Source organism: Petrotoga sp. 9T1HF07.CasAA.8.2, from assembly GCF_002895585.1.
Lineage (GTDB): Bacteria > Thermotogota > Thermotogae > Petrotogales > Petrotogaceae > Petrotoga > Petrotoga mobilis.
In genome coordinates this window covers 173,015-230,685 of sequence record NZ_AZRI01000029.1, presented here as the reverse complement: position 1 = coordinate 230,685, position 57,671 = coordinate 173,015, and the positions used below count along the sequence as shown (strand labels likewise).

Sequence of the window (57,671 nt, the reverse complement as noted above, 5' to 3'; positions counted from 1 at the left end):
AATTTCTGGATGGACTATCTGATTCAATAATTCCAACTTTTCTTTATTTGAAAAAACTATTTCACCAAGTTTTGATCTGGAAATATTGTTATCATCGTCGAATATTTCTTCTCCAAAAACTTCTTTCAATTTCTCTTTGATAAAAAAATAGGTTAAGACCTCGTGTCCTAACCTATCCACATCGATTATGAATGCCTTATCTTTGTATATTGTTTTTATTATCTTTGATATAGTACTTTTTCCAGATCCTGCAGGGCCTGTAATTCCTATTACCATTTTTTACATCGTCACCTGTTTTTTGTTTTTGAGCTTGTTTTCTACCTCGATACTGAAATCTTCGTAACCTTTTCTTCCCATCAAAGCATAGGTAACCTTTTTACCTAATTCAACGCCTGGTTGGTCATAAGGGTTTATATCTAATAGATTTCCCATTACTGCTGTTTGAAATTCGTATGCGAATATGAATTGTCCCACATTGAAGGGATTGATCTGAGGGAAAATAACTTTTAGATTTGGTCTATTGTTTTCTGTTAAAGCGTATTCCGTACCAGCTAATTCTGTATTCAAAAGGGCTGAAAGATTTTTACCTCCCAGATATGATAGCTCGGGAAGGTCACAGTGTATATTAGGGATTTTTATGTTTCGTTCAAAATTTTCTAGTTGTATGAAAGTGATTACCTTATCGTAAGGCCCTTCGTTGTATAGTTGAACTTGGGAGTGTTGGTCTGTTGTGCCTAATGCTTTTATTGGAGTTTGCCCAACGTTGACTACTTCACCTTTTAAATTGTATTTTTTTCCAAGACTTTCTGCCCATAATTGTCTGTACCAATCAGCGAGTAGAAACAATTTGTTTGAGTAGGACATCATTACGGAAATATTATAACCTTTCTGGTAATATAGATAATGCACTAAGGCGTTAAAAGCCGCAGGATTTTCCCAAATGTTTGGATTGGTAACCCTTTTGTGCATTTCTTTTGCACCGTTGTATAGATCAATTATATCTATTCCACTTGCCAAAGCTGATAATAAGCCGACAGGGGTTAAAACGCTGAATCTACCGCCAATTGAAGGAGGTATATCCAAGGTTTTGATTCCTTCTTCTTCGGCTATTTTCTTTAATATACCTTTTTCAGGATCGGTGGTGAATAGGAAGTGTTTTTTTGGATCTAATCCGTATCCTTCGATTATTCCTCTTGCAACCAGATAATTTGCCATGGCTTCTGCTGTTGTACCGGATTTTGATATAACATTGAACAGAGTAGTCTTTGGATCAATTTGGTCCAAAACTGATGCTATAAAATCGGGGTCAACATTATCCAGGATGAAAATTTTGGGAGTTTTTCTTATTTCTTTAGACAAAGCGTTATAATGCAATGGATTAAGGGCTGTTTGCAGCGCCTGATTTCCTAATGCAGAACCACCTATACCTAAAACTACTACACTTTCAAAACTTTGTATCCACGTTTTTAAATCCAAAACCCTATCTATGTAAACCCTTGTGAAAGGCAGATTTAAAAAGCCGGGATTTTTTTGTATTATCGTTTCCACAATATCTTGAACTCTATTAGCTTGGTCGTTTATTTCTTCTTCCGTTAAGCCATTTTCAATATTAGGATGGAAAACATTTGAAAAATCAAATTTTATACCATTCATCTTTTTTCCCCCTTCTTGAGTTTAAATTATGCTTTCAATATCGTATCAAACTGGCAATTTCTAAATCGTTTAGATTTTCTCTTGGATTTAGGTAGGTTAATTCAGCAAGGCAGACAACTCCAACGGTTTTGCCTCCGGCTCTGTCTACTAATTCTTTTATCGCTTTTGTAGTACCTCCCGTGGCTAACACATCATCGACTACTATCACCTTTTCTCCTTTATCTATCGCGTCAACATGCATTTCCAGGGATGTTTGACCGTATTCTAGTTCATAAGAGATCGAATAGGTTTTGTAAGGCAGTTTTCCTGGTTTTCTTATGGGAACGAATTCTTTATTCATGAGGTAAGCTAAAGGTGTAGCAAATATAAACCCCCTTGACTCGGGGGATACGATACAATCGAAATCCCACTCTTTTATCAATTCAGCGATTTTTTCGACCGAATACTTAAAAACTTCAGGGTTTTTCAAAAGTGGTGTGATATCTCTAAATATAACTCCTTTTTCTGGAAAATCTGGTATATCTCTTATCCATTTTTTTAGGTCTACTATCTCCATGAGTTATCCTCCTAAAACATTTTTGTCTTTATTTTTATGCCATTTCCATGCATCAGATATTATCTTTTCTAATTCTTTATTTTGAGGGTGCCAGTTTAAAACTTCCTCTGCTTTCTTTGAGGAAGCTATTAAAACAGCAGGATCACCAGGCCTTCTTTCTACTACTTCGTAATTTATTTTTTTTGAAGTTACTTTTTCAGCTGTTTTAATAACCTCTAAAACGGTAAATCCTTGACCATTACCTAAATTAAAAACGTCAGATTTTTCATTTTCCTTCATCCATTTCATAGCTAAAATATGGGCATCTATCAAATCCATTACATGGATATAGTCTCTAACGGGTGTTCCGTCCTTGGTTGGGTAATCATTGCCATAAACGTACAGTTGGTCTCTTTTCCCTAAAGCTGTTTCAAGAACTAATGGGATCAAGTGAGTTTCAGGTTCGTGGGCTTCGCCTATACTACCATCATAATACGCCCCAGCGGCGTTGAAATATCTTAAAGCTACATACCTTATAATATCAAGTTTAGAATACCAATTGAGAATATCTTCAATCATTAATTTTGATTGACCATAGATGTTCGTAGGGTTCTTGGGTTGGTCTTCAGTGATGGGGACTTTTTCTGGTTCTCCATAAACAGCTGCAGTAGAAGAAAAAACTATGTACCTACATTTATGTTTTTGCATATTTTTTAGTAGGTTCAACGTTCCACATATATTGTTTTTAAAATATTTATTAGGTTCTGTCATAGATTCACCCACTAATGAAAAAGCCGCGAAATGATATACCTCGTCTATTTTGTAATTTTCAAAGGCGTAATCAATGTCTTTTTCGTTTCTGAGATCTCCTTCAACGACTTGTACATCTTTAACAGCCCACTTATGGCCTTTTTCGAAGTTATCAAAAACTACTACTTCTTTATTTTGATCTTGCAGCCTTTTCACCAAATGAGAACCTATGTACCCAGCTCCTCCTGTGACAAGTATCATTAGGTCACCCCTCAAATCAAGTGCTAGCTCTAATGTTTAATATTTCTCCATCTTCCAATATTTCATCTTTTCCAGCCAATCTCCAAAGTCCTTGTTCTTTAACTTTTTCTTCGCTTCCGTATTTAATTAGGTCCTCATATTTCATAACTTCTGCACGAATGAAATTCTTCTCGAAATCAGAATGTATTTTTCCGGCTGCTTCCTTCATTGTACTACCTTTTTTAACCGTCCAAGCTCTTACCTCATCTTTTCCGACGGTGAAGAAAGAAATTAGTCCAACATGATTATACACAATTTTTGCTAATCTTTCAACACCAGGTTCTTTAATTGATAAATCTTCTAAGAATAATCTTTTTTCTTCTTCGTCCTCAAGCTCGTTTATTTCTACTTCTATTTTTCCGTCTATTTCAATGTACGCAAAATTTTGCTTTTTACATTCTTCGACTACCTGTTCCTTATATTCGTAGCTATTTTTTGAAAATTGGTCATCGTCGACGTTGACACATACGATAATGGGTTTTAAAGTGAATAAAGCTAAAGAACCAACTAATTTTTTATCCTCTTCACTCAATTCCATCTTCGAAACGAAAACCTCATCCTCCAAAACTTCTTTTATTTTCAACAAAATTTTTTCTTCATTTTCTTCTGTTGCTGAGAACTTTGTCTTTTTCTTTTGCGTTTCAAGCCTCTCTAATCGATTTTCTACAATTTCTAAATCTCTAAAAATTAGCTCTGTTTTTAATATGTTTAGTTGTTTTATTGGATTATCAGCATTTTCAGGCCAAGGTACCGACGGATTTTCAAAAGATCTTATAACCAAAAGCAAAGCATCAACATTTTGTATCATCTGAAAAATTCTCGTTTTTTCTTTTGGATCCCCCTTGTGGTCATAACTTGGTATATCGATAAAATCTAAGCTAGCAAAGATAACCTTTTTGGGATTGTACAAACGTGCAAGAGAATTAACTCTTTCATCTTTTATAATTGCCGTTCTATTTATAGCCTCTCTTTTATAACTATCCTCTATTTTATAGTCTGTTAAAAGGGAAAAAATAGTAGTTTTACCTGTTAACGGAAGGCCGAATATGCCTATTTCCACCTAATTCTCACCTCTTTTCCTCTTTTTTTATTAATTCCCAATATTTGTCTAACTCATCTAAATTTAAAGCTTCAAATTCTTTTCCATCTTTTTCAATCGCTTTTTCCATTCGGTTGAACCGTTCTATAAACTTCTCACTCGCCTTTCTTAAAGAAACTTCTGGGTCTATACTTAAAAAACGAGCCAAGTTAACCAGTGCAAACAACAAATCCCCAAACTCTTCTTCTACCTCTGGTTGGGTTTTAGCTTCGTTAAGTTCGTTCACTTCTTCTTTTACTTTATCGAGTACATCTTTCACTTCTATCCAGTCAAACCCTACCGCGGCAGCGTTTTCTTGAATTCTTCTTGCTAAAGAGAGTGCAGGTAAGGCTTTGTTGAGTTTTCCAATTCTACTAAAGTTCTTATCTCCATTCTCTTTTGCCTTTATTTCCTCCCACCTGGCATAAGAATATCCCTTTTCATCTCCAAAAACATGGGGATGTCTTCTTACTAATTTATTGATCAGTTCATCTATCACTTCAATGGTAGAAAACTCATTGCTTTCTTCGGCAATAGTGGTATGAAAAACAACTTGGAGTAATATATCTCCTAACTCCTCTTTTATCTTTCTTACATCTTTTTCGTCAATAGAATCAACCAATTCATATGCTTCTTCAATTATATAAGGTTTCAAAGTATCGTGAGTTTGGGCTTTGTCCCAATCGCAACCTTTCGGTCCCCTCAACCTTTTCATCACTTTCATAAGCTCTTCGAATTTTTCACCTAAATCCAAAATAATTCCTCCCGCGTGGTACGTATTAGTTCACCTATTTATTATTCTGCTCTTTAAAAATACGATTGTGCTCTTTGATCTTCCTTCTTTTATCCAAATAATATAGCAGCCATAAAGCAAAAACTACTCCTAACAGCAAAGGTAATAAATATTTAAGGAAAATTTCAAGTACAACCCTCACTCTCAATTCTTTTAAAGCTTCTTCAGTTTCTTCGGTTATATAATTGCGGCTCTGTGCACCGTTGAGAAAGTATCTAGCTAACTGAGCATACTCTTTTTTATCCCAATTATAGTAGGTTAACCCCAATTTAGACATTATTCTTCCACTTTCTTTGTCGTGAGCTAAAGCTTTTTGATAATATTCTATCCTTTTCTCGTAATTGTTTTCTATGTCACCTAAAAATTCGTATGTTTCAGAAAGAATCTTTGAATCTTTTGCAACTGGGATTAAAGAAAGGGCTATTTCTTTGGATTTTTCTGTTTCTCCCAGGTTATAAAAAATTTTAGAAAAGTACAGTAATGTTTGAGAATCGTTCCCTTTCAAATTTATGTAAGTATTATAAAGGTCTTTTATAATTTCGTAGTTATTCGTTAGAAAACTTATTTCTACCAAAGATTCAATTATCTTTTTATCGTAATTGTAAGTTAGATAGATTTCTTTTAAATCATTGTAAGCTTTTTGGGGATCGTTATATATTTTAGATTTTGATAAGATTTGTGCTTGGTAATAAACAGTAAAGGGAGTTTTTCCTCCCACAAGCTTTTCGATTTTTTCAGAATATTCAAAAATTTCTTTCACCACAGATGGGTCCAAAGAATTTTGCCAATATTGGAAATTGAAAAAAAGATACATAGAATTTATTATTATTGAATTGGGGTATTCTTTTAAGGCTTCTTCAAACAATTCTCTAGGTTCAAGGTAAACATAAGGGTCTATGTCTTTTAATATCTTCAAGGTTATCTCATCATCAGGGGACAACACTAGATTAGAAAGTTGTAAATTATCTACGTACATTGGCAAACCCGTTTCCCATCGCCTCAAAAAACCTCCAAGGATCTTTAAATATTGGTCATCTGATTCATACATAGTTTGAAGATCCACGTAGTAAACAAAATCATCAAAAACTGTTGCGAAGGTCGATAACGTAAAAATAATAAAAAATAAAAACGCAATTGATTTTTGTTTCAAAACGCTCCTCCTAAGATGTCAAGTAATTTTAAAGGTTTTTGAAAAATTTTCATAACTATATTCTTGTAATAATAATTATATCATAAAGCTACTTTCTAAGAAAGCGACCGCAGCAAATCAAAATCTTAAAATTCTGAATCACTCAATTCTATGATTAGGGGTAATCCTCCCTTAAAGACATCGAATTATGATCTAACCAATCTTTTTCACGGACAAGTAATATGATCTAATGCGAAAACTTGAAATAGATTTTTTGTTGTGGTATAATCTTATGAAAGTGATGACCTTTGGTCATTTTTATTTTATTAGAGGGCAAAAATATGAGGCGAAATAGTTTGGAGAAGAAAAATAAAGAGGGAAAATTGAATTTAATAATGAATGTCGCAGAAAAAATTTTTGTGGAAAAAGGTTATGAGAAAGCTACAATGACCGAAATTGCAAAGAAAGCTAATCTTGCAAAAGGGACGTTGTATTTATACTTTTCAAGCAAAAAAGATCTATATTTTACCTCTGTTGAAAGAGCGTTATCTGCTTTGCTCAGGTCTATTATTGAAAAATTTTCCTCTTGTAAAAACGGTTTTGAAAAGGTTGTATCAATGGGAGAAACATACGTATCATTCAGCCTTGAATATGTTGATTATTATAAGTTGATATTGAATTATGAAACCTTGGAAGTTCATTTCGATGATAAAGATCCCCATGTGAAGAAGGCGTATGAAAAGAGTGAAGAGATTTTTAAGTTGTTAGTTAGTTCCGTTGAAGAAGGGATAAAAGATGGTTCAATAGACGAACGATTAGAACCTTTAAAGATCGCAATGGTTTTGTGGAGTGAGATAACAGGAATGGTTCAGCAAGCGAGTCTTCGAGAGACATTGTACAAAAAATGGGCGGGGTTGAAACCTCAACAAATATATGAGTATTACATAGAAGTAACAAAAAAGATGTTGGCTTCTTTATCATGATCATACATCTATCAAAAAAGCTTTAACAAATCAATAAAATAACAGTCAGGAGGTATGTGGATGCACAAAGTCGTAATAACTGGTATGGGAACAATAAACCCGATAGCAAAGAACACACAGGGATTTTTAGAAGGTTTAAAAGAAATGAGAAGCGGCATAGATAAAATAACTCAGTTTGATACCTCTGATCATAAAGTTAAGATAGCTGCTGAAATAAAAGATTTTGACCCCGAGGAGTACATGGATAGGAAAACTGCCAAACGTTATGATAGGTTTTTGCAATTAGCTGTTGCTGCCTCAGATGAAGCTATTGAAGATGCCGGATTGTCTCAAGATCAAGATTGGAGAGAAAATGCTGCAGTAATAATAGGTTCGGGGATAGGCGGTTTTAAAACTCTGTATCATGAGTTTGGAGTAATGAACGAAAAAGGTCCGAAGTATGTTAGCCCTTTTTTAATACCTATGATGATTGCCGATATGGCAAGTGGAGTTGTTTCTATAAGGCATAAATTAAAGGGACCAAATTTTACTACTGTTAGCGCCTGTGCTTCAGCTGTCCATTCAATAATAAGTTCTGTTATGTTGATAAGAAGTGGAGAAGTTGATGTGGCAATAACGGGAGGTTCCGAAGCGGTTATTGATCCTATGCCAATAGCAGCTTTTGCCAACATGATGGCTCTTTCTCAAAGAAATGATGAACCACAAAAAGCATCAAGACCTTTTGACAAAGATAGAGACGGGTTTGTGATGGGAGAAGGAGCTGGGATATTAGTTTTAGAATCAGAAGAACATGCAAAGGCAAGAGGAGCAAAGATTTATGGATATATAGCAGGATATGGAATGACAGGGGATGCTTACCATATTAGTCAATCTGATCCGGAAGGTGAGGGGGCTGCAAGAGCAATAAAGAACGCCTTAAAAATGGCTGAATTAGATCCTTCTAAGGTGGATCTTATAAATTGTCATGCTACCAGTACCCCTGTTGGAGATAATTCAGAAGTAAAAGCTATTAAAAAAATATTCGGTGAATTTGCGGATAAACCGTATTTACAGTCAACTAAAACTTTAATAGGACATACTTTAGGAGCTGCAGGGGCAATTGAATTAATAGCTTCAATAATAGAAAGCCATAATCATTTTGTTCATGGAATGCCAAATTTAGAAGAGCCTGATGAAGAGATGAAAACGCTCAATATCCCAAGAGAGACTCAAGACGCTGAAGTAAACGTAATTTTAAAGAACTCCTTTGGTTTTGGGGGACACAATGCGTCTCTAATTTTTGTTAAATCATAAAAGGGGGCACAATTATGCCTAAAATAGGAATAGTAACCGATAATACCTGCGACATTGATCCAAAACAATTAGAAGAAATGGGGATAGGCTGTGTTTCATTGTATGTAAAGATGAAAGACAAGTTTGAAAAGGCTGTGGATATTGATGTAGACGACTTCTATGAGTTTTTAAAAACGTCTGACTATATACCAGCCACTTCACAACCCACGCCTCAAGATTTTGAAGAGGTATACAAAAAAATGCTTAAAGATTACGATGAATTGATATCTGTCCATCTTTCAGGAAAACTTAGTGGCACCTATAATTCTGCTAGGATAGCCGCTAAGGAAGTAGATGAAAAAAGGATCCATATAGTGGAAAGTTATGAAGCTACATGGGGATTAGGTTATGTAGTACTAGAATTAAAAAAGCTTATAGATTCAGGAGATTATAGTATAGAAGAGTTGAAGAATTTTGTGGAACATTTTCAAGAAAAAGTGAATGTATACTTTACCGTAGGAAGTTTAAATTATCTTGCAAAAGGTGGAAGAATAGGAAAAGCAACTGCCTTTGTGGGAAGCATGTTAAACATTAAACCATTGTTAAAACTGGAGAATGGTGAAATATTGCCCGTTAAAAGGATTAGAGGATACAATAAAATAATTAAAGAGCTTACTACATTGGCAATGGAAGAAAAAGGCAGAGGAGAGTTAAAGAATATAACCGTTGAACATACAGGGAGCTTAAAAATAGGTGGCGATTTGTTGGATGAAGTAGTTAAATTGGGAGTACCGAGGGAAAAGATAATCTTTGAACCGATGGATATAATAATAGGTATGCATTTAGGGCCTGATTCTGGTGGAATAGTAACTACATGGGAGTGAAAATTATGAATATAGAGGAAATAATGAAAATATTGCCCCACCGTTACCCTTTTTTGCTTGTTGATGGGGTTTTAGAATTAAATGAAGAAAAGATCAAGGCGTTTAAAAACGTTAGCATTAACGAACCTTTTTTTCAAGGTCATTTCCCAAATTATCCCATAATGCCAGGAGTACTCATTGTTGAAGGTATGGCTCAAACTGCAGGGTTATTGCTTCTAAAAGATACGGATGAGAATGTAATTCCTTTGTTTACGGGTATAGATAAGGCTCGATTTAAAAAGGAAGTAAGACCTGGAGACAAATTGATATACGATTTAGAGATTCTACAAAGGAAAGCAAACATGTTTAAATTAAAAGGAATAGCTACTGTTGAAGAACAGGTATGTGCACAAGCAGAGATAATGGTAGGTATCAAAAAGAGTTGAAGATGGAGGTGCTGATTTGGAACCAGTAAAAAATAGGGTTACTGATTTATTGAAAATTAAATATCCCATATTAGAAGGCGGAATGGCATGGGTGGGTACTGCCAAATTGGCTGCAGCTGTTTCAAATGCTGGTGGATTAGGAACTATAGGTTCTGGAAACATGGACGCAAAACTTTTAAAAAAACAGATCGATTCAATAAGAGTAATGACTGATAAACCTTTTGCGGTAAACGTAATCATGCTTAATCCTCATATAGACGAAGTCATAGATTTGATAATTCAAGAAAAAGTGCCCGTTGCCATTTTAGGAGCTGGAAATTCTAGCAAATATATTCCTATGCTTAGAGAAAATGGGATAACAACCATAGCGGTAGTCTCGTCAGAAAACCTAGCTTTGAGGTTAGAAACTGCTGGTGCGGAAGCTATAATAGGTGAAGGAATGGAATGTGGTGGACACATCGGAGATGTAACTACCATGGTCTTGATTCCAAAGCTTTCCAGTATGTTATCGGTTCCTGTAATAGCAGCCGGTGGGATTGCTAACGGACCTGGCGCGGTTGCAGCTTTATCCTTGGGGGCAGAAGGCATTCAGATGGGGACTCGTTTTATAGCCACAGATGAATGTGAAGCCCATGAAAATTATAAACAGAAAATAATAAATGCAGGTATTAGGGATACTATAATTACAGGTCAGAAAATGGGTCATCCAGCTCGCATAATAAAGACAAAATTTGGTAAAAAAATAGCTAAGTTAGAAGCTTCATCACCTGAAGAAGCAGAAGAAGCTTTGGTAGGAAGCCTTATGAGGGCTTTCTTGTACGGTGATGAAGAAAGTGGGTCTTTTATGGCAGGACAATCCTCTGGGTTGATCGATGAAATAAAAAGTGTTAGCGAAGTTATAGAAGATATAATGTCGTATGTTTTGAAAAATTACGACTTAGAAAACAATGTCGATGAAAGGAGGAGATAAGTTTTGCGATGCTTTGTTTTTACAGGCCAAGGATCTCAATACTTAGGAATGGGAAAGGATATATTAGAAAAAAAGCCTGAGTATGAATTATACTTTGATAAAGTTAAAAATAAGATTGGAGTAGACATAAAAAGTATAATATTTGGAACTGATGAAAAAGAGCTTACCTTAACCCAAAATGCCCAAGTCGCTATACTCACAATTAGCTATATAAAATATTTGAATGCTTTAGAAGAAGGTCTCATACCTGACGTGGTAGCTGGTCATTCTTTAGGGGAATGGACAGCACTTTTAGCTGCAGACGTGATCAATTTTGAAGAGGCAGTTGAAGCGGTTTATTATAGGGGATTGTACATGAGTGAAGCCTTTGAACCAGGAAAAGGCGGTATGGCAGCCGTGATAGGGATGGATTTAAATGATATTGAAAAAGTTTTAGCCAATTATCCAAACGTCCAAATAGCTAATTACAATTCTCCTTCACAGATTGTTATAAGTGGGGAAATGGAAGAACTTTTGATCTCTATGGAAAAGCTCAAGGAAGGAGGAGCCAGAAAGGTCGTACCGTTGAATGTAAGCGGTCCGTTTCATTCGAAATTTCTAAAAGATGCAGAAGAAAGGTTAAGAAGAAAAATTGAACATTTAGAATTCAAAAAACCAAGGGTTCCCATTGTTCAGAATGTGACGGCGAAGTTTGAAACAGATCCTGTTATCATCAAAGAAAATATAATTAAGCAAATAACTTCTCCCGTTAGATGGATAGAATGTGTCGAAGAATGTGTGAAAAATGATGTGGATGAATTTGTTGAAATTGGGCCTACAAATGTGCTTACAAAATTTATTAAACAGATAAATAAAAACGTGAAACTACTTAATATATAAAAAATCGGGGGTGTTCCCTTTGAAACTAAATCAAAAGATTGCGATCGTAACAGGTGGCTCTAGAGGAATAGGGAAAGAAATATCGAGGAATTTCATAAAAGAAGGGGCCACCGTAATAGCGATCGCTATAGATGAAAGACCTCAAATAGAAGAAAATGAAAAAAGTGATTTTCCAGAAGATAGGTTCATTTATTACCAAGCAGACATAACCGATTTCAATGCGATTAGCGAAATTGTGACTGAGATATATAACAAATACCAAAAAATAGACATATTAGTAAACAATGCCGGAATGGCAAAAGATAACTTCTTGATTATCATGAAAGAAGAGGATTTTGATAAAGTAATACAAGTGAATTTAAAAGGAACTTTTGTTATGACAAAAGCGGTTGCAAAGATAATGAGAAAACAAAAGTTTGGGAATATAATAAGCATGGCGAGCGTGGTAGGAATTGAAGGTAACATCGGTCAAACTAATTATTCGGCAGCAAAAGCAGGTATAATAGGAATGACAAAATCTTGGGCGAAAGAACTTACAATGAAAGGAGAAAATATCAGAGTAAACGCTATTGCGCCAGGATTTGTTAGAACAGGGATGACCGAAAGTTTAAAGGAAGAATTAATAGAGTATGTTGTAGAGAATACGTGTTTAAAACGATTGGGAGAACCTCAGGATATAGCAAAATTAGCCGTATTTTTAGCCAGTGATGATTCTTCCTTCATAACGGGACAAGTTATAAGGATAGACGGTGGATTAAGAATTTAATTATACTGAATTAAAATCCCGAGGCAATTAAATGTACAACCTCGGGATTTTGTTTTCAAAAGAGATGATACACTTTAAAGATAGAAACGGTTATAAGGGAAGTTACCGCCATAATCTTGATTAATATATCTAGAGAAGGACCAACAGTATCTTTCAGTGGATCTCCAACTGTATCACCCACAACTGCTGCTTTATGGGCATCGGTACCTTTCCCTTCTCCTTCAACGCCTCCAGCTTCTATTCTCTTTTTTGCGTTGTCCCAAGCACCTCCAGAATTAGCTGTAAATATTGCTAACATAACACCACTGAGAGTAGTTCCAATCAAAAGTCCTCCTACAAAGTTTGGTCCTAGTAAAAATCCAGAAATTATAGGGGTTAGAGTGGCGATAAGGGCAGGGAATTTTATTTGACTTAGCGAACCTTCACTACTAATCCTGATACATCTTTCGTAATCTGGATCTGTTGTGCCCTCCATCAATCCAGGGATTTCTCTAAACTGTCTTCTTACCTCATCCACCATCTTGTTAGCTGCATTTACCACGGCATTTATTAGAAAAGAACTAAAAAAGAAAGGTAATGCCGCGCCGAAAATAGCACCGGCTATTGTTCTAGAATCTATCATGTTCAAGATCAGAATATTTTCTAAATGCCCTACTCCTCCATCTCCAGGACCAGCTTGAGAATAAATAAAAGATGCGAAGAGAGCTAATGCCGCTAAAGCAGCCGAACCGATAGCAAAACCTTTTCCTATAGCAGCCGTTGTGTTCCCTACAGAGTCTAGTTTATCGGTTATCTCTCTAACTTCAGGCGGCAATTTTGCCATTTCGCTTATCCCACCAGCATTATCTGCTATTGGACCGTACGAATCAACTGAAACCGTTGTGGCAACGAAAGAAAGCATACCCAAAGCTGCCATTGCTACACCATACAATCCTGCTATTTCGAAGGACACAAGAATTCCCAACATCAAAAGGAAAACAGGCAAAAGAACGCTTTCCATTCCCAACGCTAATCCTTTTGTAATGACAATAGCTGAACCACCCTTAGCGAATTCACTCAATTCTTTTGTAGGATGGTATGCATCATTAGTGTAATATTCTGCTATAAGTCCCATAAAAATACCGTCTACTATACCGATGAAAGCGGCCAACCAAGGTGAGAAGTATCCCAATCTGAAACCAATATTTTGAAATTCGGTAATACTGATCCCCCTCAAGTAGAAAAAGCTAAGGAAAAAAGTTAAAATTACAGTTAAAAATGCTGATGTCATCAAAGATATATTCAAATCTCTATGGGGATCATTTGAAGGTTTTTTTAAGATTATATACAATATTCCAATCATCGAAGAAATTAATCCTAAAGATATAAAAAGTATAGGATAGTAAGTTAATCTCATTGTGGAATCATAAGAAAAGTTTTGAGGTCCCAAAAGGAAATGAGTATATAATATTAGAACTATAGATGAAATTACCGCACCTACATAACTTTCCAACAAATCTGCCCCAAGTCCTGCAACATCTCCAACATCATCTCCCACGTTATCGGCGATAGTTGCGGGATTTCGTGCATCATCTTCCGGTAAAGCCAATTCTGTTTTTCCAACCAAGTCTGCTCCCATGTCCGCAGCTTTTGTGTAAATTCCTCCACCAACCCTATCAAACATAGCGATTATTGAGCATCCAAGGGCATATCCTGAAACGGTCATGGTGAAAGGAATATAATTTATTCCCAACCAATTGACTTTGATTACCAAATTTTCTGCAGAAAGCTGTCCTAACCAATTTCCAAAGATAATATATACTAAAAATAAACCTAATAGAGCCAATCCAGAAACGCTTAGCCCCATAACACTTCCACCTTGAAATGCAACTTTCAGAGTTTTTCCAATACTTTTCTCTGTACGAGCTTTATTGCTAACTCTGACGTTAGCGTAAGTAGCTATTTTCATACCTATGTATCCAGCAAGGGCACTCATAAAAGCCCCCATTACAAAAGCGGCTCCAACATACCACTCTACCACGATACCTAAAGCTAAAGCGATAAATATTCCATAAATCGTCAATACTTTAAGCTCGTGGTTAACAAAGGCGGAAGCACCAATTCTAATAGCCTTTGCAATGTGTTGCATCTTCTCTGTACCTTCGTCTAAAACAACGACCTGTCTAAAGTTAACACTTGCAAATATTAAAGCTATTACTGGAACTATTGCCAAAATCCATAGACTACCCACTGTTTCACCTCCAAAGTGTTGTGAAATTTGAAGTATAACATTATACCCCATTTTATTATACCATCCTCTACTCAAAAAAATAAGTTTTAAAAATGGCAGTTAAATGTGATTAGGAACAATTAAACGACTTTAGAAACAATTAGAAGGATATTTCTTCCAAAGGGTATTTATTGTTTTTCAATTCACTTTTGATAGAATATATAGTAGTAATAGAATTTTTCAGGAAAACTAATATGCCTATTGCGTTAAATATCACAAAAAAGGAGGAGTTAATTTGTTGTCGGAAATGAGTTTAAAAGATTTTTTAGAAAAGCTTTCGTCAAACGAACCAGCTCCCGGTGGCGGAAGTGCTGCGGCATTGGCGGGCTCTATAGGAGCCAGTTTGGGATGCATGGTGGCAAATTTAACTATCGGCAAAAAAAAGTACGAAGATGTGGAAGAAGAAATGAAAGATTTGAAAGTAAAGTTTGAAGAGTACAGAGACAAATTCCTTCAACTCATGGAGGAAGATGCGCAAGCTTTCAACGAGGTGATAGAGGCCTTAAAACTTCCAAAAAGTACCGAAGAAGAGAAAAGAGCAAGAAATGAAAAAATCCAAGAAAAAACAAAAAAGGCAACACTTTTACCCCTGCAGATAGCCAAAGACGCGTTGGAAGTCATGGAACTTTCGGGGATTACAATAGAAAAAGGGTACAAAATGGCTAAAAGTGACGCAGCAATTTCTCTTGTAATGGCAAAAGCAGCGGTTGATGGTGGATTATACAACGTAAAAATAAACCTTCCATCTATTAAAGACGAAGATTTTCTAAGAGACATTAACAGTCAAATTGAAAAAATTGAAGGAGAAGCGAACACTCTTGAATTAAGGCTGCTTTCCAAAGTTTATATATAATAATTTCATTAAGGGGGTGGAACATAATGGCCGAAGAAGAATATTTAAGAGAAGAATTAATAAAAAAGAAGAAAACTTTAGAGGCACAGAAGAAATCTATAGAAAAGTACATGGGCCCTCATGAGCATGATGAATCTCTTGAAAAAGAATGGGAAAGGATTAACCAAGAGTTAGAGCAAATAGAAAAACAGCTTAAAGAAATAGAAAATTAATAAAACATTGGCCGGGTTTTTCTTCCCGGCCCTTATGTTGTGCGCCCAGCATGCGCGATAGCTAAGCGGTGAAAGTCCGTTGTGGGCCAGGTAGCGGGAACCACTAGCCAAAGGCAAGGGTGTCCACCGTGAGGTGGAATCTGAAGGAAGCCAAAGGCAAAGTCCCGGTTCGATGAACAAGAACCAGATACAAGGCTAAGTGAAGTGGACGAGTTTGCCACTCAAAACGAAGTCCAACAGCTACCCAGAACTTCACGGAGTAGATCTGGCGAATAGATGGGATGAAAGTTATTGCACTTACCTGGGGAGATCTCAAGAATATGCTGATAAGGCAACCCATACAGCAATGTATGGCTGAATCTTGAGAAGTCAGCAGAGGTCATAGTACTCATTGAGAGATGAGGAAGGACTGAACAACAGGAGGTTTCGAATCTTGAAAGATGCGAAGGGACATGGAAAAGGCATACAACTTCGATTAGAAGGTTTCCTACATGAAGATAAGGGAGAGCCTGAAAATAATGTAGAAGCGCCTAATATAACTTCTACGTCTGAAAGAGGAAGAAACGATGTGAAAGGATACAGACATCAATCCTGTTGAACCGCCGTATACCGAACGGTACGTACGGTGGTGTGGGAGGACGGTAGATAAATTAATTATCTACCTCCTACCCGATTATAAAACTCATTTGATTGGGATTTTAAGGGTGAAAATAAGTTTGATTTTCTAATAATTCTTCGATTGGGACGTTTCGAATTTCCCTCGCGGGAACGCCAACGTATATTTTTTTTGGTTCTAAATTTTTAGTGACTACGCTCCCTGCACCAACCAAAGCATTCTCTCCAATTATTATTCCTGGTAATATTGTTGCATTAGCTCCTATTCTAGCCCCTTTTTTGATAGTAGGACCTTTGAAAAGTGCTTTTCTTTTCTCCGTTCTCCCCAAAAATTGATCGTTGGTAAAGGTAACTTCCGGAGCTATGAAGCAATAATCTTCTATTGTAGAAATGGCTGTAATGTAAGCCTCTGTTTCTATTTTTACGTAACTACCTATTTTGCTTTTATTTTCTATTGTTGCGCCTTTTCCGATGATAGTATGTTCTCCGATTTCCACGTCTTCTCGAATGGTCGCCAAATCTCCAATAAAAACATCATTTGATATTTTAGTACCTCTATATAAGATGCAACATGCTCCCACGATTACATTATTGTTCAAAATTAAGGGAAGAAGATCTTTTGTTTCAGTTGTGGCAGAATTTTTAGCTTTAAGAGGCGATTTCCCTATTATACAATTATCCGATATTGTACAGTTTTCTCCAATAATACTACCTTCTTTAATTATTACATTGTTTCCAATGATAGTACCTTTTTGAATAACAACATCTTCTTCAATTATTACATTGTAGCCTATTTTAACGCTAGTATCAATTTTAGCACTTTTGGCTATATAAGACGACATTTTTATCCCCCTTAGTCTTATAAAAATTGATTTTAACTGTACTCTTTTAAAACTTCCTCAAATATCTTATCGTCTATCAAACCTTTAACAGTTTTTCCCTTTTTGATCCTTTGTCTGATATAAGTGGAAGATATTTCAACGATAGGACTTTCCAATTTTACATAATCAAAATCTACACTGTATGAATTTTTTTCTTCGAAATATCTGGGATAAACTACTAATTTTACTTTCTTTAATATTTCTTCCCATTTATACCATTTGTGAAAGTTTTTAAGGGAGTCTTCACCTATCAAAAGATTAATGTTTTTATCAAAATTTGATAAATATTCTATGGTCCTTATTGTGTATGATGGTGAGGGTAGTTTATTTTCTATATCGCTTACTTCGAAATAATGTTCAAAAAAAACCCTCTCACACCAAGAATACCTCTTGTCGAAATTTGCTATGAAATCTATGCTTTTGTGTGGGGGATTTTTAGACGGTACTATTAAAAACCTATCAGGGTTAAATTCATCATAAGCTATTTCAGCAATTATTCTATGACCTATATGAGGAGGATTAAAACTACCTCCAAAAAGCATTAGCATGAGAAACACCTTTTCTTATGGTATGTATTCAAAAGAAAAATTTCCAATGTATACCGTGTCTCCTTCTTTAACTCCTGCATTTCTTAGAATTTTATTCAATCCGTTTTTTTCTAATGTATTTAAAATTAACAGACGAGAATCTTTTTGATGGATATCGTATCTACTTAGCAACTTTTCAATACCGTCTCCCACAACTTCAAATGTTTCATTATCCAACTTTACAACGTTGATTTTTATAAAAGGATCGGGTTCATAGTTGACAGGTTGTATTTTTATTTTTTCTGTGACATTGGATTTTAACCTTTTTTGAAAGAACTTTTGCTGCTCAATTTTTTCTTTGCTTATACTATTCCATACAATAGTTATGAGCTCTTGAATGTTTTCACCAGTATAAGAAGATATAGGATAAATATCTTTACCCGTTCTATTTTTGAAATCCGTCAATCTCTTTTCGAGGGTGTCTTTGTCTACCGCATCTATCTTATTTGCAACAATAATCTCTTTCTTTTTCGAAAGAATATGAGAAAAAGCGTCTAATTCTTTTCTAATATTTATATAATCCTCTACCGGGTCATCTCTTTCAAAACAAGATATATCTATAAGATGTACCAAAATAGAACATCTTTCAATATGCCTTAGAAATTGATCTCCTAGACCTTTTCCCAAATGTGCTCCCTCTATAAGGCCGGGGATATCAGCTACTACGAAAGAATAATCTGTGTCGACTTTTACCACACCTAAATTTGGAACTATAGTTGTAAAAGGGTAATCAGCGATTTCCACTTTGGCGTTTGAAATCCTTGAAATTAATGTTGATTTACCAACGTTAGGATAACCAATCAAGCCAACATCTGCGACAATTTTTAAAATGAGCTTTAGATTTTTGACTTCACCTTCCACACCTTTTTCAGCGATCCTTGGAACTTGTAGAGTTGAAGTTGCAAATCTTGCATTTCCTCTGCCACCCTTACCACCACGAGCAACAACCAAATATTGCTGTGGAGCTTTTAAATCTGAAAGCAGTTCGTTGGTTTCAAGATCATAGATACAAGTGCCAACAGGTACCTCAATCAAAACATCTTCTCCAGCTTTTCCAGCTTTATTTTTATTTTTACCGTTTTCCCCGTTTTCTGCTCTAAAAATCTTCTTGTATTTAAAATCTACCAATGTATTTTTATTGAGGGTTGATTTGATGATGATCGAGCCACCATCTCCTCCGTCTCCACCATCTGGTCCGCCTTTTTCTACAAATTTTTCTCTTCTAAAGCTTACAGCTCCATCGCCTCCTTTTCCAGCAATCACTTTGATGTTCACCTCATCTACAAAATCACCGATCAAAACGTTACACCTCCACTTATTTATCAAAAATTCTTTTAATAGAATTTTTATCGAATCCAAATTCTTCTTCCTCGTTGTTCCCTAAAGGTTCTACGTGGATCATCACATCTTTTATGTAAGGATTTATTTTCTTTAATTCCTTTTCAACTTGCGACGCTATTTCATTAGCTTCTTTTACGCTCATTTCTTCTTCGACTTCGATATGAAGTTCGACAAAATAAACATATCCTGCTTTTCTCACCCTGATTTTATGAGGATTATTGGCTTTGCTAACTTTTTCAACGGCTTCTAAAGTATTGTAATAAATTTCTCCTAATTCTTTTGAACTACCCATAAACTCATCTGAGGTTTCTAGAAACATCTTTATTCCAACTCTGAATATGAACGCGGATACAATAATCGCCACCAACGGATCCACCCACATTATGTTTAACGTAAGGTAAAATATAATGCCAATTAATACAGACAAAGAAGTTAAAATGTCATTTCTCATATTTAAAGCATCCGCCACTATAGAAGAGTTTCTTATTTTATTTCCGACGGAGAATTTATATTTGTATAAAAAATATTTGGTAAATATCGAAATCAAAGAAATCCATAGCACTAAATAAGGCCTATAAATTGAAAAACTATGGGTTATTATACTTTGAATGGCACCTATAAGGACTTGAAAACCGGCGTAAATAATCACTAAAGATAAAACCTTAGTAACTATCGTTTCAGCTCGTTCATGACCAAAAGGATGGCTCTCATCTGCGGGTTTACTTGAAATTTTCGATGCAATTAAAGTTAGTATGGAAGTTATTATATCCGTTGTAGTATCTATTCCATCAGCTAAAATCGCCATGCTCCCCGTAATGAAAGAGATAACTAATTTAAAAAAAGCAAGAGCACCGTTTATTATTATTCCCATCCAGGAGGCATTTGCGGCTAATTTTTCTCTTGTTGAATTAATCTGAAAATTTTCTTCATTTAGTGTTTTCTTCAAATAGTATTCTCCTTTGTTGACTTCAGTGAATGTCAGCTAAAATTGAAATTCAATACACCTATGTGCATTGCTTATTATACCACAAGTAATATTCTTTGAATGCAATTTTTTTTCACATAAAGTTCTTTTATGATATAATTTAAATGAGTAATTAAATGGATGAGCAGTGGGGCGAAAAGTGCCAAAGCAACTAAAAGCTGTATAGAAGACAAAAAAGGAGAGTGAATCTAATAAATATTTTAAACATCAATGGTTTAGTTCCAAAGTTGCCAATAATCCAAGGGGGCATGTCCGTTGGTATTTCCCTTGATAATTTAGCATCTGCGGTAGCAAACGCCGGAGGGATTGGAGTAATAGGTACTGCAGGAATCGGCTTAATAGAAAATCCTGAAACGAGAAAAGTGAAAGAAGCTAATATAGAAGGCCTCAAAAAGGTTATTAGAAAGGCAAGAGAAAAGACAAAGGGAATAATTGGCGTTAATATAATGACCGTTTTGACTGATTATAAAGAGCTTGTGAAAACAGCGATAAAAGAAGAAATAGATTTAATAATATCTGGAGCAGGATTGCCGTTAAATCTGCCTGAATTTCTAAGTAAAGACTCTAAAACAAAGTTAGTTCCTATAGTGTCTTCTTTAAAAGCTGCCCAAATAATATTCAAAAAATGGTGGATGAAATATAAGTACATTCCTGATGCATTTATAGTGGAAGGCCCAAAAGCTGGAGGACATTTGGGATTTAAAAAAGGGGATCTAGAGAATCCCGATTTTCAACTCGAAGTTACCGTTCCTCAGATAGTAGGTTTCTGTGAGGAAATTAAAAAAGAATACAATAAAGAAGTACCCGTAATTGCCGCAGGCGGTATCGACACACCTGAAAAAGTGAAAGGAATATTTTCGTTGGGGGCGAAGGGGATACAAGTAGGAACTCCTTTTATAGCCACCAAAGAGTGTGATGCCGATATAAAATTTAAAGAGGCTTTGATAAAAGCCAAAGAAGAAGATATAGTAATAATTGAAAGTCCCGTAGGTCTTCCGGGAAGAGCTATCAAAAACAAGTTTATAGAAGATGTTTCAAAGGGGATTAAAAAGCCTTTCAAATGCCCTTATCACTGTATCAAAACGTGTAATTTTGTTGATGCTCCTTATTGTATAGCCCAAGCTCTGCTTAACGCAGCAAAGGGGAATTTAGATGATGGATTTGTTTTTAGTGGTAAATACGGTTACAAAATCGATAAAATTACAACTGTACAAGAGGTAATAAACTATCTTTTTGAACTCAATCTAGATAAAGCGAAAGAACCGTCTCCTCAACGCTCATAGAGCCAGAAATTTGTAATTAATTAGGTCGCAAACAAAAGTTGAGAAGATTCATTCTATGCAAAGAGGTTCTAAGGATAAATTTAAAAAATTAAAGACAAAAAAATAAAAAAGAGGAGGTCGCGTTATGTTAAATTTTGACTTTGTAAGTCCTACACGCATAATCTTCGGGAAAAATACCGAGGAAAAGGTGGGAGAAGAGGTAAAAAAGTACTCCGGTAAAATTTTATTACACTATGGGCAAGGAAGTATAAAAAAAACTGGCCTGTATGATAAAGTGGCAAAATCTTTGAAAAGTGCGGGGGTTGAATTTGTTGAATTGGGTGGTGTTCAACCCAATCCAAGATTAAGTTTGGTGAGAAAGGGTATTGAAATATGTAAAAAAGAAAATATTAATTTTGTACTTGCTGTGGGTGGAGGAAGTGTAATAGATTCTGCAAAGGCCATAGCAGCTGGAATGAAGTATGAAGGAGACGTTTGGGAATTGTACGAAGGGAAAGGAACTTTGAAAGAAGCGCTTCCCGTTGGTGTTATTTTAACCATACCTGCTGCAGGTAGTGAAGCTAGTATGGGATCGGTTATTACAAATGAAGATGGATGGTATAAAAGAGCAATAAATTACGATATTTTAAGACCGGTTTTTGCAATAATGAATCCTGAATTAACTTATACTCTGCCACCTTTTCAAACAGCCGTTGGAGCGGTGGATATGTTAACCCACGTTATGGAAAGATACTTCACCAACACGCAGCATGTGGAATTAACGGATAGATTGAGTGAAGCTACAATGAGAACTATAATTCACAATGCACCTTTAGCCCTCAAAGATCCCTACAATTACGACGTCAGAGCTGAAATTATGTGGGCTGGTACCGTTGCACATAACGGTTTATTAGGAACCGGAAGGGAAGAAGACTGGGCAACTCATGATATAGAACATGAGGTGAGTGGCATTTACGACGTCGCCCACGGAGCAGGTTTGGCTGTCTTATTTCCTGCTTGGATGAAATATGTTTATAGGCACGATTTAAACAGATTTGCTAGGTATGCTGTAAATGTTTGGAACGTTGAAGCTGATTTCTTCAACTTAGAAAAAACAGCTTTAGAGGGTATCAATAGACTTGAAAAATATTACAAAGAAGATTTAAAATTACCAATAACTTTGAAGGAATTGAAAGTCCCCGATGACAGATTCGAGGAAATGGCACAAAAGGCAACGGAAAGAGGACCTGTCGGTAACTTTGTAAAACTTTACAAGGAAGATGTTCTAAATATCTTAAAATTGGCAAGATAAAAAAGGGCTTTATGCCCTTTTCCCATTTTTAAGGATATTCTTCTTGTTGTTATTGCTTTTTAACGTTCATAAGACTTAATCTGTTTATCAAAATTGTTGACTAATTCTTTAAAAAGCGATAGAAACTTTTGATTTTCTTCTTTGGTTCCAACGGTTACTCGAATTTTATTTTCTAAAGTCCCAGAGTATTTTCTCAAAAGTATTTTGTTTTCTAAAAAGTAGTTGTAAACATCTTGAGCTGTTAAGCCTTCTATTTTATCAAAATCAAGGAGTATAAAATTAGCATCACTTTTTAAGGCGACTCGTCCGAGCTCTTTTGAAAGCTTATTTCTTTCTTCGATAATGTAATCAATTTTTTCTAAAACAGGATCGTAATTTTCTATTATGGTTTCCACCATCTTTTCAGTTAATACGTTGAAACTATAGGGGGATTTTATTTTCATTATTTGTTTAACTATTTCTTCATTGGCTATTAAGATACCTGCTCTGATACCTGCCAATCCAAACGCTTTGGAAAATGTTTTTAATATTATAAGATTTGGGTAGTCTTTTAAATATTGTATCATGCTTGTTTTTGAGAAATCCGCATATGCTTCGTCAACAATTACAGGGACCCCTGTTTTTAAAGCTTTTAAGATCTCTTTTTGGGGTTGTAAGTTTCCTGTAGGATTGTTTGGAGAACAGATGAATATCATACTTGTTTGATCATTTACGGATTTATCTATGTCTTTTATTTCGTAATTGGTGTTCAAAGGGATTTTTTTTACTGAAAAGCCGTTGAGTAGAGAATAAAATTCGTACATTTCAAATGTAGGTGGGCAAACTATTACATCCTTTCCAGAAAAAATTTTAACCAAGTAAGAAATCATCTCATCGCTGCCATTTCCTACCACTATGTTGTTTATGTCAAGATCTATATTATATTTTGAAAAATATGAGTTTAAGAAAGTCGCTATTTTTTGTCTGATGTTGTCAGCGGTTAATTCGGGATACCGATTTATGTTTGTTTCTGTTATCTTTTGGAAAAAGATCTTTTTAAGATCTAAAGAAAGATCGAATGGATTTTCATTTTTGCTGAGATCTATGAACCCTTCGTTGATATTAGTAGTAGAAGGTTTATATTCCTCAAAACTTTCTAAAATTGGGTTGAATTTCAACTTTGCTTACCCCCCTCTGGTGAGTGCCTCTTTTTTAACTCTTGAACAACTTCTCCTATATCTATCCCTTCGTAGGTTAATAACACCAACAAGTGATAAATCATATCGGCGGTTTCATATATGGTTCTTTCTCTATTTGGAGCAACCAAAACTTCGACCGCTTCTTCTCCAAACTTTTTATAGATTTTTTCCTTTCCTTCATTAAACAGATAAGTTGTGTAAGATCCTTCTTTTGGGTTCTTTTTTCTCTCTTTTATAATTTCCTTTAATTGGTTCAGAAAATCTAGTGAGTAATCTATGTTGGATTCAGGTAGTTTGTCAATTTGTTCGATTTTTCTAAAACAACTTTTCGTTCCTAAGTGGCAAGCTGGTCCTGTTTGATCAACTTTTAAGAGCAATGTGTCGTTATCACAATCTACAAACGCTTCTTTCAATTTTTGATAGTTCCCGCTAGTTTCTCCTTTCATTCTGATTCTTTCTTTGCTTCTCGAGTAATAATGGACATATCCTGTTTGTAGAGTTTTACTAAGAGCCTCTTTGTCTGTATAACCTAAAGTTAATACGTCACCATCGAGACCTTGAACTATTACAGGTATGAGGCCATTGTTTTTTTCCCAATCTAATTTGTCTATTATTTGTTTATAATCTAACATTTATTCCCACCTTCTTCAATTGGATTTTGAGGTCTTTTGCAGTGTAGATACCATAATGGAATATGGATGCAGCAAGAGCAGCATCTGCACCTATTTGAAAAACATCGATGAAATCTTTAACTTCTCCCGCTCCACCTGAGGCGATAACTGGGATTTCTACAGCATCAACTATTTGTTTGGTTAAATTCAAGTCATACCCTTTTTTTACTCCATCGGTGTTCATAGAAGTAACCAGTAGTTCCCCTGCTCCCAACTCTTGACACTTTCTAGCCCACTCAACAGCGTCTAAATCCGTTTTTTTACTTCCTCCGTGTGTGTATACGTAATACTTTTCACTTTCGACGTCTTTTTTTGCATCTATCGCTACTACTACGTTGGAGCTCCCTATTATTTTTGAACTTTCTTTAATTAAATTTGGATTTTCAACGGCAGCTGAATTTATGAACACTTTATCTGCTCCACATTTTATTATTTCTACCATTTGTTCGACTGTTTTTAATCCACCACCCACGGTGAAAGGAATGAATAGTTCTTTGGCAATTTCCTCAACAAGATTTTTGAGTATATTGCGTTTTTCTTTAGAGGCCGTTATATCTAAGAATACGATCTCATCAACCCCATCTTTTTCATATTTTTTGGCAAGTTCCACAGGATCTCCCGCGTCCCGTATGTTCTCAAATTGTACTCCCTTTACGACTCTTCCTTCTTTTATATCCAAGGCGGCTACGATTCTTTTTGTCAACATTATTGTTCACCCCTTAACTCCTGCAAATTGATTTTACCTTCGTAAAGAGCTTTTCCTATTATAGCCCCATCGAAACCTATATTTTCCAATTTTTTTAAATCTTCTTTTTTACTTACACCCCCGGCGTATATTATTTCTTCATCTTGCCAGAATCTTTTTATGTTTAAAGAAACACCTTCTAAAGTTCCGTCTTTATTTGTGTCTGTATATATGAATCTGTTGGTGTATTTTTTAAAAATAGAAAAAGCATCTTCTAAGGTAATTTGTGAGTTTTCTAACCAACCTTTTGTTTTTAAAGTTCCGTTCTCAACATCCATACTTATGGTTATATTGTTGAAAGCACTGGTAACTTTTTCTAAGAATTCTAAGTTAAAGGCTGCTGTACCTATGATCACATAAGTAACACCTATTTCGTATGCATCTTTTATGCTCTCAAAAGTTCTTAATCCTCCACCCAGTTCAACTTTCAACCCGGTTTTTTGGATTATTTGTTTTACGACATCTAAGTTTTTTACAGATCCTTCAAAAGCACCGTCTAAGTCAACAATATGAATTAGGTCGACATATTTTGAAAATTCTTTGGCTATTTCTATGGGATCTCCGTATTCTTTTATTTCGTTTTTACTCCCTTTATAGAGTCTTACCGCTTTTTTATTCATTAAGTCTATTGCAGGTATTATTCTTATGTTGTTGATAGATTTCACCTCGTTATAAATTTTTGAAATTTTCTAATAATTTAATTCCTTTTTCGCCTGATTTTTCAGGATGGAACTGTACTCCGAATACGTTTTCTTTTTGCACGCTTGATGTGAATTTACAGGTTTTTCCTCTGCTTTCATATTCTGTGTATGAAATTGTGTATTGATCTTCAGTTGTTATGTAATAAGAGTGTACAAAATAGAAGAAACTTCCATTTTCTATTCCTCGAAAAATCAGAGAATCTTTTGAAAATTCAACACTGTTCCAACCTATGTGAGGTACTTTCATGTTTTTAAACTTAACCACTTTTCCAGGTAAATAAGAAAGTCCTGTGCCTTCACCTTCTTCGCTACTTTCAAATAACAGTTGCATCCCTAAACATATACCTAAGAAAGGCTTGTTTTTGTCGATATGTTCCAATATATAATCTTTTAGAGGAATTATATTATTTGAAACTATTCCAAAAGAGCCTACCCCTGGAAGTATGATTTTATCTGCTTTTTTTATGTCATTTATTTCATTGCTAATAATACCTCCGACAGCTTTTTGGACATTTGAAAAGTTACCAACTCCACCATTTAATATGACTATTTTCTGCATATCTACCACCTCTATACTTCGTAAACCCTATTTGTACTTTCGAGTTTGTCACTTGGTTCAAGGGCCGTTTTTAAAGCGCTACCCAATGCCTTGAAAGAAGCTTCAATTATATGATGAGCGTTTTCACCATTTATTTGCTTTATGTGGATAGTTGATTGTAAATACCTTGATAACCCCAGAATTAATTCTTTGAAGTTACCTAATTCAAACCCTTTTTCAGCATCTTTGATGTTGATATCTATGTTTGTATAGGATCTTGAAATATCAATCGAAACGAGAATAAGGGCGTCGTCCATTGGTAGGATGGAGGTTCCAAACCTTTTTATCTTCTTGCTTTCCACTTCATTCTTTAAAAATTGGCCGATTGTTATACCCATATCTTCCCATAAATGGTGGTTAAGATCGAACTTTGCCTTGATAATTACATTCTTTCCCATGTAGTAGAATAGGGTTTTCAATAAATGGTTTAACACAGGATTCCCGGTATCAACAAATAATTCCTTAGAATAATTTATTTCTATGTCCGTTTCGTCAGTTTTTCTTCTCATTTCCTCACCTCCATAGACTTTTTGTGTTGGTACATACCCTCGATTTCCGCCATTCTTATGCCTAAGTATCTCTCTTTTAATAACTCTTCTTTACTCACTTTTGCAACGGATATTTTTTTTGTAAAATCTGATAAGTTCAAAACGGAGGTGAAACGTGCCGCACCACCCGTTGGCAGTACGTGGTTAACTCCCAAGAAATAATCCGCCGCCGGTACAGGTGTGTAATCCCCTAAATAAATAGCCCCAGCATTTTGTATGAGTGGTAGTACAGATTCAGGATCTTTTGTCATTATCTCTAAGTGTTCAGGTGCTATTTCATTAGTTTTAGCAGCACAATCTTCTATACTTTTGAAAAGGTATCTATCTATCCCTTCTCTTTCGCAATATTCGTATAATTCTTTTGAAGTAGTGACCAAGAAAGCTCTAGATTCATAACCATGTTCAAGTTGGGAAAGTAAGTCGTTTAGAATGTATTCTGGTTTTGCTGTCTCATCGGCTATCACACAGATTTCTGATGGTCCTGCCAAACTGTCTATCCCAACTTCCCCAAACACCTGTCGTTTTGCTTCATTCACATATTGATTTCCGGGACCAAATATTTTATCTACCTTCTTCATGCCGATGCCGTATGTCATAGCGGCTATTGCTTGAATTCCACCAATTTTGTAAATTTCTTTTATTCCTAACTTTTTTGCTATATAGATAATGTAAGGGTTTACCACACCGTCTTTTGGAGAAGATGTGATTAACATTTCTTTTACACCTGCAATTTTTGCTGGAATAGCGACCATCAACAAACTTGAAGGTAGAGGTTTACCTCCAGGAACATAAATACCTATCCTGTTTATGGGTCTATTAATCAGTCCGTAGGTTGAGTTATATTCATTGGAATACAAGATATCTTCTGTTTTTTGTTTTAGATGGTAATTCTCCAATCTTTGAATCGTTCTTTCTATAATTTCTTTATCTTGCGCGGGGATTTCTTCGTCGATATCCCATTCTTCAACTTTTAATTCTAAATCACCATCATAATTATCGAACTGTTTTGAATACTTTTTTACTGCAAGCATTCCGTTGTTTTTTATGTCGTTTAATATCTGTGAAACGTAGTTCTGTAATTCCATTGATTTTCCCTCCTTCGATTTTTTGCACAGACTTTAGGAACTTTGAGATTTGTTTTAGTGCCCTTTCACCCCGTTTTTATAATTCTTTGCTTTATTTATTAAATCGTTTATAAAATCGAACTTTGTTTTTTGGGTTATCCTGTTTACCAAGAGTACTGCGGAGATATCCATTATCTTGTATGACTCTTTTAAATTGTTTGCTTTTATCGTGTTTCCCGTATCAACAATATCTACTATGGCATCCGCTATACCGGTTTTTGCTGCCAATTCTACCGCTCCATTTAACTTGAGTATCTTCACCTTTAAACCCTTTTCAGAAAAGAAATTTTTTGTAATTTCAGGGTATTTGGTCGCTATTTTGTATCCTTCCATATTTTGAAAAGATATTTCTCTGTTTTCTGGTAAGATGATACTCATTCTACATTTACCAAAAGGTAGTTCTAATGGAATATACACTTCATTGTTTCTTTCAAGGACAACATCACTTCCGCATATCCCAATGTCTACTCCATTTTCTACGTATACAGGAACATCAAAAGCTCTTGGAAAATAAAAGGCATAACCATTTTCATATGATATAAGCTCTCTCTTCGCAGGTTCTTTAACATTTATACCTATCTTTTTTAGAAAAGCCTTACTGTCTTCCAGCAATCTTCCTGATGGCAATGCGGCTGATATTGTTGTCATCTCATCATCTCCCCTATAATATCCAAATTTAAAGCCATTCCACACGAATATTTGCCGTTTATCTTGTATTGGCCACCGTTGCCTAAAAGGTAACCATTATCCGGTGAATAAATTTCAAATACAACATCTTCATAGTAATTCATGTATTTCATTGTTCCAAGGTCTATGTATATTCTGGGGTCGTTAATGTTTTTAATTATTGTGTTTAATTTTGGAATATTTGTTTCTTTTCCTCTGTAATTGAAAAGAGTAGCTATAGATGCTTTTACCCCCTCATCCAGCGGAAGGTTTTCAATGATCTCAAAATTTCTCAACTCAACAGCCCTTAAAATTTTGTCTCTGTATTGTGGGACTGCTTTTAAAATTCTCTCCCAACTCCTTATTGAGCTTACGTCTATAAAGAAATTTTTTATATCCAACAGTGATAAAATTTCGATGGTTAAACGCAAAATTTCTTCTTCGATTTTGACTTCTTCTCCATTTAATATTTCAAATCCAAACTGCCAGACACCGGATAAATTTTCATCTAAAACTTCCGAAATGTAAAATACTTTTTCTTTTTCTTCTACTTTATCCATGTCTATCAACCAAGAAGTCACATCGGGTTTTAAAAGGTAAAAATTTCTTCCATCAGCAAATTTCAGCCCCTTTATTAAATTTTCAGAATACTTTGTTATAGAAGGGGGAAACAGTTCATAAAAATCGTGTTTAAATAGGACACTCCTAATTTTGCTAACGATATTTGATAATTTTTGAGATTCAGTAAAGATGTCTTTTTTCATTTTAAACCCCTTTCTTTTGTATTTTAAAAATAAAAAACCGGTCACGATTTCTCGTGACCGGTTATTACATTTAGCCTTGTATGCAGTGATTTACAAATGACAACATACATGGCATGTGTTAACTCGGCCACGCCATGTATGATGATGAATATTTAAATTAAACAATGTTTTTGGATTGATGTTCGTTTTAAAATTAGACATTATATTTACCCCGTTTATAACAAATAATCAAACCAACTAACAAAATTTTATCATATATTTGCAACAATGTCAATCAAACAAATTGTCTGAACAAAAGTCAAATAGTTTTTTTAAATAATTGGATATTTAATGGCAATCTTATTTATGTTATAAACTACTTTATTTGCGTAATAATCATTTCCGCCGCCATTGTACCACCCGAGGGCTTTGTAAGGATCGCCGTGAGTTTCCATCAAATACTTCAAATAAGCTGTCCCGACAAGTATGTTGTACCTAGGATCTAATAAAAGTCTTTCTTCAATCCAATCCAAACTCGTTTCAGTATAATTCAAACTTGCAAAAAGGTCATAATATTTGTTTACAACAAACTGCGCGGTTGATGGTCTAAGCTGCATGTAACCTACTTCTCCGTAACTGCCAATAATATTTTTGAAATTTGTTTCAGTGTCTATTATTGCCGCTATCATCAAAGGGGATATTTCAAAGATTTTTGAAGCTTCCATAATGGAGGAAACAAGTAATTGCAACCTATCTTGTGGCATATCTTTCCCGACTGCTAGTTTGTATTGTGATGAAATAAAATCGAATAAAACGGTTTTAATAGTTATATCTTCTTTGACATCCTCTTGATTGTTAACATTTACATAGGGGGATAAAGAGAACGCTGCCAACGAAAGCGTTAAGAGCATTATAATAGTAGTGTATCGTTTTTTGTGCATTTTTGTATCACCTCTCTAATTGACCCCCACAATCCCTTCAACTTTTTTTGATTAAATAAACACCGTAAGGTGAAAGTTCAACATAACCTTGTGCTGCTTTATTGTTTCCAATAGACAATAATTCTTCTCCATTTTCAAGCAAAACGGAGCATTTGGAAGATTTTAGGTTATAATAAGCTATAAATTCATTTAATTGACTATAACACCTTAATTTTACCATATTTTGGTCAAAATTCAAAATCTCGATCCGTGCATCGTCAATCCATGGGTTAGACTTTCTAAATCTAATCAAATTTTTTATGATATTTAAAATCGAATTTTTCTTGTTTATCTGCTCTTCAAAAGATTCCCCCGAATATGGAGGGTTGAATTTATACCCTTTCCATTCCGTTTGACCAGGTCCAAAACCATTTTCGTACCAATGAAATGGTTCTTGACTGTCTTCGGTAAAATTAACGTCAAGGGGTATGCCTTTCATTCCTGTTTCCTCGCCATAGTAGATAAAAGGAATCCCTGGAAGGGTATAAAGAATTGAAAAACCTAACTTTACTTTCTCCTCGTCTTTTAAGTCAGACAGAATCCTTGTCATATCGTGATTAGTTAAAAAATTACCTGACATAGATAGAACCTTACCATTTGGTAGATACTCTGTCATACATTTTTTCAATGTTTCTACTAGTTCCTGAGGTGATTCATTTTTTAGCGTCATCTTTAAATCCTCTGCAAGAGGAAAATTAAAACTTATATCGAATATTCCTTCGTACTTTCTTACTATTTCCGGTGCATCCCAGACCTCACTTATAACTAAAGCATCGTTTTTTATGGATTTTATATAGCTAACCATCTCTTTCCAGAATTCGATATTTTTTTCGTGTTGGTAATGGAATCTCATCTTTTCAATGTCAAAATCAAAAATGTGCTTTGCAGCATCTAATCTAAAGCCATCAAAACCATTGTCTAACCAGAATTTAAAGATTCTTTTTATCTCTTCCCACAATTCTTTGTTTTCAAAATTAAGGTCAGGAGAAGCAGGACCGAAGATGCCGTAAAAATACCTATCACCTATCTTTTGCCAGATTTTACTTTCGTCCCAATGTCTTTTTTCTTCTAAATCAGCCTTATCGTTAGCCCAAATGAACCAATTTTTGTAGGGCTCTTCTCCCCTAAGTGCGCGTTGAAACCATTCTGATGTTACTGCAACATGGTTAATAGGAAGATCAAGGATAAATTTAATACCTTTCTTGTGGCCCTCGTTTAATGTCTCTCTTAAATCTTTTAAATCCCCATAAACAGGGTTAACCTCAAAAAAATTGGAGACTGTATAACCATGAAAGGCTGGAGATTTCATAATCGGTAAGAACCAGACATGATCAACTCCCAAATCACAAAGGTAATCCAGTTTTTGTTTTAATCCCTGTAAATCTCCAAGACCGTCACCATTTGAATCATAAAAAGAACGTAAATATAATTCATAAAAAGTCATTCTTTTCCCCCTTTTCACTTATTTTGTTCTATTGCTTCAATAAATGCTTTGAAGATAGGATGTGGATCTCCAACTTTTGTTTTAAATTCCGGATGGTATTGAATGCCAATATAAAAAGCATGAGAATTCAATTCAATGGCTTCAACGAAATCTGTCATAGCAGAAATAGAAAGTTTATTAGGAACATTTTTTCCTTTTTCAAACATATTCTCGAACTCTTTGTAATTGACCTCATAACGGTGTCTGTGCCTTTCAAAGGCAGAATTTTTTTCTCCATAAATCTTGTGAAGTTTCGTGTTGGGAAGTATCTCAATTTTTTGAGCGCCGAGTCTCATAGTACCACCCAAATTCAACATCTTTTTTTGTTCTTCCATCAAATCTATAACAGGATAAGGAGTATTTTCGTCGAATTCTGTAGAATTAGCTTCTTTGTAGCCGAAAACATTTCTGGCATACTCAATGACCATTAGTTGCATACCCAGACAAATCCCTAGAAGAGGAACATTATTTTCACGAGCATATTTTATAGCTTTTATCTTTCCTTCTATTCCTCTTGCTCCAAATCCTCCTGGGATAATTATACCTTCGTATTTACTTAAAAGTATTTTGATTTCCTCTTCACTCATTTCTTCCAGTTCTTCGGAGTTTATTAGATCAGGTCTTTTAGTGCCAGTTAAAAAAACACTTTCCATTATACTCTTGTAGGCATCATCGGTACCTAAATACTTGCAAATCATAGCAATTTTAAGGTTTTTAAATGTTTTGGGGCATTTCCAACTTAATTCCTCTACTTCTTTTGATATTTCCAAATTCAATTTGCTGGTAATAAGGGAATGAATATTCTTTTCATAGAGCATTTGAGGAACTTCATAAACGTTGGCTAAATCAGGAAGGTTGACAACGTACTCTAAAGGAACGCCTCCAAACAAAGCTACTTTTTCAAGACTGGAAAGATCTATCTCTTTTTCCGTTCTTACCAAAAGCATATCCGGTTGGATTCCTATCCTTCTTAAAAGTTGAATGGATTGTTGAGTTGGCTTAGTTTTAAACTCGTTGGTAACATGTAAGTAAGGAACAAAGGTTACATGTATGAACATAAAATTTTCTCGGCCTTTCTCAAAGGATAGCTCTCTTACAGCCTCTAAAAATATTTCACCTTCAATATCGCCAACGGTACCTCCTATTTCAATGAGTAAAATTTCTGTGTCTATCTCTTCGATCCTTTCCTTTATTCTTTCGGTGACGTGAGGCACCATCTGAACGGTGGCTCCTAAATACTTTCCTTCTCTTTCTTTTTCAATAACATATTTATAAACTTGACCAGCTGTCATATTGTTAAAACTTTTCATCTCTATCCCTAAAAATCTCTCGTAATGGCCCAAATCAAGGTCTGCTTCGTAGCCATCTTCTGTGACAAAAACTTCTCCATGTTGATTTGGGTTCATAGTTCCTGCATCTACATTTAGATAGGGATCTATTTTCAAAGAATTGACTTTTAATCCTAATTCTTTTAAAAGCCTTCCTATTGAAGCCGAAACGACTCCTTTTCCTATCCCACTGAGTACTCCACCGGTTACTATAATATATTTTTCAGCCATTATTTTTTCACCTCTTTTTTAAGAAAAAATTACCATATTTTAAAAAACAAGGGGGAGCGAAAGCTCCCCTCATTTTGTGATTAATTCAATCCTCATCGTCGATGTTCAATTTTTCAGATAATAAATTAACCGCATTTTCAACGGTTTTGATTTTTTCTAACTCTTCGTCCTCTATCGTTACTCCGAATTCAGACTCAAAAGCCATAGTTAAATCCACTAGCTCTAAAGAATCCGCGTCTAAATCATCGGTAAATGAGGCATCCAATGTAACTTCATCCTCGTCGACACTCAATGTATCTACGATTATTTCTTTTACTTTTTCGAACAACTCATCCTTTGTCATATTTGTTTACCTCCTTAGGCATAATTTATCTTTTTCCGAACGTTGGTCATTGATAAAATTCGTGTCAATTATAATGAGTTATTTTGGTTTTGTCAAGTTTCTTATTTTCATAAAAGTAAAATATTTATGAAATTTCTCTTTTTTATGACCTAAAAATTCTTTTTCAAGGATATTTAACAAGATTTTGAGCATTGTTCAAAGAAAATGGCGTTGATATGGTATAATTATATATATAATTACAAGTTAAGTAAAGAGGAGATCGCATTGAAATATGAGAATGAGAGAAAGTATAGAATACCCGATATATATATATTTAAAAAGTTAGTATCACAGGCCTTTGATGAATGGCTTATACTTCAATGGTACGATAAAAATGGTTTGAGAACGCGGTTAGAGATAAAAAAGGGCGAAAAAGTGTGGACTACAAATCTTAAAAAAGAAATAAAAAAGGGACTTAGAGAAGAGGAAGAAGGGTTTATAAAAGAAGAAGATATTGATTTTGACAATTTAAAAAGTCAAAGGATGGTAATGAAAAAAAGATATCTTTTAAATAAAGACCCGGAAATAGTAGTAGATGAGTTGTTAAACCCTGATAATTGTATAAGGTATAAAAAAGAATTTTCGGAGATAATGTATCTTCTAGAAATAGAAGAAAAGGGAAAAAAGGTTGATTTAACTAAGTTCTTGATGGATTTTTTAGGCGACATTTTCTGGAAATTGGAAGACTTAACTTATTTAGATGGATACAACAATTCCGACTTTGCAGGAGAACATCAATGCGATTTAAACAAAATTGTTGGATGTGAAAAATCAAAATGGGAAAATTAATTCTAGTTGGCACACCCATAGGTAATTTAGAAGATATTTCTTTAAGAGCCTTAAAAACCTTGAAAGAAGCTGACTTGATACTCACGGAGGATAAAAGGGTTACCTTGAAATTGATAAATCATTTTGAACTGGGCAAAAAGGAGTTATTCGCTTTCAACGAGGCAAACTCAGAAAAGATTATGGACACAGTTCTATCTTTGATTGAAAGTCATAATATAACAGCCTTAGTATCAGATGCGGGTATGCCTGTTTTAGCAGATCCTGGCTTTAACTTAGTACAAAGATGTTGGGAAAAAGGTATTCCAATAGATGTGGTGCCAGGCCCTTCAGCCTTAACTTCTGCTTTAGCTGTGAGTGGATTCCCTGCTTCGAAGTTTTTGTTCTTAGGTTTTTTACCTCGGGATAAAAAATTGAGAAGACTTTTGAGAGAGATAAAAGAGTTCGAATATCCAATAGTTTTTTTTGAATCTCCAAATAGAATAAAAAAAACCTTGCAAGAGATTTTGGAAATTTTTGGAGAGATAGATGTACTCGTTGCCCGAGAAATGACGAAACTGTATCAAGAATTTTTTAAAGGGAAGATTTCTGAAGGGATAAAATTTTTTGAATCAAAAGATCAAGTGAAAGGAGAGCTTACCGTTGTTATTTTCCCAACAAGAAGAATTTAAATTTGAAAGTATACAAGAGTTAATAGAATATTTGAACAGTATATTCAGCAGTTCTCCTCTTTACAGACAAGAGATCGAGGTTATAGGTGATGTAACTCATGCAAAGTATAGCAAAAGAGGGGATCTCTACGTCGAACTTTCTCAAAGGGTGGGAAGTTCCAATTATTCAATAACAGTTGTTTTCAGCCAAACTGTTGTTCCATATGTTTTTGAACATTGCAGTATTGACAACGAAAGGGAACTCTTCAACAAAAGATGGAAGTTTCAAGGGGTTGTTAATTTTTGGAAAAGAGAAGCTAAGTATGTAGTATCAGGTTCATCAATAATACCTTTAGGTGCTTCTGAAATAGAAAAGAAGAAAAAAGAAATATTGGAAAAGCTGGAAAAGAGCAACCTTTTGAGGAAAGTGAAACACGAACTAATAGAACTTGATCCAATAAAAAAGATAGCCGTTATTACTTCACCAACCGCCGCAGGTTTTGGAGATTTTCAAAAAAACATTAATCATTCTAGGTTTATTCCTATTGTACACCTATACCCTGCCCCCATGCAGGGAGCAGAAACAGTGCCTGGAATCAAAAAAGCCTTGTTTGCCATTTTAAAGTCAAGCATCGATTACGATGTAGTTGTTATAATTAGAGGAGGCGGTTCAAAAAGCGATCTGATGTATTTTGATGATTTTGAACTTGGTTCTCTTATAGCAAAGTTTAATAGAAAGATCCCTGTTCTTACAGGAATAGGTCACGAGCAAGATTCTACAATCCCTGATTATGTTAGTTGGAAAAACTATTCAACACCTACAGAGGTATCAAGAGACATAGTCAACCAAATTAACTATTTCGCAGATACTCTAGAAACTTTAGAAAAAAATATAACCTATTCTTTTACCAATGTTTATTCCCAAATGGAGAACTTACTTTCTTTCAATACAATTAACAACATTAAATACTACCTCGGTAGAGAATTGATAAATATGTTCAGAGTTTTGGACGAAGATCAACTTAGCATTAATAGAAAAATTAATCAAATGATTGAAAGTAGTGAAAAATCAATCTCTTTAAACAAATTACTATATATTCAAAGATTCATAGAATATAGCATCAAAACTTACAATCAAAATATAATAAGTACAACGAATGAAATTGTTTCTGAGTTGAAAAGTAAGTTCGAAGTATCAGAAAGGCTTTTATTTAGTACTTTTCAAGAGCTCACTAAGTCGAGTCCTTTTGCTGCTTTTTTAAATAACGGAGTTTTGGTAAAAAAAGGTGAAGAGATCATTGATAGTGTTGAAAAATTACAAACAAAAGACGAGGTTAAATTAATATTTAAAGATGGAGAAGCTGAATCTAGCATAGAAAAGATTCAAAAATGGTGATAACTTTAGATGGGCGCGGACGGAACCCCGAATATCAGAAATTAGAGAGGCGTATCTCGATTTTACTCAAAAATGATAAGTTTTTCTTTGATTTCCTTAATTTTTATTCTATTTTCTTTGTATAAAACATGGAACTCATTTGGTGTCAAGTAGTTCAAAGAACCATGAGGTCTAATGTTAAGGTAAAAATCCAAATACACTTTGTATTTCATAGTGAAATCACTAATATTAGTAAAAGTATTCAAAGGTACAAACTCTCTTTGGACACTTGAATGAAAAGATTCGATAAAGGCTTGACAATCTGGATTATGTGGATATCCAAACTCATGGACTATACCAACATTTCTCATAAAATTTTCTGTTAACAAAGAAGTGAACTGAGTACCGTTATCTGATCTAATAATCAAGCCTTTTCCTGATATTCCTCTGTACCTAAGAGCTTCAAAGATTGTTTTAATTATATCCTTTGATTTACATGATGGACCGATGTAAGAACCAACAATTTGTCTATCAAAAGTATCAATTATAGTGAACACCTGTACATAACCATCTTTAGTTTTAAAGTATTTGATATCCATTTCCCAAAATTGGTTAGGAGCGGTTGCAACATGTTTTTGAGGGCCTCTTCTTGGATGTGGTGAATGGTTTGTATATTTTCCAACCAAACCGATTTCGTGTTTCAAACGTCTCATCTTTTTATGATTGATAATTATTCCATAATTTTTCTTGAAATACGCACACAGCTTAGTAGAACCAAGAGTTTTCAAATAATGCTTTGAGACATACATATTGAGATGTTCCTTGATTTTTATTAGTTCAGCGATTACAAACTCATCAGGAACCTTATCGCCATTCACAGTATAGCAAAAACCTCGAGTTTTAGAATTAGAATGCTTTTTCTTTGACAAAGAACCTGTATCCAAGAAGAGCCTCGTCTTGTAATAATAAGTTCTAGGTTTCACGTTAAACTCTTCAAAAAGATAAGAAAGAGAAACGCCGTACTCTCGATGTAACCTATTGACATATTGAATATCCAAAATGGGTGTAAAATCAAAATGGTTATTTTCCATCATTTTCTCTGATTCAAATTTTTTTTTACGAACTCAACTTGTTCTCTAAGAACTCTGATCTCAATATCCTTTTCGATCACCAAATCTTTCAAAGCTTGAAGAGTCTGAGCGAGATCAGGATATTCCATACAAAGCCGAGAAATCTCATCCAAATCGACACCGGCATTCTCGTAAACCACAGGAGGAACCTTAGAGCCACGAGAAACAATGGAATTTTTATTGAAAGAGCCATTGAAAAAGCAAGAATAATTCTCACCAGAATCTCTAAACTTCTTAACCCATTTTTGGATATTTCTGGCAGGGATGTTGTAAGTTTTACTAAGTTGAGAACAAGAAACACCTTTTTCGATACACTCTTTAACAACGTTAGCTTTTAACTCTGAGGGGTAAGACTTCACAAAAATCACCTCTTTTAAGTATTTATATTTATTATACTACCACGCCCCTCAAATAAGAAAATGTCATCTGGGCCGATTGTGGGGCGGGCTGCGGGGCGAAGGGGCGCTAAACATGGTTAAAGTTTCTTAAAGCAAGAAGAAATTCAATGAAAGGGGTGAATAAAGAAGGATGGAAGAAATAATTAAACTCAGTGAGGAAGAAATTAAAAGTTTGAGCTTCAAAGAACAATTAAAACTCTTGGAACGTATCAACGATTACTTTCAAAATGAAAAGCAAGACGAATTGGATGTTGAAAATGCCCTTGAAATTTATAAAAAAGCATTGGATATACTTACCTACGCAAGAGAAAAATTAGTTGGCTTAAAGGAAGAAAAAGCACAAATTGATGAAAAATACGAAAAGATAAAAAATCAATTGAGCGAGTCGGCTGATATCGATTAAGGATAATTTAATCAAAAAATAATATTTGTTGTGTATAATTAATTTAGCGAAAAGCATATGGAAGAGGAAGATTGATAGAAATGTTTATATCGGTTGGGAAAGGTGTTTTTGTGCCTACTGAGAGGATTCATTCTATAGTTCCAGATTCCTTTGTTCAGTTTGGCAAAATAAAAAAGATTTATCATGGAATAGATGTAGTTACTCAGTTTGGAGATGCAAACGAGTTAGAAAATTTGCCTCCACCTTTAACTGCTTCTGTTAGTTTAATTGATGCTTCATATGGCAAAGCAGTTAAATCGATTATTTACATGGATAGCGGTCAAATAGTGTTATCTACACTTGAAGCCAAAAAAATTATAGAAAAGATCAAGAAAGGAAGGCGATAAATTATGTCAATACCTATGCCGGTAGTTATAGAAACTGAAGGAAGATACGAAAGGGCTTATGATATCTATTCTAGATTGTTGAAAGATAGAATAGTTTTTTTAGGGACACCCATAAACGATGATGTGGCTAATGTAATAATTGCCCAATTACTCTTCCTAGAATCTCAGGATCCAGACAAAGATATATTTTTATACATAAACTCTCCAGGAGGTTCTGTAACCTCAGGATTAGGAATATACGATACGATGCAGTACGTAAAGCCAGATATTTCAACTATATGTATAGGTCAGGCTGCCTCAATGGGAGCGGTATTATTGGCTGCTGGTGCAAAAGGTAAAAGGTATTCTTTACCTTATTCAAGAATAATGATACATCAACCTTGGGGTGGCGCCGAAGGAACAGCGATCGATATACAAATACACGCTAGAGAAATTTTAAGATTAAAAGATGATCTAAACAACATACTTAGTAAACATACTGGACAATCTTTAGAAAAAATAGAAAAAGATACTGAGAGAGACTTTTTTATGAATGCACAAGAAGCTCTAAACTATGGTCTCATAGATAAAGTAATAACAACCAAGAGTGAAGCCACCACTAAAGAAAACAACGAAAAATAATGGAACACCGTTTTATTTATCACCAACCAAATTTTATTAACTTTTCAAATCAAAAGAGGGCGCCTGAAATAATGCGTCCTTCTTTTGATTAAAGAGATGATATATTAGTAATAAACCAATTGTTAAAAGGTAACATGGCGTCAAAGAATGTGAGGAGGATCAATTATGAGTGACTTAACTCCGATGATAAAGCAATATCTAAAGATAAAGGAAGAATATAAAGACTCTATTTTACTTTTTAGACTCGGAGATTTTTATGAAACTTTTTTTGAAGATGCCAAAAAAGTCAGTGAAATATTGCAAATTGTCTTAACGAAAAGAAATGGTAATCCTATGGCAGGGATTCCATACCATGCCTTAAACAACTATTTAAAAAGGCTTTTAGATGCCGGGTATAAAGTAGCTATATGTGAACAGATGGAGGATCCTCAAAGTTCAAAAGGTATAGTCGATAGAAAAGTAACTAGAATACTGACGCCTGGTACCATCATAGACGAAGGAATGTTGGAAGAAAGTAACAGATTTGCCGCCTTGATTACCAAAAATGGGAATTTGTATAAAATAGCTATTTTTGATTTTTCAACCGGTGACTTCTATTTAGATTCATTTGACTTCAAAGAGGATGAACTATTGGACTTTATTTCCTCTTTTGGTTTGGTACAGATTTTGTTATCTAAAGAACTTGAACAACTATCAAAAAAGATAAAAAATTTAACAAACGAGATTTATGTAGAAATATTGGACGAATGGTACTTTTCAAACAATTTCAAAGACCATTTGAAAGAAACCTACGAAGTTTTAAGTCTTGATCATTTGGATTACGACGATGATGAATTAAAAGTAGCCGACGCTGTTTTAAAGTACTTAGAAGTCACACAATTTTCAAAGATTAAACATATGAGACTTCCAAAACGGTTTAAGACAAAAAACTACATGTTTTTAGATTCCAATACTATAGAAAATCTTGGTATTCTTCCCACCAATTCAAACAAGGGGAAAACTCTTTACGACATTCTAAAATTAACAAAAACCAGTATGGGGAATAGGAAATTGAGAGAATTCATCCTTACTCCTTTGACCGATAAAGAAAATATAGAAGAAAGGTTGAACAAAGTCGAACATTTAGTTGAAGATCCTCTTTTATTGGAAGAACTAAAAGAATATTTGGCATCTGTAAAAGATCTCGAAAGGATCTCTTCCAGGATTTCTTTGATGAAGGCAACCCCAAAAGACCTTATAGCCTTAAAGGATTCTTTGGAAGTGGTTCCCTATATAATTGAATCTTTAACTTCAAATCCAGGATTGTCTGATTTTTTTGATGGTGTAGATGTTCTTAAAGAAGCTAAAGAGTTTATCGAAAATACCATTATTGAAGAACCTGCTATTGCTCCTGGTAACGGGAAAGTAATTAAAGAAGGTGTTTCCGGAGAGTTAGATGAGTATAGGAATCTATTTAATAACTTAGATGGCGTTTTGAAAGATATTGAAAAGAGGGAGAAAGAAAAAACTAAGATTAGCAGTTTGAAAGTTGGAAGAAATAAGATCTATGGTTTCTATATAGAAGTTTCAAAAGCGCAGTCCTCCAAAGTTCCTGATGATTACGTTAGGAAACAAACGCTGGTTAATACGGAAAGGTACACTATAAAAGAATTAGAGGAAGTTGAACAACGCTTAGCATTATCAGAAGAGAAAATAAAGGTTATTGAAAAAGATATTTACGATAAGGTATTGACACATCTAAGCCAATACGTAGATAAAATAGAAAAACTATCCAATAAGATCGCTGAATTGGATGTGTTTAGGTCTTTTGCAGAGGTTAGTAGAGTTTACAATTACAAAAGGCCAACTTTTGTGCAAAACTCCAAAGAAATCAAAATAATCAACTCAAGACATCCAGTGGTGGAAAGATTTGTAGATGAATTTACTCCTAACGACTTATTTTTAAGCGAAGACAAATTTTATATAATTTTGACAGGTCCAAATATGAGTGGAAAATCAACTTTTATAAGACAAATAGGGCTTATAAGTGTGATGGCACAAATTGGTTGCTTTGTTCCCGCTGAGAAGGCTGAAATCCCTATTTATGATGGTATATTTACAAGAATCGGAGCAAGGGACGATATAGTTACCGGAAAATCAACCTTTTTAGTCGAGATGCTAGAGGTTTCAACTATATTGAATAAAGCAACGGATAACAGTCTTGTCCTCCTTGATGAAGTCGGAAGAGGTACGAGTACGTTAGATGGTATTTCTGTTGCATGGGCAATCTCAGAATATTTATTTCAAGTTAAAAGATGCAATACAATCTTCGCTACCCATTATACTGAGTTGACTTATATGTCACATATATACGAAGAAGTTGCTGCAAAAAGGATAAAAGTTTTAGAAACTATGGATGGGGTTATATTTTTACACAAAATTGAAGATGGCACCAGTGACAACAGTTATGGTATAGAAATAGCAAGATTGGCAGGATTTCCCATAGAAATAATTGAAAGATCAAAAGAAATATTGTCTCAACTGTCAAATAGAGTTGACTTGGAAAGTAGGTTGAAGAGAATTAAAAATATTAACAAGAAAAAATATGAATCACAGGAAAATCAGTTAAAAATGTTTTAATTTATGATATAATTACAAAATAGGTAAAATATTAATCTTAAGGAGGGAAAAACAATGCCTTTGAACGAGGAAAATGATTTTGGAGAAATAAGCATTTCAGAAAATGTGTTAAAAGATTTAGTTTTCAAAAGTGTAGAAGGTTATCTGAAGGAACAAAAGGTGTATAACGAGAAAATTCAAAAAGATTTGCAAAAAAGTATAAAGATTACAATTAATGACGACGCCAGTGTTAGTATTTCGTTAAAAGTACCTGCTAAATACGGGCAAAACATCGTTGAATTTTCTAAAAATATTCAAAAAGTGATTAAAGACGATCTTGAAAAAATTGCCGAGGTTTATGTATCGAATATTGACGTATCCATCGAAAATCTTGTAAAACCAGAAGAGTTGGAAGAAGAATACGAAGAAATAGAAGAAACGGAAGAAACGGAAGAAGAAACCTTGGAAAATGAAGAATCCCCTGAAACTGAAAAGGAGGATGACGAACAAAAGGACAAGAATGAATGAAAACATACCGAAAAAAAGGATGATGAGAAAGTTAATTTTTGAAAGTCTTTTCCAACTATCCATAAAGGATGTTAAATTAGACAACATATTATTCACTTTTGAAAAATTAAACGAACAGGCGCATTTAGAAGAAAGTTATTATTTGGAAGCTAAACAATACATTGAAGATATTTATAAAAATAAAAATGAGTATGATGCCTTGATCAACAAATACTCAGAAGGTTGGCGCGTAGAAAGAATAGGAAATATTGAAAAAACAGTAATGAGAATCTTTATCTACGAGCTAATAAACAAAAAAGATATACCCGTCAAAGTAATATTAAATGAATCAACGGAGTTAACCAAAACTTATGCGACTCAAAAAGCCGCAGCTTTTGTTAATGGAATTATGGATAAAATTGCACGTTCACAAGCATCGATTATGTAGAGCCATAAAATTGAAAGGGGGGAAGTATAGATTTTAAGTAACTAAAATCTATACGACATGTATGACCTCGCAAAATACTCCTCTGTATAATGCACTTAAGAACATGAGTTACAAAGAATTAGAAGAAATAGCTCAAGAAATTCGAAAGTATATTTTTAACGTTGTATACAACAACAATGGTCATCTTGCTTCGAATTTGGGCGTTGTGGAATTAACAATTGCATTGTACAGGATATTTGACCCCATAGAAGACGTTATTATTTGGGATACCAGTCATCAATCTTACGTGCACAAACTTTTGACGGGGCGTTGGAAAGATTTCAAAACCATACGTGAAAAAGGTGGCATAAGTGGGTACACAAATATCTACGAATCACCAGCGGATAGATTCGGTGCTGGGCATGCAGGGACTTCCATAGCAGCCTCTTTGGGTTATGCACTATCTGATAAGATAAAAAACAGGAAAAGGAATATAGTTGCTGTTATTGGAGATGGAGCTTTAGGTTGTGGGATGGCTCTTGAATCGTTAAATCAGTTGAACTATCAAGATGTAAAAGTTAAAATAGTTCTAAACGATAACAACATGGCTATTTCAAAAAATGTAGGAACGATTTCCCAATTGTTGAATAATTTTAGAATAAAAAAAGAGTATACCCAAGCAAAAGAAATTTTAAAGAGTTCTTTAGAAGATTCTTCTTTGGGTAAGGATGTAGAATCAGTTTTAAAGAAAGTCAGAAACGCTTTAAAATTCTCTATTTACGATACTCCAGCATCACTGTTTGAAGAGTTAGGAATCAAGTATTATGGACCCGTCGATGGACATGATATCAAAAAAATGGAAGAGTTTTTAGAATTCATTAAAGCTTATGATGAGAAGTCTGTAATACTGCATGTTGTTACCACCAAAGGCAAAGGTTTCGAAGAAACCGAGAAATCTCCCACCAAATATCATGGCGTATCCAAAAAAGAACTGAACAAAGTCTCTTACAGTAAAATTGTTGGGCATACGTTATCTCATTTAAAAGATTATGAGTTTTTAGCTTTTACGGGAGCCATGTCCGATGGGACTGGGCTAAATGTCCTTCAAGAAATATGCCCTGACAAGGTCATCGATATGGGTATCACCGAACCAAGTATAGTCACTACGGCGTCTGCTCTGTCTTTAGGTGGGGTCTTGCCGGTTGTTGATATTTACTCTACTTTCATGCAAAGAGCGTTTGATTCACTTATTCATGATGTAGCCTTACAAAAGATCCCAGTTCTATTTTTGTTGGATAGGGCCGGTTTGGTTGGAGAAGATGGTCCAACTCATCATGGGGTTTTTGATATAGCATATACGAGGTTAATTCCAAATGTTGAAATCTGGACGCCGTTGAACGCCCAAGATTTAGCTAATATGATTTACACTTCCGTAATAAAGGGTTTGAAAAAGCCTCGGTTTATTAGATTTCCAAGAGATGGAGAAACGATAGAAATACAAAATATACTCGACAATCTTCAAATAGTAGATGGTGAGTGGAAGTATCTAAAAATGGCTGATTCTAGGATATACGCCCTTGCCGTTGGAACTATCTCTCAAAATGTTTATGATGCTCTTAAAGATTATGACGTTAATATAATCGGGGTACGAAGTGTCAAACCTTTAAATGAATACTTTTTGGAAATATTAGAACAAAGGGCTGAATATATTTTTGTTTATGAAGAGGGAAGTTTGAAAGGTGGTTTCAACGAAGAGATATTCAAACTGAGAAATAAAAAAATTTACTCATTTGGTGTGAAAGATGAGTTTGTTTCTCATGCAACAAGAGAAGAACAATTAGACGAATGCGATCTTTCTATAAAAGCGATAAAGGAAAACTTTGAAAAAATTATCTCCAAGGTTAAAACTCAATCATCTTATGAATAAAAGGGAGAGTAAAAAAATGATAAAAAATAAACTTTTTTTAGTACTTTCCATATTCTTTATCATAACTACTGTCACGTATGCTTTTGAGTTATTACTAACCCCGTCATACTCCTACACACTTGATTCAACAGGTACTACAGACATTCAAAAAAGTTTAGATTACACGGGGGGAAGGATTTCTTTTTTAATTCCAACCGAAGATAGTGAAGAAATTTCTTATGGTCCCTATTTGGGATTTTTCTACAATTACAATTTATTAGATAGTTTGGAAAGTGTAGAAGATGTTGGAATTTCTCTCGGTTTGAATATGAAATATACTACCAATATAATTGGCAATTTAGATTTATTGGTAACCGCTTTCGGAGGCGTACACACGGAAGACTATTTTAAAACCTTTAAAACGGAAATACTTATTAATGGAGGTATCAGCTACAACAATTTATCTCTGTCTGTTGGTTACGAGACACGGTACTACGAAGAAGAAAGTCTAACGGTTAATTATCTACCAATCTCGTTGGGAGTGAGTTTTAAATTTTAGAAAAAACCTACAAGGATTTGGAAATCGAAAAAATATTAAATTTAATTTCAACCTATAGTCATACCGATTATGGGAAAGATTATTTTTTAAAAAATGTAAAAATGTACAAAGATCTAACAGAATTAGACCGAGAAGTGAACATTTCTCGAGTTTTTTTTGATATGGCGATTAAAGGTACATTAAAAGATTTGTACGGTTTAAGTTATATCCCTTCGATAATTGAAAAGATCGGCAACAAAGAAAGTGTTGAAGGTAGAGAATTCAGAAAAATTGGAGAGTTTTTGCAAGACGGTTATGCCATCCACAAACATTACAGCGGTATAAACGATCTACTCACTGATAAGATATCAGATTACAAACCTTTACTTGAGTTAAAAGATCAGATCTTTAAAGTTTTTACTCCTGAAGGAGAAATTAAAGATAACGCCTCAATCGAATTAAAAAGAATAAGAAACGGCATAGACACGGTAAAACGTCAATTAAATATAGAATTCAACAAGATAAAAAGTAAGTATATTAAATACCTTTCTTTAGATCAGCCTGTGGAAAGAAACGGAAGATTATGCATAGCGTTAAAGAGTGAAAGTAGAAATGTTATAAAAGGTATTACCGTTGGAAGATCCGATTCCGGTGCTACTTTGTTTGTAGAACCAGATACGATTATAGAACTGAACGAAAAGCTTACAGATTTATTCTCACAAGAGAAGAACGAAATCAATAGGATACTCTCAAATTTGACCTTTGAACTTCAAAAAAACAAATTTAAAATAGAAAAAAATATAGAAATAATAGAATATATAGATGCCAATATAGCGAAAGCCAGATACGCCAAAGATATGAATGCAGTATTCACTCTACCCCATACTACTAAAAAGATTCTTCTCAAAGAACTAAAACATCCATTAATACCAAAAGAAAAAATAGTCCCCATAGATGTTGAACTCGATAAAAACGGGATGATAATAACGGGCCCCAACACAGGGGGTAAAACGGTTTCTTTGAAATCAATTGGATTAGCTTTTTTTATGGCTCATTCTGCTTTACCAGTCTTAGCTTTAAAGGCTGAAATCCCTTTTATAGAAGAAATTTACACGGATATAGGAGACCAACAAGATATATCTCAAAACCTAAGCACTTTTTCTGCCCATTTGTTGAATTTAAAAAATATACTTGAAAGTGTCAATGAAAAGTCGCTTGTTTTGATAGATGAATTAGGAACAGGAACCGATCCCATTGAAGGAGCTGCCTTAAGCAAAGCTATTTTGAAGTATCTGCTAATGAAAGGGCCCATAATATTTGCTACTTCACATCTGTCTGAGATCAAAACATTCTCTTTGGAAGAAGAAAAACTACTCGCCGCTTCTATGTCTTTTGACATTGAAACACTTAAACCTACATACAAACTAATTGTAGGCGTACCCGGAGCATCCCATGCCATTGAAATAGCCGAAAGATTGGGCATTGACCCTAAAATTATAGAAGAAAGTAAAATAAATCTCAACGAAGAATTTTCACAAAGTGAAAAAATACTAAGTAGATTAACTTCTATCCACAATGAATACGAAGAAAGTTTAGAAAGGATCAAGAAAAAAGAAGAAGAAATCGATAAAACGAAAAAGGAGTACGAAGAAAAACTACAAAAACTAAAGAAAAAAGAGATAGAAAGTCTTGAACCCGAGTTGTATCAACTTAAAGAACAGATAAAAAATATGAGAAACCAAATTCAAACCGTATTAAAAGAAATTAAGCAAAAAAAAGATCAAATCGATTCACAAGAAATCAGCAAAAAACTAAAAGAATCTGAAAATATGGCTTCACAACTTGAAGAGATGAGAAAAGCGTTATCTCAAAATCAAAAAGGGCGAAAAATCGAAAAGTCTAAGATAAAAGTTGGAATGAAAGTAAAAGCATCCAATAATATTCAGGGGACGGTAAAAAGGATTACAAACTCCAAGATAACCGTTCAGATTGATGGTTCTCCGATAGAGATAACTTATAGTCCAACGGAGATTGAGCCTATAATTAACTCAGATAAAGAAAAAAGTGAAGAAAAAAGGATTTACGTTAAAATAGATCAAAAGAAAAGTGTAAAATCCGAATTAGATATTAGAGGTTATACGGTAAATGAGGCTATACCCGAAATAGAAAAATTTATTTCGGATTTAATAAGTTCTGGAATAAAAGAGGGAAGGATAATACACGGAAAAGGAACTGGGAAACTAGCTATGGGGATTTGGGATTATTTAAGAAAATCATCTCTAATTAAAGATTTCAAAATCGCTCGAAGTGAAGAAGGGGGAACAGGGGCAACAGTAATAGAAGTTTAAATAATGGGGGAATGGAAATGCTCTTTGGACTTGATATAGGTACAAGGACTCTTGTAGGGATATTAGCAGAATATGATGAAGAAACGGAAAGTATAATAATCAAGCATTTTGCAGAAGTTGAACACGAAAATAGAGCGATGCTTGACGGACAGATTCATGATGTCAACAAGGTTGCTAAAGGTGTATTCAAAATAAAGAAAACACTGGAAGAGGAAAGTTCCATCAATCTTTCCGAAGTTGCCATCGCTATAGCTGGTAGGTTTCTAATCTCTTCGATCGGTTCATACAGCCTCGATATTTCAACTCATGGTTATTTAGATAGTGAAACAATCAAAAAGATGGAACTCGAAGCAGTCAAAGCGTCTACAGAAAAATTAAACTACTCACAAGAAATGTACTGCGTAGGATACTCAATACTTTACTACAGTCTTGATAATCAATGGATTAAACATCTAGAAGGGCAAAGAGGTAATCAAGCAAAGGTAAAAGTTTTGGCAGCTTATCTACCAAAAAATGTTGTAGAAGCTATGATGTCTGTATTGGATAAAGTTGGATTAAAACCTATCCATGTCACATTGGAACCGATAGCCGCCACAAGTTTAGTTGTACCTGAGGACTTGAGAAACCTGAATGTTGCAATGGTGGATGTGGGAGCAGGAACAAGCGACATATCTATATCGAATAAAGGTGTAATAACAGGCTATGGGATGGTACCTTTAGCTGGAGATGAGATAACAGATACTATATCTCAACAACTATTGGTGGATTTCAAAACCGCTGAAATGATTAAAAAACAATTATCTCAAAGCGATGAAATTACCTACAACGATATCCTGGATAGTCCACAAATTGTAAGAAAAGAAGAAGTAATTAAGATAATAACTCCTGTTATAGACAACATAACGGATAAAATTGCTAAAGAAATATTAAATCTAAACGGGAAACCTCCCGTTGCTGTGATGGTGGTAGGTGGAGGAGGGAAAGTACCAACTTTCACCGAAAAATTAGCCAGTAAACTTGGGCTTCCCAAAGAAAGGGTATCTCTGAAAACTACCAAAAATTTGGAGAATATCATTTTTGAATCAAAAAGAATGGAAGGTAGTGAATACATAACTCCTTTAGGTATAGTAAATGTCGCACTGAAAAAACAGGGTAGTGTATTCAATACCATCAAAATAAACGGAAGAAATGTAAATATGTTAATCATAGGTAAAGACATGAACGTCTTACAAGCGTTACTACAATCAGGTTATTCGCTAGACAAATTGGTTGGACTGCCCTCCCCTGCGATAGCTTTCGAACTGAACGAAAAATTACAGATAAAAAAGGGGAATATGGGCGAAAAGGCAAAAATAACAGTAAACGGCGTATCTGCGGATATACATTCTCCCATTAAACCAGGTGATCACATTGAAATAGAAGAACCCAAAAACGGCAAACCTGTCAATTTGAAATTGAAAGACGTGATTCAACCCATTGAATTTTACTTAAATGGGGAACCCAAAACCACTTATCCTGTAGTAATAAAAAATGGGGAAAAAGTAGAAAGTTTAGAAGAAGAGATCAAAGATGGAGATAAAATATATACTTCACCTCCAAAAATAGAGGATGTATTTAAAGAGTACAACGAGAAAATTTTCTTCACAATAAATAACCTTCCATATGAAGTCCCTGTGGGTACGATCATCATGAAAGACGAAGAAATCTTAGATAAAGATTATCAAATAAAAAATGGAGATCTTCTAAAAACAAAAGCGGTAAAACTCCCTAAGATAAAAGAATTCTTGGATATCGAAACCGAAAAGATGAAAGTATTTTTAAATGGGAAAGAGGTTCATTTAAACAAAGAAGAAATACTCGCATCCTATGATGGAAAAATAGTTGACATAGAAGAAGAAGTGAGCAATGGAGCTAATTATTCGATTAAAAAGGTAAAAAAGGATGTTCAATTAATAGATGTATTTTCTCATCTTTCCATAAACACTGAAGAAATTCAGTCTTATGAAATTTACTTAAATGACCAAAAAGTTGAAAGTTTTCTACAAAAGATCGAGCCAGGTGCGAATGTGAGGTTGTTAATCAATGATCAGAGGAATAGGAGTTGACATCGTAAAAGTCGACAGGATCAACGAAAAAAACGTCCAAAAAATTCTCTCTCAAAAAGAGAAAGAAATATACGATACGTTTAAAGGGCAAAAAAGAAAAAAAGAATATGCAGCGGGTCGTTTTGCAGTAAAAGAATCTTTAATAAAATGTTTCAAAAGGTTTATCCCTTACTCACAAATTACCGTTCTAAACAAACAAAGTGGAGAACCCTATTTAGATGAAGAATCGGTGAAATATCTATTCGAAAAGTTTGGAGGTAACGGAACGATACACATATCTATAGCCCATGAAAGAGAGTTTGCCGTAGCAACAGCGGTTGTGATAAATGAGGACTAAAGGGGGATTGTAATTTGGACATACCAAAAAACATAAAAGAGCGATACGAAAAGTTAAAAACAGAGATAGAGGAACATAACTACCGATACTACGTATTGGCTGATCCTATTATCTCGGATCAGGAATACGATAAGCTATTCAAAGAATTAGTAGAGCTCGAAAAGAAATATCCCGAATTGAAAACACCCGATTCTCCCACTCAAAGGATCGGTGGGATAGTTGTTGAGGGATTCAATAAAGTAAATCATTCGATACCGATGTTATCTTTAGATAACACCTACAACGAAGAAGAAATTTTAGATTTTCACAAAAGGGTTTTAAAGAACTTGAGTTTAAACCATGTTGAGTATTTTTGTGAACTAAAGATAGATGGGGTATCGGTAGCTTTAAGGTACACCGATGGAGTATTAACTCAAGCTATAACCAGAGGCGATGGAACTACAGGGGAAGATATCACGCAAAACGTAAAAACGATCCCCTCTATTCCTTTAAGATTGAGAAAAAATCTAACCATTGAAGTACGTGGAGAAATATACATGCCAAAAAAAGAATTTGTGAGAATAAATTCTGAAAGGGAAGAAAAAGGGTTACCTGTTTTCGCTAATCCTAGAAATGCCACGGCGGGCACTTTAAAACTTTTGGATAGTACTGAAGTGGCAAAAAGAAAGTTAAGCTCTTTCATGTATTACGTTATCTTCCCTCAAAATTACAACTTAGAAACTCAAGAGGAAGCAATAAATTTTCTGAAAGAAGTTGGTTTCAGAATCAATCCTAATTACAAAAATGCCCAAGATATCGGACAAGTTATAGAATTTTGGAAAGAATGGAATCGAAGGAGAAAGGAATTAGAATACGAAGTAGATGGGATAGTAGTTAAGGTGAACAGTTTTGAACTGCAAAGACTCCTTGGTGAAACCGCCCGATCCCCACGATGGGCAATTGCTTTCAAATTTGAAGCCGAACAGAAAGAAACGAAACTAAAAGCTATAAAACTGCAAGTTGGGAGTACAGGGATAATAACTCCTGTTGCAGAATTTGACCCCATACAACTTGAAGGAACAATAGTAAAAAGGGCAAGCTTACACAACTTTGATTATCTAAAAGAAAGAGATATAAGGGAAGGCGATTATGTATTAATTGAAAAAGCAGGTGGCATAATTCCCCAAGTTATAGGGCCCGTTAAAGAAAAAAGAACAGGGGAAGAAAAAATAATCCAACCTCCTGAAAAATGTCCTGTCTGTGGTGGAAAAGTTGGAAAAATAAAATCTTCTGAAGTGGCAATAAGATGTTTGAATCCCTCTTGTCCAGAAAAGCTTTTAAGAACTTTGGAAAATTTTGTTTCAAGAAACGCAATGAATATTCAAGGGCTTGGCCCAAAGATATTGAAAAGAATGGTAGATGCAGGTTTACTTAAAGATATAGCCGATCTTTATTATTTAAACGAACAAAAAATTAGAAGCTTGGGAGAAGGTATAGGAGACAAAACAGTAGAAAATATATTGACACAAATAGAGCAATCCAAAAATAGAGAATTGGATAGATTAATTAACGCTCTTGGTATACCAAATGTTGGGTCAAAAACTGCGAAAGACCTTGCAAATCATTTTAAAAATTTAGACAGTTTAATAGATGCAAAATTCGATGAACTTGTAGAGATAGAGGGAATTGGTGAAGATATAGCAAATGCAATTATAAAGTTTTTTTCACAGGAAGAAGTTAAAAAGATCGTTAAGAAATTAAAAGATGCAGGAGTCAACATGGGGAAAAAAGAAGAAGAAAAATTAGAAGGACCTCTAAAAGGTTTAGTTATATGTCAAACCGGTGCTCTTTCTAAAATGACAAGACAAGAATTCGCCGAATACGTTGAATCTAAAGGTGGGACCTTCTCTGAAAATGTGACGAAGAAAACGAATATCCTAGTCGTTGGAGAAAACCCTGGTTCTAAACTAGATAAAGCTCAAAGTTATGGAATTACTATAATGAGTGAAGAAGAGTTCTTTGATAAATATGGAGAAAGTTAGAAAAATAGTAACGCTTCAAACATTAGTACTTATCTTCATTTTTTTTAATACGAAGGGCTTCTCTGAGATAACTGCAAACGAAGTTTATCTACTATCTTCAATATACGCAGGGAAAGATTTTACAAACATAACACCTTATCCAATAAATTCAAACGATGAGTTTGAAGTTTACCCTGGCTTCTTCTACAAATCTTTTGATCCTCTGTGGTTGATTGGTGGAATATTTGAAACCAATTGGTCAGATTTGGAAAGAGGGGTGTATCTTTCTGACTCATTACCTTATGTTACTGGGTTCATGGGTGGATACGATGCGGGAAGTATGAGAATTGTATCAGCCATGTACTTCTTCGACCCTTACTTAACTGAAGATGAGTTAGCAAGGCAAAAAGCTACCTCTTTTGATGGCAATTTTGATCCTAATTTTGATACTAACTCCGACAGAGCTGGATTGGAAGATTTTGGGTATTCTGATCCTTCAAAAACTTTGTTTATACACAGATTAGAATTTAATCTTTTCGATAGAGTTAGACTCTCTTTGAACGAATTAAATTTGATCGGAGGGAAATATCCAGACCTTTCTGATGCTAACCCTTTTGGTATAGCTCATAATAACTTAGGTGAAGGATTCTCAAATAATATGTTGGGAGTAGACGCTTCTATTATTCCTACCAACGGTTGGCAAATATACGGGCAATTTGCGATGGACGATTTTGTAGTACCAGATACTGAAGGAGGAGCAACAGATTACAAACCGACCGCATTCGCTTGGGGAGTAGGAACAAGATTAGTAGGTAAAACTTCGCAATACTACATATCTCCAAAAATTGAGTATTATAAGATTTACACTTGGATGTACAATCAATGGGCACCTTACTTGAAATATACCGCCAAATACGATGAAGAAGATATTCCCATAGGCTTTGACTACGGGAACGACATGGAAGGTTACTTAATAGGATTGGATATTGCCAACGAAACAACCAGATACAAAATTACCTTTGAACGCTACCTCAAAGGTGAAATAAATTTAGAAACACCCTACGATGATGAGAGAAAAGAAGATGTGGAAGGTTGGCCTGGACCGTACGGAGAAACAACGCCGTTTATCAAAATATCCTTTTCAATTGAAGTAGGGTTTTAAAATTCTCAATACTTTAAATTTATCTATCTACTAATAAAGTTAGCAAGTTCTATTTAATTATAAAAGGCATGCTAAAGGCATTAGAGGTGACAAAAATACCGAATTATAAATATAAAATTGGGTTGCACATATTCAGACGAGATCTTAGGTTAGAGGATAATACTTCTCTCATAGAAGCACTTCAAAGTTGTGAAAGAGTCATACCTACTTTTATATTTGATGATCGACAGATTAAAGACAATGATTACAAATCAGACAACGCGGTTCAATTTATGATCAACAGTCTAAAAGAACTCAATGATGAGCTACACCAATTGAGCGCTAGGCTATACTTTTTTGAAGGACTTACTGCTAAAGTAGTTGAAAGTTTAATTAAAACATTAGGAATAGAAGCAGTTTTCGTGAATAAAGATTACACTCCATTTAGTAAGAAAAGAGATAACGAAATAAAAGCCATTTGTGAAAGGGAAAGAGTAGATTTCAAGGAACATTTTGATGTTTTATTACATGAACCCACAGAAGTTTTGAAAGATAATGGTATGCCATATATAAAGTTCACCGATTTTTTAAAAAAATCCAAAAAAATAGATGTGCGAGAACCGCAGAAGAATAAATTTAAAAATTATTTTACAGAAGAAATTAGCTCAAGTATAGCTCTTCAGGTTGATAAATTTCCTCAAAATGAAAATTCAATGTTAAATGGTGGGCGAGAAGAAGGGTTAAGTTATATAGAGAGAATAGTCAAACTAAAAAATTACAGTGAAATTAGAAACATACCTTCAATCGATGGAACAACAAAGTTATCTCCCCATCTTAAATTTGGAACAGTTTCTGTGAGAGAGGTATATAGAAAAGTAAATGAAAACTTCGGTAATGAACATGAAATTATTACACAACTTCACTGGCGTGATTTTTTTACTCATATCCTTTATCATTTCCCTCATGTTTTAGGCAATTCCTTTAAGGAGAAATATAACCAAATACAGTGGGAAAATGATGTGGATAAATTTAAGGCTTGGTGTACAGGGAGAACAGGTTATCCTATAGTTGACGCTGGAATGATGCAATTGAATCTAACGGGATGGATGCATAACCGAGTAAGAATGATAACAGGGAGTTTTCTTGTTAAGGATTTACATATTGACTGGCGATGGGGAGAAAAATACTTTGCACAAAGACTAGTTGATTACGATCCTGCAATTAATAATGGTAATTGGCAATGGGTTGCTTCAACAGGTTGTGATGCGCAGCCTTTTTTCCGAATATTTAACCCAATTTTGCAACAGCAAAAATTTGATCCTGAATGTAATTACATAAAGACTTGGTTACCAGAATTAACCAATCTTAACTCAGAGCAAATACATACTTTAAACATTCCAAAAGGCATCGATTATCCGACACCTATTGTCGATCATAAAGTAGCTTCAGAAAAGGCTAAAAAACTTTATAAAATATGATCAAAAAGTCAAGCAAGTTTATTATTTGTGGATTTTAATAATGCGTTTAAAAATAGCGGTGCAAAAAGCACCGCCAAATAATATTTTTAGAAAAACAATCTACCCATTTCGTATAATTCTCGACTTATCTCTTTGTTCTTCAAAATTTCGTCAGTAAATGGTTTTTCTACAACATCAAAACCATCCAAACCTAAAGCCACATTAGATTTTCCTTTTTTAACAGCGTCTATAGCCGAAACACCGAATTTAAAAGCCAAGTATCTATCAAAAGATGAAGGGGTTCCTCCTCTTTGCAAATAATCCAAATCAACGGTTCTACATTCAACATTTTGCAGATTAGCTTTTATGTACTCTGTGATTAATTCTGCTGGTTTCATGTATTGACGAACCTTTGGATCGCCTATTATATTTTGAACTTCTTCGGGGAGTTTGACTTTTTCTTCTACTACGACTATGGAAAATCTTCTACCTGCAGAATATCTCTTTTTAATATTTTCAATCATATCTTTAGGGTCTAACTTGAACTCTGGTACTATTATATAATCAGCACCACCTGCCATTCCGCCAATTGTAGCTAACCATCCTGCTTCGTCTCCTCCGGTTTCTACAACTATTACCCTATGACCCGCACTGGCAGTGGAATGAAGTTTATCTAAGGCGTCGGTGACGATCTGTAATGCCGTTAGAAAACCAACGCTAAGATCCGTCCAGTATAAGTCATTATCAACGGTAGCAGGTATTATTATCGAAGGTATACCTTCATTTGCCAATTTTAAGGCGATATTTGCTCCGGTATGGCCTGTTAACAATATAAGACTAGTTATCTGATATCTCTCAAAGTTATTTTTCAACTTTTTCAAATCGTTTGGATTAACAGTAGGATCGTATTTTGACGAACCCAAAATTATGCCACCTTCAGGTAATTTACCTGAGACATGTTCTTTAGCTAAGATTGTTAATTTATCTTCCACGAGACCTAGAAAACCGTCGTAAACGCCAACAACTTCGATATCCTCTTCGGCGCCTTTAACGATGAGTGCCCGGATTACGGCATTTAATCCTGGACAATCTCCACCTACATTCAAAACAGCGACTCTTTTCATTATATACACCTCCACATTTTAATTTGAATATACTAACTTTAGGAACTCTAAAACCTTTATAGATAGCGCCCCTTCGCCCCGCAGCCCACCCGTAAAGAGGATGGTATTCACACCAACCACTTTAACCAAGAGTTTCACTCAAAAATTCTAATTAAGACGGGAATAATCACTATAGAAACTATGGACATAAGTTTTATTAAAATATTTATCGAAGGTCCTGCTGTATCTTTTAAAGGGTCCCCCACAGTATCTCCTACAACAGAAGCCTTGTGAGCCAAAGACCCTTTTCCACCATATTTTCCTGTTTCTATTAACTTCTTAGCGTTATCCCAGGCACCTCCAGAGTTAGCCATGAATATCGCTAACATAACGCCTGAGCCTGTTGTTCCAGCTAACATTCCAGCAACAGCTTGCTTGCCTAACAAGAGATAAATAATTATTGGAGCTATTACAGCGATTAAAGAAGGAAGTATCATATATTTCAAAGCACCATCGGTAGCGATCTTTACACACTTACCGTAGTCTGGATCAGCTTTTCCTTCCATTAATCCAACAATTTCTTTAAATTGCCTTCTTACTTCTTCAACCATAAGATTTGCAGCGTTACCAACTGCTTTCATTACCAAAGAGGAAAACAGAAATGGAAGCATGGCACCGATTAACATTGCTGTGAACACATTTGCATCATTCAAATCAACTACTGAAATATTTGTTACTTGCAAATAAGAAGCGAACAAAGCCAATGCCGTTAATGCAGCAGATCCTATTGCAAAACCTTTTCCCATAGCCGCTGTGGTATTTCCAACAGCATCCAACTTGTCCGTTCTTTCTCGAACGTATGGTTCTAAATGAGCCATTTCTGCAATTCCACCTGCATTATCAGCGATAGGACCGTATGCATCGATTGATAAACTCATACCCAGTGTTGAAAGCATTCCAACGGCCGCAATAGCTATTCCAAAAAGACCATAAACGTAGAATGAAATTACAATAGCTGCTCCTATTAAAAGAATAGGGATAAGCGTTGATTCCATCCCTAGCGCAAGACCATTGATAATCAACGGAGCCGAACCTGATGGAGCACTTTTAGCTAGTTCTATTACAGGTTTTTTCGCAGTGTAGTATTCAGTGGAAACCCCTATAAGAATTCCAACTACCATACCTAAAATAACAATTAAACCGCCAGAAAAATCTCCGAATACAATATTAGATAAGAAAAAAACAACTATCGCTTGAAGAAATGCCGTCATATATGTACCAAAGTGTAAGACCTTTTCAGGCTCAACTTCCTTTGCTTTTTTGATGTAGTAATTAACAAAAAT

At 34.7% G+C, this 57,671-nt stretch carries 59 protein-coding genes (2 of these 59 running past the window's edge); 30 read left to right on the top strand and 29 right to left on the bottom strand.

Features of this window, described 5'->3' with window-relative positions; translation table 11 throughout:
• The 7 genes in view from coaE to X925_RS06930 are tightly spaced (at most 34 nt apart) and all read right to left on the bottom strand, a layout consistent with a single transcriptional unit that may run on beyond the window.
• On the bottom strand, window positions 1-276 hold the beginning of the coding sequence (gene coaE / locus X925_RS06960) for a dephospho-CoA kinase (protein ID WP_121515043.1). 306 nt of this gene lie to the left of the window's left edge; the window shows 276 of its 582 coding nt (coding positions 1-276); the start codon lies at window positions 274-276; its stop codon lies off the left edge, out of view.
• Window positions 277-279: 3 nt separating this feature from the next.
• Window positions 280-1,653 carry a glucose-6-phosphate isomerase gene (locus X925_RS06955; RefSeq protein ID WP_121515042.1) on the bottom strand — a complete coding sequence of 458 codons (1,374 nt, stop codon included), beginning with the start codon at window positions 1,651-1,653 and terminating at the stop codon, window positions 280-282.
• A gap of 34 nt (window positions 1,654-1,687) precedes the next feature.
• Window positions 1,688-2,209: an adenine phosphoribosyltransferase gene (locus X925_RS06950; protein WP_121959536.1), complete on the bottom strand. Its 522-nt coding sequence runs from the start codon at window positions 2,207-2,209 to the stop codon at window positions 1,688-1,690.
• Window positions 2,210-2,212: 3 nt separating this feature from the next.
• Entirely contained in the window at window positions 2,213-3,199 is a 987-nt protein-coding gene (galE, locus tag X925_RS06945; RefSeq protein WP_121959535.1) for a UDP-glucose 4-epimerase GalE, read from the bottom strand.
• Window positions 3,200-3,215: 16 nt separating this feature from the next.
• Window positions 3,216-4,298 carry a DUF933 domain-containing protein gene (locus tag X925_RS06940; RefSeq protein ID WP_121959534.1) on the bottom strand — a complete coding sequence of 361 codons (1,083 nt, stop codon included), beginning with the start codon at window positions 4,296-4,298 and terminating at the stop codon, window positions 3,216-3,218.
• A 7-nt stretch (window positions 4,299-4,305) separates the two neighbouring features.
• Window positions 4,306-5,073, bottom strand: a complete 768-nt coding sequence (mazG, locus tag X925_RS06935; protein WP_121959533.1) for a nucleoside triphosphate pyrophosphohydrolase — start codon at window positions 5,071-5,073, stop codon at window positions 4,306-4,308.
• Window positions 5,074-5,104: 31 nt separating this feature from the next.
• Window positions 5,105-6,259: a lipopolysaccharide assembly protein LapB gene (locus tag X925_RS06930; protein WP_121959532.1), complete on the bottom strand. Its 1,155-nt coding sequence runs from the start codon at window positions 6,257-6,259 to the stop codon at window positions 5,105-5,107.
• 320 nt (window positions 6,260-6,579) lie between these two features.
• Here X925_RS06930 and X925_RS06925 point away from each other — a divergent pair, with 320 nt between their 5' ends.
• From X925_RS06925 to X925_RS06895, 7 genes are read left to right on the top strand one after another with little or no spacing between them, the layout of a single operon-like run.
• Window positions 6,580-7,221 (top strand): TetR/AcrR family transcriptional regulator, encoded by a 642-nt coding sequence (locus X925_RS06925; RefSeq protein ID WP_121515038.1) that lies wholly within the window; start codon window positions 6,580-6,582, stop codon window positions 7,219-7,221.
• A 60-nt stretch (window positions 7,222-7,281) separates the two neighbouring features.
• Window positions 7,282-8,514 (top strand): beta-ketoacyl-ACP synthase II, encoded by a 1,233-nt coding sequence (gene fabF, locus X925_RS06920; protein WP_012208862.1) that lies wholly within the window; start codon window positions 7,282-7,284, stop codon window positions 8,512-8,514.
• Between the two features lie 14 nt (window positions 8,515-8,528).
• Window positions 8,529-9,377, top strand: a complete 849-nt coding sequence (locus X925_RS06915; RefSeq protein WP_121959531.1) for a DegV family protein — start codon at window positions 8,529-8,531, stop codon at window positions 9,375-9,377.
• Between the two features lie 5 nt (window positions 9,378-9,382).
• Window positions 9,383-9,802, top strand: a complete 420-nt coding sequence (fabZ, locus tag X925_RS06910) for a 3-hydroxyacyl-ACP dehydratase FabZ (RefSeq protein ID WP_121515037.1) — start codon at window positions 9,383-9,385, stop codon at window positions 9,800-9,802.
• Between the two features lie 16 nt (window positions 9,803-9,818).
• On the top strand, window positions 9,819-10,772 hold the full coding sequence (locus tag X925_RS06905) for a nitronate monooxygenase (RefSeq protein ID WP_121959530.1): 954 nt from the start codon (window positions 9,819-9,821) through the stop codon (window positions 10,770-10,772).
• A gap of 3 nt (window positions 10,773-10,775) precedes the next feature.
• Window positions 10,776-11,651: an ACP S-malonyltransferase gene (gene fabD, locus X925_RS06900; protein WP_121959529.1), complete on the top strand. Its 876-nt coding sequence runs from the start codon at window positions 10,776-10,778 to the stop codon at window positions 11,649-11,651.
• A 19-nt stretch (window positions 11,652-11,670) separates the two neighbouring features.
• Window positions 11,671-12,417 carry a beta-ketoacyl-ACP reductase gene (locus X925_RS06895; protein WP_121959528.1) on the top strand — a complete coding sequence of 249 codons (747 nt, stop codon included), beginning with the start codon at window positions 11,671-11,673 and terminating at the stop codon, window positions 12,415-12,417.
• 55 nt (window positions 12,418-12,472) lie between these two features.
• On the opposite strand, the gene X925_RS06890 is transcribed toward X925_RS06895, so the two are convergent.
• Complete coding sequence (locus tag X925_RS06890) at window positions 12,473-14,698, bottom strand: sodium-translocating pyrophosphatase (protein WP_049755287.1); 2,226 nt, start codon at window positions 14,696-14,698, stop codon at window positions 12,473-12,475.
• 223 nt (window positions 14,699-14,921) lie between these two features.
• Here X925_RS06890 and X925_RS06885 point away from each other — a divergent pair, with 223 nt between their 5' ends.
• From X925_RS06885 to X925_RS06870, 4 genes are all read left to right on the top strand, one after another.
• Window positions 14,922-15,539 (top strand): cyclodeaminase/cyclohydrolase family protein, encoded by a 618-nt coding sequence (locus X925_RS06885; protein WP_012208855.1) that lies wholly within the window; start codon window positions 14,922-14,924, stop codon window positions 15,537-15,539.
• A 26-nt stretch (window positions 15,540-15,565) separates the two neighbouring features.
• Window positions 15,566-15,751, top strand: coding sequence for a hypothetical protein (locus X925_RS06880; protein WP_012208854.1), 186 nt, complete (start codon window positions 15,566-15,568; stop codon window positions 15,749-15,751).
• A 214-nt stretch (window positions 15,752-15,965) separates the two neighbouring features.
• Window positions 15,966-16,109 (top strand): hypothetical protein, encoded by a 144-nt coding sequence (locus tag X925_RS10370; protein WP_199171510.1) that lies wholly within the window; start codon window positions 15,966-15,968, stop codon window positions 16,107-16,109.
• 75 nt (window positions 16,110-16,184) lie between these two features.
• Complete coding sequence (locus tag X925_RS06870; protein WP_231282467.1) at window positions 16,185-16,349, top strand: hypothetical protein; 165 nt, start codon at window positions 16,185-16,187, stop codon at window positions 16,347-16,349.
• Between the two features lie 100 nt (window positions 16,350-16,449).
• Here the strand turns inward: X925_RS06870 and X925_RS06865 are convergent, their stop codons facing one another.
• The 4 genes from X925_RS06865 to X925_RS06850 are packed head-to-tail and all read right to left on the bottom strand — an operon-like array spanning window position 16,450 to window position 20,121.
• Window positions 16,450-17,208, bottom strand: coding sequence for an N-acetyltransferase (locus tag X925_RS06865; protein WP_121959527.1), 759 nt, complete (start codon window positions 17,206-17,208; stop codon window positions 16,450-16,452).
• A gap of 32 nt (window positions 17,209-17,240) precedes the next feature.
• A complete protein-coding gene (gene nadD / locus X925_RS06860; RefSeq protein WP_012208852.1) occupies window positions 17,241-17,795 on the bottom strand; it encodes a nicotinate (nicotinamide) nucleotide adenylyltransferase in 555 nt (184 codons plus the stop codon).
• A 15-nt stretch (window positions 17,796-17,810) separates the two neighbouring features.
• A complete protein-coding gene (gene obgE / locus X925_RS06855) occupies window positions 17,811-19,133 on the bottom strand; it encodes a GTPase ObgE (protein ID WP_121959539.1) in 1,323 nt (440 codons plus the stop codon).
• A 16-nt stretch (window positions 19,134-19,149) separates the two neighbouring features.
• Window positions 19,150-20,121 carry a cation diffusion facilitator family transporter gene (locus tag X925_RS06850; RefSeq protein ID WP_121959526.1) on the bottom strand — a complete coding sequence of 324 codons (972 nt, stop codon included), beginning with the start codon at window positions 20,119-20,121 and terminating at the stop codon, window positions 19,150-19,152.
• A gap of 221 nt (window positions 20,122-20,342) precedes the next feature.
• Here X925_RS06850 and X925_RS06845 point away from each other — a divergent pair, with 221 nt between their 5' ends.
• On the top strand, window positions 20,343-21,443 hold the full coding sequence (locus tag X925_RS06845) for a nitronate monooxygenase family protein (protein WP_121567545.1): 1,101 nt from the start codon (window positions 20,343-20,345) through the stop codon (window positions 21,441-21,443).
• A gap of 124 nt (window positions 21,444-21,567) precedes the next feature.
• Window positions 21,568-22,734 (top strand): iron-containing alcohol dehydrogenase, encoded by a 1,167-nt coding sequence (locus X925_RS06840; RefSeq protein ID WP_121959525.1) that lies wholly within the window; start codon window positions 21,568-21,570, stop codon window positions 22,732-22,734.
• A 59-nt stretch (window positions 22,735-22,793) separates the two neighbouring features.
• Here the strand turns inward: X925_RS06840 and hisC are convergent, their stop codons facing one another.
• The 13 genes from hisC to acpP all read right to left on the bottom strand — a co-directional run bounded on the left by hisC (window position 22,794) and on the right by acpP (window position 34,073).
• The gene (gene hisC, locus X925_RS06835) at window positions 22,794-23,891 is read right to left on the bottom strand and encodes a histidinol-phosphate transaminase (RefSeq protein WP_121959524.1); all 1,098 of its coding nucleotides are present in this window, start codon (window positions 23,889-23,891) and stop codon (window positions 22,794-22,796) included.
• Entirely contained in the window at window positions 23,888-24,544 is a 657-nt protein-coding gene (gene hisIE / locus X925_RS06830; RefSeq protein ID WP_012208846.1) for a bifunctional phosphoribosyl-AMP cyclohydrolase/phosphoribosyl-ATP diphosphatase HisIE, read from the bottom strand. The genes hisC and hisIE overlap by 4 nt, the downstream gene beginning before the upstream one ends.
• Entirely contained in the window at window positions 24,531-25,289 is a 759-nt protein-coding gene (gene hisF, locus X925_RS06825; RefSeq protein ID WP_012208845.1) for an imidazole glycerol phosphate synthase subunit HisF, read from the bottom strand. The genes hisIE and hisF overlap by 14 nt, the downstream gene beginning before the upstream one ends.
• On the bottom strand, window positions 25,289-25,993 hold the full coding sequence (hisA, locus tag X925_RS06820) for a 1-(5-phosphoribosyl)-5-((5-phosphoribosylamino)methylideneamino)imidazole-4-carboxamide isomerase (RefSeq protein WP_012208844.1): 705 nt from the start codon (window positions 25,991-25,993) through the stop codon (window positions 25,289-25,291). Before hisA ends, hisF begins: the two co-directional genes overlap by 1 nt.
• Before the next feature lie 4 nt (window positions 25,994-25,997).
• Window positions 25,998-26,588: an imidazole glycerol phosphate synthase subunit HisH gene (gene hisH, locus X925_RS06815; protein ID WP_012208843.1), complete on the bottom strand. Its 591-nt coding sequence runs from the start codon at window positions 26,586-26,588 to the stop codon at window positions 25,998-26,000.
• Between the two features lie 11 nt (window positions 26,589-26,599).
• Window positions 26,600-27,136 carry an imidazoleglycerol-phosphate dehydratase HisB gene (hisB, locus tag X925_RS06810; protein ID WP_121959523.1) on the bottom strand — a complete coding sequence of 179 codons (537 nt, stop codon included), beginning with the start codon at window positions 27,134-27,136 and terminating at the stop codon, window positions 26,600-26,602.
• Window positions 27,133-28,290 carry a histidinol dehydrogenase gene (gene hisD, locus X925_RS06805; protein ID WP_255408267.1) on the bottom strand — a complete coding sequence of 386 codons (1,158 nt, stop codon included), beginning with the start codon at window positions 28,288-28,290 and terminating at the stop codon, window positions 27,133-27,135. Before hisD ends, hisB begins: the two co-directional genes overlap by 4 nt.
• Before the next feature lie 24 nt (window positions 28,291-28,314).
• Complete coding sequence (gene hisG, locus X925_RS06800) at window positions 28,315-28,938, bottom strand: ATP phosphoribosyltransferase (RefSeq protein WP_369974000.1); 624 nt, start codon at window positions 28,936-28,938, stop codon at window positions 28,315-28,317.
• Between the two features lie 5 nt (window positions 28,939-28,943).
• Window positions 28,944-29,729, bottom strand: a complete 786-nt coding sequence (locus X925_RS06795; RefSeq protein WP_012208839.1) for an ATP phosphoribosyltransferase regulatory subunit — start codon at window positions 29,727-29,729, stop codon at window positions 28,944-28,946.
• 311 nt (window positions 29,730-30,040) lie between these two features.
• The gene (locus tag X925_RS06790; RefSeq protein WP_012208838.1) at window positions 30,041-30,649 is read right to left on the bottom strand and encodes a transglycosylase SLT domain-containing protein; all 609 of its coding nucleotides are present in this window, start codon (window positions 30,647-30,649) and stop codon (window positions 30,041-30,043) included.
• A gap of 37 nt (window positions 30,650-30,686) precedes the next feature.
• Window positions 30,687-32,132: an alpha-amylase family glycosyl hydrolase gene (locus tag X925_RS06785; RefSeq protein ID WP_121959520.1), complete on the bottom strand. Its 1,446-nt coding sequence runs from the start codon at window positions 32,130-32,132 to the stop codon at window positions 30,687-30,689.
• 14 nt (window positions 32,133-32,146) lie between these two features.
• On the bottom strand, window positions 32,147-33,730 hold the full coding sequence (locus X925_RS06780) for a CTP synthase (RefSeq protein WP_121959519.1): 1,584 nt from the start codon (window positions 33,728-33,730) through the stop codon (window positions 32,147-32,149).
• A gap of 85 nt (window positions 33,731-33,815) precedes the next feature.
• Window positions 33,816-34,073: an acyl carrier protein gene (gene acpP / locus X925_RS06775; protein ID WP_012208836.1), complete on the bottom strand. Its 258-nt coding sequence runs from the start codon at window positions 34,071-34,073 to the stop codon at window positions 33,816-33,818.
• 264 nt (window positions 34,074-34,337) lie between these two features.
• Between acpP and X925_RS06770 the strand changes: the two genes are divergently transcribed.
• Genes X925_RS06770 through xseA form a run of 3 tightly spaced genes read left to right on the top strand, consistent with a single transcriptional unit; the run spans window position 34,338 to window position 36,944 of the window.
• Window positions 34,338-34,901, top strand: coding sequence for a hypothetical protein (locus X925_RS06770; RefSeq protein ID WP_121959518.1), 564 nt, complete (start codon window positions 34,338-34,340; stop codon window positions 34,899-34,901).
• Window positions 34,889-35,569, top strand: coding sequence for a 16S rRNA (cytidine(1402)-2'-O)-methyltransferase (gene rsmI, locus X925_RS06765; RefSeq protein WP_121959517.1), 681 nt, complete (start codon window positions 34,889-34,891; stop codon window positions 35,567-35,569). Before X925_RS06770 ends, rsmI begins: the two co-directional genes overlap by 13 nt.
• A complete protein-coding gene (gene xseA, locus X925_RS06760) occupies window positions 35,541-36,944 on the top strand; it encodes an exodeoxyribonuclease VII large subunit (RefSeq protein ID WP_121959516.1) in 1,404 nt (467 codons plus the stop codon). The genes rsmI and xseA overlap by 29 nt, the downstream gene beginning before the upstream one ends.
• A 62-nt stretch (window positions 36,945-37,006) precedes the next feature.
• On the opposite strand, the gene X925_RS06755 is transcribed toward xseA, so the two are convergent.
• Both X925_RS06755 and X925_RS06750 read right to left on the bottom strand, forming a co-directional pair.
• Entirely contained in the window at window positions 37,007-38,017 is a 1,011-nt protein-coding gene (locus X925_RS06755) for an IS3 family transposase (protein WP_121959515.1), read from the bottom strand.
• Window positions 38,014-38,412: a transposase gene (locus X925_RS06750; protein ID WP_158245437.1), complete on the bottom strand. Its 399-nt coding sequence runs from the start codon at window positions 38,410-38,412 to the stop codon at window positions 38,014-38,016. The genes X925_RS06755 and X925_RS06750 overlap by 4 nt, the downstream gene beginning before the upstream one ends.
• Before the next feature lie 169 nt (window positions 38,413-38,581).
• Here X925_RS06750 and X925_RS06745 point away from each other — a divergent pair, with 169 nt between their 5' ends.
• From X925_RS06745 to X925_RS06680, 14 genes are all read left to right on the top strand, one after another.
• Complete coding sequence (locus tag X925_RS06745) at window positions 38,582-38,854, top strand: hypothetical protein (RefSeq protein ID WP_012208832.1); 273 nt, start codon at window positions 38,582-38,584, stop codon at window positions 38,852-38,854.
• Window positions 38,855-38,934: 80 nt separating this feature from the next.
• Window positions 38,935-39,240: an extracellular matrix/biofilm biosynthesis regulator RemA family protein gene (locus X925_RS06740; protein WP_012208831.1), complete on the top strand. Its 306-nt coding sequence runs from the start codon at window positions 38,935-38,937 to the stop codon at window positions 39,238-39,240.
• A gap of 3 nt (window positions 39,241-39,243) precedes the next feature.
• Window positions 39,244-39,861, top strand: a complete 618-nt coding sequence (gene clpP / locus X925_RS06735; protein ID WP_103065505.1) for an ATP-dependent Clp endopeptidase proteolytic subunit ClpP — start codon at window positions 39,244-39,246, stop codon at window positions 39,859-39,861.
• 165 nt (window positions 39,862-40,026) lie between these two features.
• Entirely contained in the window at window positions 40,027-42,480 is a 2,454-nt protein-coding gene (gene mutS / locus X925_RS06730) for a DNA mismatch repair protein MutS (RefSeq protein WP_121959513.1), read from the top strand.
• 54 nt (window positions 42,481-42,534) lie between these two features.
• Window positions 42,535-42,987: an Asp23/Gls24 family envelope stress response protein gene (locus X925_RS06725; protein ID WP_121959512.1), complete on the top strand. Its 453-nt coding sequence runs from the start codon at window positions 42,535-42,537 to the stop codon at window positions 42,985-42,987.
• Complete coding sequence (nusB, locus tag X925_RS06720; protein WP_012208827.1) at window positions 42,959-43,414, top strand: transcription antitermination factor NusB; 456 nt, start codon at window positions 42,959-42,961, stop codon at window positions 43,412-43,414. The genes X925_RS06725 and nusB overlap by 29 nt, the downstream gene beginning before the upstream one ends.
• Before the next feature lie 61 nt (window positions 43,415-43,475).
• The gene (gene dxs, locus X925_RS06715; protein WP_121959510.1) at window positions 43,476-45,320 is read left to right on the top strand and encodes a 1-deoxy-D-xylulose-5-phosphate synthase; all 1,845 of its coding nucleotides are present in this window, start codon (window positions 43,476-43,478) and stop codon (window positions 45,318-45,320) included.
• Window positions 45,321-45,336: 16 nt separating this feature from the next.
• Window positions 45,337-45,858, top strand: a complete 522-nt coding sequence (locus tag X925_RS06710; protein WP_121959509.1) for a hypothetical protein — start codon at window positions 45,337-45,339, stop codon at window positions 45,856-45,858.
• A complete protein-coding gene (locus X925_RS06705) occupies window positions 45,852-48,185 on the top strand; it encodes an endonuclease MutS2 (RefSeq protein WP_121959508.1) in 2,334 nt (777 codons plus the stop codon). Before X925_RS06710 ends, X925_RS06705 begins: the two co-directional genes overlap by 7 nt.
• 17 nt (window positions 48,186-48,202) lie before the next feature.
• Complete coding sequence (locus X925_RS06700; protein ID WP_121959507.1) at window positions 48,203-50,290, top strand: cell division FtsA domain-containing protein; 2,088 nt, start codon at window positions 48,203-48,205, stop codon at window positions 50,288-50,290.
• The gene (gene acpS / locus X925_RS06695; protein ID WP_121959506.1) at window positions 50,268-50,627 is read left to right on the top strand and encodes a holo-ACP synthase; all 360 of its coding nucleotides are present in this window, start codon (window positions 50,268-50,270) and stop codon (window positions 50,625-50,627) included. The genes X925_RS06700 and acpS overlap by 23 nt, the downstream gene beginning before the upstream one ends.
• 14 nt (window positions 50,628-50,641) lie before the next feature.
• On the top strand, window positions 50,642-52,648 hold the full coding sequence (gene ligA / locus X925_RS06690) for an NAD-dependent DNA ligase LigA (protein WP_121959505.1): 2,007 nt from the start codon (window positions 50,642-50,644) through the stop codon (window positions 52,646-52,648).
• Window positions 52,635-53,789 (top strand): hypothetical protein, encoded by a 1,155-nt coding sequence (locus X925_RS06685; protein WP_146026694.1) that lies wholly within the window; start codon window positions 52,635-52,637, stop codon window positions 53,787-53,789. The genes ligA and X925_RS06685 overlap by 14 nt, the downstream gene beginning before the upstream one ends.
• Window positions 53,790-53,875: 86 nt before the next feature.
• Complete coding sequence (locus X925_RS06680; protein ID WP_233187754.1) at window positions 53,876-55,246, top strand: deoxyribodipyrimidine photo-lyase; 1,371 nt, start codon at window positions 53,876-53,878, stop codon at window positions 55,244-55,246.
• A gap of 86 nt (window positions 55,247-55,332) precedes the next feature.
• On the opposite strand, the gene X925_RS06675 is transcribed toward X925_RS06680, so the two are convergent.
• Both X925_RS06675 and X925_RS06670 read right to left on the bottom strand, forming a co-directional pair.
• Window positions 55,333-56,349, bottom strand: a complete 1,017-nt coding sequence (locus tag X925_RS06675) for a 6-phosphofructokinase (protein WP_121959502.1) — start codon at window positions 56,347-56,349, stop codon at window positions 55,333-55,335.
• A gap of 134 nt (window positions 56,350-56,483) precedes the next feature.
• Window positions 56,484-57,671 carry the 3' portion of a sodium-translocating pyrophosphatase gene (locus tag X925_RS06670; RefSeq protein ID WP_121959501.1) on the bottom strand. It continues 795 nt past the right edge of the window, so 1,188 of the gene's 1,983 nt are visible here — the last part of the coding sequence; the start codon falls outside the window, past its right edge; the stop codon is at window positions 56,484-56,486.

Coding starts and splice junctions, on each gene's coding strand:
- X925_RS06955 (WP_121515042.1), bottom strand. CDS start 1,653: ATGAATGGTATAAAATTTGATTTTTCAAATGTTTTCCATCCTAATATT.
- X925_RS06950 (WP_121959536.1), bottom strand. CDS start 2,209: ATGGAGATAGTAGACCTAAAAAAATGGATAAGAGATATACCAGATTTT.
- galE (WP_121959535.1), bottom strand. CDS start 3,199: ATGATACTTGTCACAGGAGGAGCTGGGTACATAGGTTCTCATTTGGTG.
- X925_RS06925 (WP_121515038.1), top strand. CDS start 6,580: ATGAGGCGAAATAGTTTGGAGAAGAAAAATAAAGAGGGAAAATTGAAT.
- fabF (WP_012208862.1), top strand. CDS start 7,282: ATGCACAAAGTCGTAATAACTGGTATGGGAACAATAAACCCGATAGCA.
- X925_RS06915 (WP_121959531.1), top strand. CDS start 8,529: ATGCCTAAAATAGGAATAGTAACCGATAATACCTGCGACATTGATCCA.
- fabZ (WP_121515037.1), top strand. CDS start 9,383: ATGAATATAGAGGAAATAATGAAAATATTGCCCCACCGTTACCCTTTT.
- X925_RS06890 (WP_049755287.1), bottom strand. CDS start 14,698: ATGGGGTATAATGTTATACTTCAAATTTCACAACACTTTGGAGGTGAA.
- X925_RS06880 (WP_012208854.1), top strand. CDS start 15,566: ATGGCCGAAGAAGAATATTTAAGAGAAGAATTAATAAAAAAGAAGAAA.
- X925_RS06865 (WP_121959527.1), bottom strand. CDS start 17,208: ATGTCGTCTTATATAGCCAAAAGTGCTAAAATTGATACTAGCGTTAAA.
- nadD (WP_012208852.1), bottom strand. CDS start 17,795: ATGCTAATGCTTTTTGGAGGTAGTTTTAATCCTCCTCATATAGGTCAT.
- X925_RS06840 (WP_121959525.1), top strand. CDS start 21,568: ATGTTAAATTTTGACTTTGTAAGTCCTACACGCATAATCTTCGGGAAA.
- hisIE (WP_012208846.1), bottom strand. CDS start 24,544: ATGTTAGATTATAAACAAATAATAGACAAATTAGATTGGGAAAAAAAC.
- hisF (WP_012208845.1), bottom strand. CDS start 25,289: ATGTTGACAAAAAGAATCGTAGCCGCCTTGGATATAAAAGAAGGAAGA.
- hisH (WP_012208843.1), bottom strand. CDS start 26,588: ATGCAGAAAATAGTCATATTAAATGGTGGAGTTGGTAACTTTTCAAAT.
- hisB (WP_121959523.1), bottom strand. CDS start 27,136: ATGAGAAGAAAAACTGACGAAACGGACATAGAAATAAATTATTCTAAG.
- X925_RS06795 (WP_012208839.1), bottom strand. CDS start 29,729: ATGAAAAAAGACATCTTTACTGAATCTCAAAAATTATCAAATATCGTT.
- X925_RS06790 (WP_012208838.1), bottom strand. CDS start 30,649: ATGCACAAAAAACGATACACTACTATTATAATGCTCTTAACGCTTTCG.
- X925_RS06785 (WP_121959520.1), bottom strand. CDS start 32,132: ATGACTTTTTATGAATTATATTTACGTTCTTTTTATGATTCAAATGGT.
- X925_RS06780 (WP_121959519.1), bottom strand. CDS start 33,730: ATGGCTGAAAAATATATTATAGTAACCGGTGGAGTACTCAGTGGGATA.
- acpP (WP_012208836.1), bottom strand. CDS start 34,073: ATGACAAAGGATGAGTTGTTCGAAAAAGTAAAAGAAATAATCGTAGAT.
- rsmI (WP_121959517.1), top strand. CDS start 34,889: ATGGGAAAATTAATTCTAGTTGGCACACCCATAGGTAATTTAGAAGAT.
- X925_RS06755 (WP_121959515.1), bottom strand. CDS start 38,017: ATGATGGAAAATAACCATTTTGATTTTACACCCATTTTGGATATTCAA.
- X925_RS06745 (WP_012208832.1), top strand. CDS start 38,582: ATGGAAGAAATAATTAAACTCAGTGAGGAAGAAATTAAAAGTTTGAGC.
- X925_RS06740 (WP_012208831.1), top strand. CDS start 38,935: ATGTTTATATCGGTTGGGAAAGGTGTTTTTGTGCCTACTGAGAGGATT.
- clpP (WP_103065505.1), top strand. CDS start 39,244: ATGTCAATACCTATGCCGGTAGTTATAGAAACTGAAGGAAGATACGAA.
- mutS (WP_121959513.1), top strand. CDS start 40,027: ATGAGTGACTTAACTCCGATGATAAAGCAATATCTAAAGATAAAGGAA.
- X925_RS06725 (WP_121959512.1), top strand. CDS start 42,535: ATGCCTTTGAACGAGGAAAATGATTTTGGAGAAATAAGCATTTCAGAA.
- nusB (WP_012208827.1), top strand. CDS start 42,959: ATGACGAACAAAAGGACAAGAATGAATGAAAACATACCGAAAAAAAGG.
- dxs (WP_121959510.1), top strand. CDS start 43,476: ATGACCTCGCAAAATACTCCTCTGTATAATGCACTTAAGAACATGAGT.
- X925_RS06710 (WP_121959509.1), top strand. CDS start 45,337: ATGATAAAAAATAAACTTTTTTTAGTACTTTCCATATTCTTTATCATA.
- X925_RS06700 (WP_121959507.1), top strand. CDS start 48,203: ATGCTCTTTGGACTTGATATAGGTACAAGGACTCTTGTAGGGATATTA.
- acpS (WP_121959506.1), top strand. CDS start 50,268: ATGATCAGAGGAATAGGAGTTGACATCGTAAAAGTCGACAGGATCAAC.
- X925_RS06685 (WP_146026694.1), top strand. CDS start 52,635: ATGGAGAAAGTTAGAAAAATAGTAACGCTTCAAACATTAGTACTTATC.
- X925_RS06675 (WP_121959502.1), bottom strand. CDS start 56,349: ATGAAAAGAGTCGCTGTTTTGAATGTAGGTGGAGATTGTCCAGGATTA.